Source organism: Shewanella schlegeliana (assembly GCF_016765635.1).
GTDB lineage: Bacteria > Pseudomonadota > Gammaproteobacteria > Enterobacterales > Shewanellaceae > Shewanella > Shewanella schlegeliana.
Map to the genome: position 1 here is coordinate 115,344 of NZ_JAESVD010000012.1, position 57,671 is coordinate 173,014.

The 57,671-nt window shown below is 45.8% G+C and carries 52 protein-coding genes and 1 other RNA gene (1 of these 53 only partly in view); 22 read left to right on the forward strand and 31 right to left on the reverse strand.

The genetic code is table 11. From position 1 onward, the window contains the following. A protein-coding gene (locus tag JMA39_RS18125; protein WP_237732910.1) for a methyl-accepting chemotaxis protein crosses the window boundary here: on the forward strand, positions 1-314 show its final stretch. 1,555 nt of this gene lie to the left of the window's left edge; 314 of the gene's 1,869 nt are visible here — the last part of the coding sequence; its start codon lies beyond the left edge, outside the window; it ends in the stop codon at positions 312-314. Between the two features lie 131 nt (positions 315-445). Next, on the forward strand, positions 446-1,375 hold the full coding sequence (lpxL, locus tag JMA39_RS18130) for an LpxL/LpxP family Kdo(2)-lipid IV(A) lauroyl/palmitoleoyl acyltransferase (protein WP_202723286.1): 930 nt from the start codon (positions 446-448) through the stop codon (positions 1,373-1,375). Positions 1,376-1,430: 55 nt separating this feature from the next. On the opposite strand, the gene JMA39_RS18135 is transcribed toward lpxL, so the two are convergent. The 3 genes from JMA39_RS18135 to JMA39_RS18145 all read right to left on the reverse strand — a co-directional run bounded on the left by JMA39_RS18135 (position 1,431) and on the right by JMA39_RS18145 (position 5,093). Beyond that, positions 1,431-1,772 carry a YkvA family protein gene (locus JMA39_RS18135; RefSeq protein WP_202723287.1) on the reverse strand — a complete coding sequence of 114 codons (342 nt, stop codon included), beginning with the start codon at positions 1,770-1,772 and terminating at the stop codon, positions 1,431-1,433. A gap of 375 nt (positions 1,773-2,147) precedes the next feature. Then, on the reverse strand, positions 2,148-4,499 hold the full coding sequence (locus tag JMA39_RS18140; RefSeq protein WP_202723288.1) for a YgiQ family radical SAM protein: 2,352 nt from the start codon (positions 4,497-4,499) through the stop codon (positions 2,148-2,150). A gap of 195 nt (positions 4,500-4,694) precedes the next feature. Continuing rightward, positions 4,695-5,093 carry an MAPEG family protein gene (locus JMA39_RS18145; protein ID WP_202723289.1) on the reverse strand — a complete coding sequence of 133 codons (399 nt, stop codon included), beginning with the start codon at positions 5,091-5,093 and terminating at the stop codon, positions 4,695-4,697. A 211-nt stretch (positions 5,094-5,304) separates the two neighbouring features. Here JMA39_RS18145 and JMA39_RS18150 point away from each other — a divergent pair, with 211 nt between their 5' ends. Together JMA39_RS18150 and JMA39_RS18155 are read left to right on the forward strand one after the other, a co-directional pair. After that, positions 5,305-6,525: a threonine/serine exporter family protein gene (locus tag JMA39_RS18150; protein WP_202723290.1), complete on the forward strand. Its 1,221-nt coding sequence runs from the start codon at positions 5,305-5,307 to the stop codon at positions 6,523-6,525. Between the two features lie 170 nt (positions 6,526-6,695). Next, positions 6,696-8,342: a ShlB/FhaC/HecB family hemolysin secretion/activation protein gene (locus tag JMA39_RS18155; RefSeq protein ID WP_202723291.1), complete on the forward strand. Its 1,647-nt coding sequence runs from the start codon at positions 6,696-6,698 to the stop codon at positions 8,340-8,342. Between the two features lie 121 nt (positions 8,343-8,463). Here JMA39_RS18155 and JMA39_RS18160 read toward each other — a convergent pair whose 3' ends face one another. From JMA39_RS18160 to JMA39_RS18190, 7 genes are all read right to left on the reverse strand, one after another. Next, the gene (locus JMA39_RS18160; protein WP_202723292.1) at positions 8,464-8,883 is read right to left on the reverse strand and encodes a DUF6491 family protein; all 420 of its coding nucleotides are present in this window, start codon (positions 8,881-8,883) and stop codon (positions 8,464-8,466) included. Positions 8,884-9,005: 122 nt separating this feature from the next. After that, the gene (locus JMA39_RS18165) at positions 9,006-9,332 is read right to left on the reverse strand and encodes a DMT family transporter (RefSeq protein WP_202723293.1); all 327 of its coding nucleotides are present in this window, start codon (positions 9,330-9,332) and stop codon (positions 9,006-9,008) included. A gap of 240 nt (positions 9,333-9,572) precedes the next feature. Next, positions 9,573-10,412, reverse strand: coding sequence for an S-formylglutathione hydrolase (gene fghA / locus JMA39_RS18170; protein WP_202723294.1), 840 nt, complete (start codon positions 10,410-10,412; stop codon positions 9,573-9,575). A 163-nt stretch (positions 10,413-10,575) separates the two neighbouring features. Next, a complete protein-coding gene (locus JMA39_RS18175) occupies positions 10,576-11,706 on the reverse strand; it encodes an S-(hydroxymethyl)glutathione dehydrogenase/class III alcohol dehydrogenase (protein WP_237732906.1) in 1,131 nt (376 codons plus the stop codon). A gap of 236 nt (positions 11,707-11,942) precedes the next feature. Continuing rightward, complete coding sequence (locus JMA39_RS18180) at positions 11,943-12,209, reverse strand: DksA/TraR family C4-type zinc finger protein (RefSeq protein WP_202723295.1); 267 nt, start codon at positions 12,207-12,209, stop codon at positions 11,943-11,945. A gap of 430 nt (positions 12,210-12,639) precedes the next feature. Then, entirely contained in the window at positions 12,640-13,197 is a 558-nt protein-coding gene (gene gfa, locus JMA39_RS18185; RefSeq protein WP_202723341.1) for an S-(hydroxymethyl)glutathione synthase, read from the reverse strand. An 86-nt stretch (positions 13,198-13,283) separates the two neighbouring features. Beyond that, positions 13,284-14,435 (reverse strand): iron-containing alcohol dehydrogenase, encoded by a 1,152-nt coding sequence (locus tag JMA39_RS18190; RefSeq protein WP_202723296.1) that lies wholly within the window; start codon positions 14,433-14,435, stop codon positions 13,284-13,286. Positions 14,436-14,760: 325 nt separating this feature from the next. Here JMA39_RS18190 and JMA39_RS18195 point away from each other — a divergent pair, with 325 nt between their 5' ends. The 7 genes from JMA39_RS18195 (at position 14,761) to JMA39_RS18225 (ending at position 23,511) form a co-directional block, all read left to right on the forward strand. After that, the gene (locus tag JMA39_RS18195) at positions 14,761-15,636 is read left to right on the forward strand and encodes a LysR substrate-binding domain-containing protein (RefSeq protein ID WP_202723297.1); all 876 of its coding nucleotides are present in this window, start codon (positions 14,761-14,763) and stop codon (positions 15,634-15,636) included. A 282-nt stretch (positions 15,637-15,918) separates the two neighbouring features. Beyond that, entirely contained in the window at positions 15,919-17,127 is a 1,209-nt protein-coding gene (locus tag JMA39_RS18200; RefSeq protein ID WP_202723298.1) for an NAD(P)/FAD-dependent oxidoreductase, read from the forward strand. 364 nt (positions 17,128-17,491) lie between these two features. Beyond that, positions 17,492-18,556, forward strand: a complete 1,065-nt coding sequence (locus tag JMA39_RS18205) for a M43 family zinc metalloprotease (RefSeq protein ID WP_202723299.1) — start codon at positions 17,492-17,494, stop codon at positions 18,554-18,556. Between the two features lie 446 nt (positions 18,557-19,002). After that, complete coding sequence (locus tag JMA39_RS18210; protein WP_202723300.1) at positions 19,003-20,007, forward strand: ABC transporter substrate-binding protein; 1,005 nt, start codon at positions 19,003-19,005, stop codon at positions 20,005-20,007. An 84-nt stretch (positions 20,008-20,091) separates the two neighbouring features. Then, positions 20,092-20,991, forward strand: a complete 900-nt coding sequence (locus JMA39_RS18215; RefSeq protein WP_202723301.1) for an ABC transporter permease — start codon at positions 20,092-20,094, stop codon at positions 20,989-20,991. Beyond that, positions 20,984-22,258, forward strand: a complete 1,275-nt coding sequence (locus JMA39_RS18220; protein WP_202723302.1) for a quaternary amine ABC transporter ATP-binding protein — start codon at positions 20,984-20,986, stop codon at positions 22,256-22,258. Before JMA39_RS18215 ends, JMA39_RS18220 begins: the two co-directional genes overlap by 8 nt. After that, positions 22,258-23,511 (forward strand): carbohydrate porin, encoded by a 1,254-nt coding sequence (locus tag JMA39_RS18225; RefSeq protein WP_202723303.1) that lies wholly within the window; start codon positions 22,258-22,260, stop codon positions 23,509-23,511. Before JMA39_RS18220 ends, JMA39_RS18225 begins: the two co-directional genes overlap by 1 nt. Before the next feature lie 118 nt (positions 23,512-23,629). Here the strand turns inward: JMA39_RS18225 and rnpB are convergent. Both rnpB and rsmI read right to left on the reverse strand, forming a co-directional pair. Beyond that, an RNA gene (gene rnpB, locus JMA39_RS18230) (RNase P RNA component class A) lies at positions 23,630-23,973 on the reverse strand. A gap of 137 nt (positions 23,974-24,110) precedes the next feature. Continuing rightward, on the reverse strand, positions 24,111-24,953 hold the full coding sequence (rsmI, locus tag JMA39_RS18235) for a 16S rRNA (cytidine(1402)-2'-O)-methyltransferase (RefSeq protein WP_202723304.1): 843 nt from the start codon (positions 24,951-24,953) through the stop codon (positions 24,111-24,113). A 102-nt stretch (positions 24,954-25,055) separates the two neighbouring features. Here rsmI and JMA39_RS18240 point away from each other — a divergent pair, with 102 nt between their 5' ends. The 4 genes from JMA39_RS18240 to JMA39_RS18255 all read left to right on the forward strand — a co-directional run bounded on the left by JMA39_RS18240 (position 25,056) and on the right by JMA39_RS18255 (position 28,658). Beyond that, entirely contained in the window at positions 25,056-26,984 is a 1,929-nt protein-coding gene (locus tag JMA39_RS18240; RefSeq protein WP_202723305.1) for a penicillin-binding protein activator, read from the forward strand. A gap of 112 nt (positions 26,985-27,096) precedes the next feature. Then, on the forward strand, positions 27,097-27,435 hold the full coding sequence (locus JMA39_RS18245) for a YraN family protein (RefSeq protein WP_202723306.1): 339 nt from the start codon (positions 27,097-27,099) through the stop codon (positions 27,433-27,435). Between the two features lie 63 nt (positions 27,436-27,498). Further along, positions 27,499-28,092, forward strand: a complete 594-nt coding sequence (locus JMA39_RS18250; protein WP_202723307.1) for a phosphoheptose isomerase — start codon at positions 27,499-27,501, stop codon at positions 28,090-28,092. Then, positions 28,089-28,658 carry a BON domain-containing protein gene (locus JMA39_RS18255; RefSeq protein WP_202723308.1) on the forward strand — a complete coding sequence of 190 codons (570 nt, stop codon included), beginning with the start codon at positions 28,089-28,091 and terminating at the stop codon, positions 28,656-28,658. Before JMA39_RS18250 ends, JMA39_RS18255 begins: the two co-directional genes overlap by 4 nt. 37 nt (positions 28,659-28,695) lie before the next feature. Here JMA39_RS18255 and JMA39_RS18260 read toward each other — a convergent pair whose 3' ends face one another. Continuing rightward, positions 28,696-29,580 (reverse strand): DMT family transporter, encoded by an 885-nt coding sequence (locus JMA39_RS18260; protein ID WP_202723309.1) that lies wholly within the window; start codon positions 29,578-29,580, stop codon positions 28,696-28,698. A 143-nt stretch (positions 29,581-29,723) separates the two neighbouring features. On the opposite strand from JMA39_RS18260, the gene JMA39_RS18265 reads away from it, so the two are divergent. Further along, entirely contained in the window at positions 29,724-30,596 is an 873-nt protein-coding gene (locus JMA39_RS18265) for a LysR substrate-binding domain-containing protein (RefSeq protein ID WP_202723310.1), read from the forward strand. Positions 30,597-30,647: 51 nt separating this feature from the next. On the opposite strand, the gene trpS is transcribed toward JMA39_RS18265, so the two are convergent. Genes trpS through rpe form a run of 3 tightly spaced genes read right to left on the reverse strand, consistent with a single transcriptional unit; the run spans position 30,648 to position 33,040 of the window. Continuing rightward, the gene (gene trpS, locus JMA39_RS18270) at positions 30,648-31,658 is read right to left on the reverse strand and encodes a tryptophan--tRNA ligase (protein WP_202723311.1); all 1,011 of its coding nucleotides are present in this window, start codon (positions 31,656-31,658) and stop codon (positions 30,648-30,650) included. Positions 31,659-31,663: 5 nt separating this feature from the next. Next, the gene (locus JMA39_RS18275; RefSeq protein ID WP_202723312.1) at positions 31,664-32,362 is read right to left on the reverse strand and encodes a phosphoglycolate phosphatase; all 699 of its coding nucleotides are present in this window, start codon (positions 32,360-32,362) and stop codon (positions 31,664-31,666) included. Positions 32,363-32,365: 3 nt separating this feature from the next. After that, on the reverse strand, positions 32,366-33,040 hold the full coding sequence (gene rpe, locus JMA39_RS18280) for a ribulose-phosphate 3-epimerase (protein ID WP_202723313.1): 675 nt from the start codon (positions 33,038-33,040) through the stop codon (positions 32,366-32,368). Positions 33,041-33,240: 200 nt separating this feature from the next. Between rpe and JMA39_RS18285 the strand changes: the two genes are divergently transcribed. Continuing rightward, a complete protein-coding gene (locus JMA39_RS18285; protein ID WP_202723314.1) occupies positions 33,241-33,579 on the forward strand; it encodes a hypothetical protein in 339 nt (112 codons plus the stop codon). An 8-nt stretch (positions 33,580-33,587) separates the two neighbouring features. Next, positions 33,588-33,773 (forward strand): DUF2970 domain-containing protein, encoded by a 186-nt coding sequence (locus tag JMA39_RS18290; protein WP_202723315.1) that lies wholly within the window; start codon positions 33,588-33,590, stop codon positions 33,771-33,773. 25 nt (positions 33,774-33,798) lie between these two features. Here JMA39_RS18290 and JMA39_RS18295 read toward each other — a convergent pair whose 3' ends face one another. The 9 genes from JMA39_RS18295 to JMA39_RS18335 form a co-directional block, all read right to left on the reverse strand. After that, positions 33,799-34,638 (reverse strand): Dam family site-specific DNA-(adenine-N6)-methyltransferase, encoded by an 840-nt coding sequence (locus JMA39_RS18295; protein WP_202723316.1) that lies wholly within the window; start codon positions 34,636-34,638, stop codon positions 33,799-33,801. Positions 34,639-34,692: 54 nt separating this feature from the next. Beyond that, positions 34,693-36,102 (reverse strand): AAA family ATPase, encoded by a 1,410-nt coding sequence (locus JMA39_RS18300; protein ID WP_202723317.1) that lies wholly within the window; start codon positions 36,100-36,102, stop codon positions 34,693-34,695. A 157-nt stretch (positions 36,103-36,259) separates the two neighbouring features. Continuing rightward, positions 36,260-37,339, reverse strand: coding sequence for a 3-dehydroquinate synthase (gene aroB / locus JMA39_RS18305; protein ID WP_202723318.1), 1,080 nt, complete (start codon positions 37,337-37,339; stop codon positions 36,260-36,262). Between the two features lies 1 nt (position 37,340). Further along, on the reverse strand, positions 37,341-37,856 hold the full coding sequence (aroK, locus tag JMA39_RS18310) for a shikimate kinase AroK (protein WP_202723319.1): 516 nt from the start codon (positions 37,854-37,856) through the stop codon (positions 37,341-37,343). Positions 37,857-38,072: 216 nt separating this feature from the next. Next, positions 38,073-40,124 (reverse strand): type IV pilus secretin PilQ, encoded by a 2,052-nt coding sequence (locus JMA39_RS18315; protein WP_202723320.1) that lies wholly within the window; start codon positions 40,122-40,124, stop codon positions 38,073-38,075. 21 nt (positions 40,125-40,145) lie between these two features. After that, the gene (locus JMA39_RS18320; protein WP_202723342.1) at positions 40,146-40,661 is read right to left on the reverse strand and encodes a pilus assembly protein PilP; all 516 of its coding nucleotides are present in this window, start codon (positions 40,659-40,661) and stop codon (positions 40,146-40,148) included. Next, positions 40,661-41,281 (reverse strand): type IV pilus inner membrane component PilO, encoded by a 621-nt coding sequence (locus JMA39_RS18325; RefSeq protein ID WP_202723321.1) that lies wholly within the window; start codon positions 41,279-41,281, stop codon positions 40,661-40,663. Before JMA39_RS18325 ends, JMA39_RS18320 begins: the two co-directional genes overlap by 1 nt. Then, positions 41,278-41,850: a PilN domain-containing protein gene (locus tag JMA39_RS18330; protein WP_202723322.1), complete on the reverse strand. Its 573-nt coding sequence runs from the start codon at positions 41,848-41,850 to the stop codon at positions 41,278-41,280. Before JMA39_RS18330 ends, JMA39_RS18325 begins: the two co-directional genes overlap by 4 nt. Then, complete coding sequence (locus tag JMA39_RS18335) at positions 41,838-42,917, reverse strand: pilus assembly protein PilM (protein ID WP_202723323.1); 1,080 nt, start codon at positions 42,915-42,917, stop codon at positions 41,838-41,840. The genes JMA39_RS18330 and JMA39_RS18335 overlap by 13 nt, the downstream gene beginning before the upstream one ends. A gap of 426 nt (positions 42,918-43,343) precedes the next feature. Between JMA39_RS18335 and JMA39_RS18340 the strand changes: the two genes are divergently transcribed. Next, positions 43,344-45,893 (forward strand): penicillin-binding protein 1A, encoded by a 2,550-nt coding sequence (locus tag JMA39_RS18340; RefSeq protein ID WP_202723324.1) that lies wholly within the window; start codon positions 43,344-43,346, stop codon positions 45,891-45,893. Positions 45,894-45,983: 90 nt separating this feature from the next. Here JMA39_RS18340 and argH read toward each other — a convergent pair whose 3' ends face one another. The 5 genes from argH to argC form a co-directional block, all read right to left on the reverse strand. Beyond that, the gene (gene argH, locus JMA39_RS18345) at positions 45,984-47,351 is read right to left on the reverse strand and encodes an argininosuccinate lyase (protein WP_202723325.1); all 1,368 of its coding nucleotides are present in this window, start codon (positions 47,349-47,351) and stop codon (positions 45,984-45,986) included. Positions 47,352-47,462: 111 nt separating this feature from the next. Further along, entirely contained in the window at positions 47,463-48,701 is a 1,239-nt protein-coding gene (locus tag JMA39_RS18350; protein WP_202723326.1) for an argininosuccinate synthase, read from the reverse strand. 71 nt (positions 48,702-48,772) lie between these two features. Next, on the reverse strand, positions 48,773-49,678 hold the full coding sequence (locus tag JMA39_RS18355; protein ID WP_202723327.1) for an ornithine carbamoyltransferase: 906 nt from the start codon (positions 49,676-49,678) through the stop codon (positions 48,773-48,775). A 12-nt stretch (positions 49,679-49,690) separates the two neighbouring features. Beyond that, positions 49,691-50,494: an acetylglutamate kinase gene (gene argB, locus JMA39_RS18360; RefSeq protein WP_202723343.1), complete on the reverse strand. Its 804-nt coding sequence runs from the start codon at positions 50,492-50,494 to the stop codon at positions 49,691-49,693. Then, positions 50,494-51,501 (reverse strand): N-acetyl-gamma-glutamyl-phosphate reductase, encoded by a 1,008-nt coding sequence (gene argC / locus JMA39_RS18365; protein WP_202723328.1) that lies wholly within the window; start codon positions 51,499-51,501, stop codon positions 50,494-50,496. The genes argB and argC overlap by 1 nt, the downstream gene beginning before the upstream one ends. A gap of 276 nt (positions 51,502-51,777) precedes the next feature. Here argC and argE point away from each other — a divergent pair, with 276 nt between their 5' ends. The 3 genes from argE to JMA39_RS18380 all read left to right on the forward strand — a co-directional run bounded on the left by argE (position 51,778) and on the right by JMA39_RS18380 (position 56,276). Further along, entirely contained in the window at positions 51,778-52,929 is a 1,152-nt protein-coding gene (gene argE / locus JMA39_RS18370; protein WP_202723329.1) for an acetylornithine deacetylase, read from the forward strand. A 168-nt stretch (positions 52,930-53,097) separates the two neighbouring features. Next, positions 53,098-55,734 (forward strand): phosphoenolpyruvate carboxylase, encoded by a 2,637-nt coding sequence (gene ppc / locus JMA39_RS18375; protein ID WP_202723330.1) that lies wholly within the window; start codon positions 53,098-53,100, stop codon positions 55,732-55,734. Then, entirely contained in the window at positions 55,734-56,276 is a 543-nt protein-coding gene (locus JMA39_RS18380) for a DUF1439 domain-containing protein (RefSeq protein WP_202723331.1), read from the forward strand. Before ppc ends, JMA39_RS18380 begins: the two co-directional genes overlap by 1 nt. A gap of 76 nt (positions 56,277-56,352) precedes the next feature. On the opposite strand, the gene JMA39_RS18385 is transcribed toward JMA39_RS18380, so the two are convergent. Beyond that, positions 56,353-57,627 (reverse strand): CinA family nicotinamide mononucleotide deamidase-related protein, encoded by a 1,275-nt coding sequence (locus tag JMA39_RS18385; protein WP_202723332.1) that lies wholly within the window; start codon positions 57,625-57,627, stop codon positions 56,353-56,355. Between the last annotated feature and the right edge of the window lie 44 nt (positions 57,628-57,671).

The following is a 57,671-nucleotide window of genomic DNA, read 5'->3' on the forward strand; positions in this document are numbered from 1 at the left end:
ATGCAGCAATGCTCTCTATGGATGAGACGAAAAACACCTGCATTAAAACCGCCGACACCACAGAGAGGGTGGCCAGCGATCTCGACGCGATCGGTGCCTCCGTCAATCAAATCAATGATCTCAATACTCAAATAGCGACTGCAGCCGAAGAGCAAAGCTCAGTATCCAGCGAGATCACCCGCAATATGTCGGCCATCAGCGAAATGGCTAACGAATTGGCGATAAACGGTGAAAGCACCTGCCGAGAAACCGTCAATCTCGCCACGGCGAACCACCAGCTTGAATTGATCGTGAATCAATTTAAGCTTAATTAATCTCCCTAAGCCACAGTCTATCTCCCTTTTCGCTATCGAGCAGAAAAGGCAGATAGACAGCGCCGAATCAGTACCAATCGAGTATAATCAGCAAATCATCACCTTATCTTTAATATAAGCACCACCGCGTTATGAGTAAGTACACAGCTCCCACCTTTTCAATTGCATTGCTTCACCCTAAATACTGGGGCGTGCTAGTGATAGTAAGCATCAGTTACCTATGTAGTTTATTGCCCTACTCTATCCAAATCCGCATGGGTAAGACTCTAGGACGTATTGCGATCGGCTTCATGAAGAAGCGTCGCAGCACCATCGAGCGTAACTTAGAGCTTTGTTTCCCAGAGATGGATGATGCCGAGCGCGAACTGCTAGTTAAGCAGAACATTGAAAATACTGGACTTGCACTGTTCGAAACCGGGATGGCCTGGTTTTGGTCTGAGGCTCGCGTAGCAAGACATATGAAAGTTGAAGGCTTGGAGCATATCGAGAGGTTAAAAGCAGAGGGGCGCGGCGCTCTGTTAGTGGCGGTGCATTCGCTTAACCTTGAACTTGGCGGTCGAGCCTTTGGACTCTATAACTCCGGGATGGGCGTCTATCGCCCTAACAACAACCCTTGTTTCGACTACTTTCAATTAAAGGGGCGCTCCCGTGGTGGACACACATTGATCCATCGTAAGAACGTCAAGTTTATGCTGGAAGCACTCAATGATGGCGCGTTTATGTGGTACGCCCCCGATCATGACTATGGTCGCCGTCGCTCAACTTTTGCGCCGCTATTTGCGGTAGAAAATGCCTGCACTACGACAGGTACCAGTATCTTAGTCGAAGGATCTGACTGCGCGATTGTGCCTATTGTGATGGTGCGTAACGATGATAACGGCCACTACACCTTAACCATCAAAGAGCCATTAATTGACCAGTTTCCTAAGGGCGATGAAAACGCGGGTGCTCGCTTTATTAATAAGATTGTTGAAGCCTCGATTATGGACGCTCCAAGCCAATATATGTGGCTACATAGACGCTTTAAGAATCGCCCCGATGGTGAAAGCTCTTTATATTAACCAGTGAAGCCTCTTTACATTAACCGATGAGGTCTCTCTGTATTAACTTGTGAGGCTAATCAAACCAAGCGGCTGACTTTTCGGCGGCTTGGTTTTTTACGTTATCATCGACATACATAGTCACCATGGCCAGCGCGGCGGCTAATGCTCCAAGATCGTCAGTATAGCCGAGTATAGGTGTTAGATCTGGAACGGCATCAATCGGCGCAATAAAGTAAGCCAAAGCCCCAAAGATCACTGTCTTGGCCCATTTAGGCGTGTCTGGACGCTGAGCCGCATAATAGAGGCACAAGGCGTTATCTATCACTTCACGACCGGCTTTCTTGGCAAACAGTTTTACCTTCTGCCAAAAGCTCTCATCGCTATATTCGGTAGTGCCATTCGTTTCTTGAGTCATGATTCCTGCCCAATAAAAAGGGAATATTTAATACCAATCAGTATAAAGATTTGGTCGCTCAGCGAGAGTTTAGCGGTTCTGAGGCAAGGCAACGAGTGAAGAGCATAGTTGTTCTACGGTTAAGCTCGTTAACAAAGCGTCAGAGTCGCTAAAACTCGCCATTCTGGAGCGTTTTTGGCTGCCTACTTCAGCGTTGAACAGCTTTACAAGGGAATAGCCATTCTTACAGCTATTCGCCTTGAATTAGTTTGCCAAAAACCGCTCTGAGTAGATCAACTTCTTATACTGAGTGGTATTAATACCAATCAGTATAAAGATATTCCCTTATTTTAGTTTATTTAGCTACAGCAACCTCATCGCTAGTGCTTTGCAGCTCTACCTTTGATGTTTAGGCGTAGTGCCCCAAGCATTTTTCTTTGGGGGACGCTTACCTGTTGGCTTAGCACCCGTTTTCGTACCATGGGTAGCTCTGTTTTGACCTGACTTGCCTTGACCCGCTTTATTCTGGCCAGCTCCACCCGCTTTATTGCCACCAGTCTTATTTTGACCTGATTTGTTCTGACCCGACTTACTCTGGCCTGATTTGCGCTCGTCAAACTGATCCCCAGAGAAGCGAGTAAACGCCTTCTTGCCTTTGCTATCATCTTTGCCGCTCGTCTTCTTAGCTCTGTTCGCCTCACGCTCTTGACGTGTCTCTACAGGGACTAAGCAATTTGGGCCATTACCAATCAGCTTCTCCTTACCCATCGCAATCAAGGCTTCGCGGATCAATGGCCAGCCAGCTGGGTCATGATAACGCAGTAACGCCTTATGTAGCTTACGCTGGCGGCCCTTCTTCGGTACTGAGACCTGTTCACTATTATGCTTCACGTTTTTAAGCGAGTTCAGCTCAGTGTGATAAATCGTTGTTGCGTTTGCCATAGGTGACGGATAGAAGTTTTGCACCTGATCTAGCTTAAACTTCTCACTCTTGAGCCATAAGGCCAGATTCACCATATCTTCATTAGTGGTACCTGGATGCGCCGAGATAAAGTAAGGGATCAGATACTGCTTCTTACCCGCCTCTAATGAGTACTTATCGAAAAGCGCTTTAAACTTATCGTAAGTGCCCATTCCCGGCTTCATCATCTTGCTCAGCGGCCCCTCTTCGGTATGCTCTGGAGCAATCTTCAGGTAACCACCCACATGATGAGTCGCCAGTTCTTTTACGTAGCGTGGATCTTCGGTGGCTAAGTCATAACGAACACCGGAGGCGATTAATACCTTCTTAATGCCTGGAATATCACGGGCGGCGCGATACAGGTCGATTGTCGCCTGATGGTCGGTATCTAAGTGACCACAGATCGATGGGTAGATACAAGATAGACGACGGCAGGTACTCTCGGCCTTAACGCTAGTACAACCCAAGTGATACATGTTTGCCGTTGGGCCGCCAAGATCCGAGATAACCCCGGTAAAGCCCGGTACCTTATCTTGAATATCTTTGATCTCTTTAACGATAGAGTCTTGTGAACGGCTCTGGATTATCCGCCCCTCATGTTCGGTGATCGAACAAAATGAGCAACCACCAAAACAACCACGCATGATATTGATCGAGGTCTTAATCATATCGTAGGCCGGGATCTTCTCCTTGCCATAGGAGGGATGCGGCACACGCTGGTATGCCAGATCGAATACGCCGTCCATCTCATCGGTATTCAGTGGCCAAGCAGGTGGATTGACCCAAACCGCGCGTTCGGCGTGCTTTTGAAATAGCGCTCGCGCACAACCCGGGTTTTGCTCTTGATGCAAAATACGCGAGGCGTGGGCATACAGGTATTTGTCCTCTAAAACCTTTTCATAGCTTGGCAACATGACATAGGTCTTCTCCCAAGGCTTAGGTCTTGGAGGCTGGACGCTGATCGCCTTAGGCGCATCATTGTCGAAGATCTTCTTATCCGTCGGCCCTGATAGGTTTTTACAACCCACATCATCGGCTCCATACGGATTAGGAATAGGGTCAATCTTATGTAACTGATCCAGCTTGCGTGAATCCACGCCCTTCCATTCAGGTAGAGGCTCGTTACGAATAACCGCTGTGCCGCGAATATCGTGCAGCTGTGATATCGGCTCGCCAGCCGCTAAACGGTGAGAAAACTCCACCAAAGGACGCTCGGCGTTACCGTAGATTAAGATATCGGCTTTAGCGTCTAAAACTACACTGCGGCGGACTTTATCGGACCAATAATCGTAGTGGGCGATACGGCGCAGGCTTGCTTCGATACCACCAATGACTACAGGCACTTGCTTAAACGCTTCTTTACAGCGTTGAGTGTAGACTGTTACTGCACGATCGGGACGCTTACCGCCAATATTCCCCGCAGTATAGGCATCATCATGACGCATACGACGCTCGGCCGTATAGCGGTTGATCATCGAGTCCATGTTACCCGCAGTCACACCAAAATAGAGGTTAGGCTTACCTAACTTCATAAAGTCTTCTTTGTTAGACCAATCTGGCTGGGAAATAATCCCCACTCTAAAGCCTTGAGCTTCGAGCATACGGCCAATTACAGCCATACCAAAACTTGGATGATCCACGTAGGCATCGCCCGTTACGATGATGATATCGCAACTATCCCAACCTAACTTTGCCATCTCTTTGCGAGACATTGGCAAAAATGGCGCAGGCTTTTTCAGCTCTGAGCGATACTTTGGAAAGGTAAATAAGGTGGATTCTACTTGCATGGATTAGGCAGCCTAACTGAAATACAAAAAATTACGCAGGTTTCGCGCCCCAAGTTACTCTCACAATGGGGACACGGAGTATAACAGGCAACGCCTGCTAGGTGTGACTAAAAAAGCATCAAATTAAGGCTTTTTTTAGTATAGCGACCTATCCCCTAACTTGGCTGTGGGTATTATGCCACTGGGATTTAGCGGTTAAAGGTGAGCCACAAAAGCGAATAAGTTAATTGCCACCAGCCCAATAATCACCGCCCACGTCATTAACACGCCCCAAAATCGAGCAAAGTGGTAACCACCTCTCCCTAGAGTCAAACCAATGGCATGCATTAATCTCGACACAAGCCACACAGTACCAAATAGGTGCAAGACTGATGCCTTGGTACCATTAGCCTCGGCGAGCACCAGCAGCAATAAGGTGATAGGGGCATTTTCTAAGAAATTAGCATGTACTCTCTGTGCCAGCAGCAAGGCATCATTACCCGCACTGCCTATACCGATTTTATGTAAACGTCTTAGCTTTATCACCCTATAAGCCAATACCACCATGATTAATGCACTAAGGCTGACATACAGCCCAGATATTAAAAGCGACATTTGCCTCCCTATTCTATAGACACAAAACCACAGCATTACAATTACAGAACATTATGTAAATAAATGGCAACTTTTTTAGCTCAAATAGGTTAAGATGCGCTCGTCAAAATATGGCAACTGAACTTCTGCGCCGAACAACCGATAAAAATAATAATAAGCAGTTGTTTAATCTAGTAAATCATCCTGAAGTCACCTATAGCGAAGTAAGATAGTGGATAATCAAGAGTTTTTAGAAAAGCGCCGTTTCATCATCAGGCTTGGTAAGGCACTGCATAAATTTGGCACGCCAGCCTACCGCCTAGAAGCCCACCTGCAAGGTGTCTCCAATGTACTTGGCATTGAAGGGTACTTCTTGATCTCGCCTACGGCGATGACCTTTGTGCTGCAACACGATGAAGACCAAGAGTATAATCATGTCGCCCGCGTAAAACCCGGCGAGCTAGATCTTGGCTCACTGGCCCGTACCGATGAGCTGGTCGAAGAACTGATGTCGGGTCAGCGAACCTTAAGCGAGGCACTTGAGCGTCTTGAAGAGATCTCTAATAAACCGAACCCTTACGGCACCAAACTGACGCTACTGGCCTTTGGGATCTCGGCTGGCGCCTTCGCTATGTTGATGGGCACCAGCTGGAATGATGTATTTTGGTCCGCCATGTTAGGTTTGATGGTTTACGGATTAGTTTTTAGTGCCGAGCGCTCAAAATCGATGGCAGAGATGTTAGAGCCCCTTGCCGCAATCCTCTGTGCGATTGCGGCCTTTGCTATTGCATGCATCGATCCCTCGGTGAATATTCCCGTCGTGATCCTGTCAGGTATTATTATCTTTATTCCGGGCCTCGCCCTCACTTTAGGACTCGCAGAGCTTGCAGCCCGCGATCTTATCTCTGGCACCGCGAGGGTCATGGATGCCTTCATGCTACTATTTAAGCTCTATTTTGGGGTGATCTTAGGCATGGCCATCGGTAAAGCACTATTTGGTGAAACCACTTATATTCCCCCTGAAGCACTACCTCAATGGGCAGTGTTTATCTCCGTACCTATTCTATCCACAGCCTTAGTCATCATCTTCAAGGCTCGTATGAAAGACTCCCCCTGGGGCATATTGGCGGGAACCGTGGCCTTCTTCTCTGCGATGTTAGGCGGACTCTATTTTGGCGAGTCTCTCGGGATCTTCTTCGGTGCCTTAGCGGTAGGGATTTACTCAAACCTCTTTGCTCGCTGGATGAAAGCCCCCGCCTCTATCGCGCTACTACAAGGTATCGTCATCTTGGTGCCGGGCAGTAAAACCTATATCGGCCTGAACACCTTAATTCTCGGCGAAACCATTTTTAATCAGTCACACCTTGGTATACAGATTTTCTTAATCTTTATGTCAATTATTGCAGGCTTAATTTTTGCTAACGTTGCCGTTCCACCAAGGCGTACCTTGTAGGAATTAGCGGGTCTTAACGATAAAAAAGAGCGCTGAATTGCGCTCTTTTTTTTGCAACTGCATCAATCTCTATCAAACTAAATCAGCCCCTTATTACTTGACTAATCTACACTTAGCATCTGTTATTAGTTATGCCAGCTTTCGATTCTAGCCAAGGAGGACTTCAATCTATGGGAAGGGTGTGCAGCCTAGCATTAGCGATCTTTTTTAGCATCCAATCGGGTGTCGCTTCGGCTGAAAACAAAAGCAAAATAACGGATAACAAACGCCCTGAAGATTATGAACAGAAAAAGCAAACCAAGAATATTGTTATCAAGAGTAACGATATCTTCGATCTATCCGACCCTGAAACCTTCTTTATTCACCGCTGGGCCAATTACCTGCATATCAATACACGCGACTTAGTGATCCGCGATAAACTCAGCTTCTCAGAGGGTGATAAGATCAGTCAGAAAGACCTTGATGAAGCGCAGCGTATTTTACGTTCCCAAGCCTACATCCGCGATGCAAGAGTCACATTCTCTCAGCCCGCAGCCGATGCAGATCTTGCCGATGAAGGTGAAAATATACTGGTCGAAACCTGGGACAACTGGTCACTACTTCCCACTTTTAGTGCTAGTCATAGCGGCGGAGAAAGTAAGTTTTCTGTCGGCCTCAAAGAGGATAACTTACTCGGCTACGGTATCCGTACCCGTGTAAAGTACCAATCAAATGAAGAAAGAACTGGCTACCTTTTTGCGGTAGAGACACCAATCAACTTCATCAAACACGCTACCATCGCCGCTAGCTTTTACGACAACAGTGATGGTCAGGCTAAGTATGTTTATTTCGAGAAACCTTTCTACAACCTAGACGGCAAGTATATGTATTCCGCCGAGTACTTAGACGATTTCCGTATCGATACCCTCAAACAAAACGGTCAAGATATTAATGAGTTTGAGCATGCTGTGACCTATAATAATGCCCGTTTCGGTTGGCTAATAGAGCGTGACAGTAAACAGCTCTCTCGAGTTATCACCGGGCTCACCCAAGACCGTCACGAATTTGCTCATATCGATAGCTACCCGAGTTCAGAGCTCCCACAGGATAGAGATTTTCTTTACCCTTGGATTGCCTATCAATATCTGCAGGATGACTTTGAGGTGCTAAACAATGTGCACCTGATTAATAATAACGAGGACTTTAACTTAGGTTGGCAGCACTACTTTAAGTTAGGTATCGAAACTCGGGATCTCAATAACAGCTCGCCTATAGGCTATCACTTAGACTGGCAATCGAGTCGCGGCTATCAAGGGGATGACCAACTGATTCTATTAGCAATGGATGCTAAAGGCGTGTTTGCCACCAGCCAAAATGATTTCTATCAAGTTAATCTTGCTGCAGAGTATTTCTACCATATCACTCCCAAATGGACCGCCTATTCAAAGCTCAGACTCAGCACCTCTCAAAATAACTACTTGGACAAGCCCTTCGCCTTAGGTGATGAAACGGGAATTCGAGGCTACCCAAATGACTATCAGTATGGCGATCACCAATGGGCTTTTACCGCCGAACTTCGTAACTACCCTAATATCAATCTGTATCAGCTAGCAGAACTCGGCTGGGCGATCTTTACCGACGTGGGTCATGCATTTGGCGGCTCCGATGAAAACAATGCCGTGTCTTCACCTATTGGTAGCCTCGGCATTGGTGCTCGAATTTATTCATCGAAATCGAGCTATGGTAATGTCGCCCATATCGATTTAAGTGTGCCTTATACCAGTGGGCCGGAAGTTAACAGCTGGGAGTGGCGTTTTCAGGTGAAAAGTCACTTCTAAATTAAACTCTTACACAGATAAGCTGCGCTTGTATATAACGGATCCTAAACTGTGGGAAATAGAGAAAAAAGAGCCCCAAACAAATTCGAGGCTATCTCTCTAACACCACAAGCCCTTAATGCTATTTGTCATCATCAAAAGCTTCGATTTTGGCCTTAATTTCATTTTTCTGCTGTTGATCTTTTAGCTTATAGATCCGCTTGATTTGTGCCTTCATCATAGGGTCATCAAGTGTCGAGACCGAATCGAACCCAGCCTCTACTTTGCCTAGAGTCGATGTCACCAATAAACCTTGGGCAAAGTTAAGCCCGCTTAAGCCGCCACTTAAGATCAGCAGATAGCTCTGTCTAGGTCGAGAGTCCACGATAATCGAATACCTATCTACACTCTCCCAGCCATCCATACGAAAGTTATCTATCGAATTGACCTGCTCTAAATCAGGAAAGGTATACATTGCCGCGTGCTCTTTGCTCGCTTCACTCGAAGCGCAACCCGCTAAAAGCACAATAAAAAATAAAGCTACTAATTTTAGTAAACGCATAAATTCATCTCCTTACAATTCTTCTTCACTGTAGCACCAATTAATGAATGCGCAAAAAATACCCAAACGAATTCAGAGTAAAACCATTAATCAAATCATAGGAGGGAAATGCTGTTCGTGAGCTAATGAGCGTGGCCTTGGGAGAAGTTAATCATCATCACGCCGACTGCCACTAGTGCCATCCCCATCCAAGCCGTCATATCTAAATGCTGACGGTAAAACAGCGCCGACAACAGGGTTACTGTTACAATAGCCAATCCAGCCCAAAGCGCATGCACCACACCAACTGGCATGCCTTTCATCGCTTGGCCTAAAAAGATAAATGCCGTCAGGTGCCCTAATAGAACCATTGCAGCAGGCAGGGGTTTACTAAAGCCATCGGTCGCCTTTAGTGCCACATGCGATAAGGCTTCAGCCACCACACCCAATAAAAGAAAAATCCAGCTCATGCTAACGTCCTACGTCTATTTATAAGGCTGATGCCAATTGTTATTCAATGCCTTTATTATATTCCGTTGAAATTGAATGATAATTAGCAAAAATTACAAATATCTTTTACCCGGTGGTAATAATATTCTGAGGGCTAACAAAAAGCCGCCAAATTGGCGGCTTTTTAATAAAACTTTTGTGAGTCATCGGACTAAGCAATCTAACAAATGCCTTCACTCACTTGAAAAACTGCTTATCAGTTACTTGCCCAAGTACTCAGCGTGAAAACGTAGATGGTTTTCGATAAAGCTCGAGATAAAGTAATAGCTATGATCGAAGCCTTCTTGCATATTTAGCGTGAGTGGATAGCCACTTAACTTAGCTGCAGCCTCTAACACTTCTGGCTTTAACTGCTCAATAAGGAAGTCATCGGCTTCGCCCTGATCCACGAGTGCTGGTACAAACTCAGTCGCTTTACGCATCAACAGGCTGGCATCGTATTCAGCCCAGGTTGTAGTATCACGGCCTAGATAAGCGGTGAACGCCTTTTTACCCCAAGGACAATTAACTGGGTTAGTAATAGGGCTAAACGCCGACACCGACTGATATGCCTGTGGGTTACGCATCGCAATTACCAGTGCACCATGCCCTCCCATAGAATGGCCTGCAATGGAGCGCTTATCACTGACAGGGAACATAGATTCAATCAGCTGTGGCAATTCATTAACCACATAGTCATACATTCTATAATGACGATTCCAAGGGGCTTGGGTGGCATTAACATAAAAACCTGCGCCCTTACCAAGATCGTAGCCAGCATCATCGGCAACATCGTCGCCTCGAGGGCTAGTATCTGGCGCCACAATCGCGATACCAAGCTCTGCAGCCATGCGCTGTGCACCAGCTTTTTGCATGAAGTTTTCGTCGGTGCAGGTTAAACCTGATAGCCAATAAAGCACCGGAACCTTTTCACCATTTGACGCTTGAGGCGGTAAGTAAATGGCAAACCGCATGGCGCAGTTAAGTGTCTTAGATTGATGGCTATATTGTTTATGCCAGCCACCAAAGCTCTTATTTACACTGATATTTTCAACGGTCATTTAATACCGACTCCTATAATTTTTTCTCAATCTTGAAAGATTAATCTTTAAAGCCAAATTTTTAAAAGTAAGTCTTTAAACTAATTAGTCAAAACTAGTACTTCAAAATTAGGCCTTTAAAAACAACAAGCGCCCGAGAGCGCTTGTTGTCTTGAATAGCTATTTACTTGTCGAAGTGAATAACAGTACGGATACTCTTACCTTCGTGCATTAAATCGAATGCTTCGTTCACTTGCTCAAGGCTCATAGTGTGAGTAATAAAATCGCTCAACTTGAACTCACCAGCAAGGTAACGCTCAACATATTCAGGTAGCTCAGAGCGGCCTTTAACACCACCAAACGCACTACCTTTCCATACACGACCAGTTACTAGTTGGAATGGACGAGTTGAGATCTCTTGGCCTGCACCAGCAACACCAATAACGACTGACTCACCCCAACCTTTATGGCAGCACTCAAGTGCGCTACGCATTACATGTACGTTACCGATACACTCGAATGAGTAATCAACACCGCCATCAGTTAGCTCAACAATCACATCTTGGATTGGCTTGTCGTAATCTTTAGGGTTGATGCAATCAGTTGCGCCCAGTTTACGCGCTAGGTCAAACTTGCTCTCATTGATGTCGATAGCGATGATGCGTGATGCTTTCGCCATTGCCGCGCCAATAACCGCTGACAGACCAATACCGCCCATACCGAAGATAGCAACTGTTGCGCCTTCTTCAACTTTAGCTGTGTTCATTACCGCGCCCATACCCGTTGTAACACCACAACCTAGTAGACAGACTTCTTCAAGCGGCGCTTCAGGGTTAACCTTAGCGAGCGAGATCTCAGGTAATACTGTGTACTCAGAGAAAGTCGATGTCCCCATGTAATGGAAGATAGGCTGACCATCTTTAGAGAAACGTGTGGTGCCATCTGGCATCAAACCTTTACCTTGAGTTTCACGGATCTTCTGACAAAGGTTAGTCTTGCCAGACTTACAGAATTTACATTCGCCACACTCAGGAGTGTAAAGTGGGATCACGTGGTCACCAACTTGAACGCTAGTTACGCCTTCACCGATAGACTCAACGATACCGCCACCTTCATGGCCAAGAATACAAGGGAAGATACCTTCTGGATCGTCACCTGAAAGCGTAAAAGCGTCGGTGTGGCATACGCCTGTCGCAATCATCTTAACGCGCACTTCGCCTTTTTGTGGTGGCATGACATCTACGATTTCCATAGATAGTGGTTCACCAACTGCCCAAGCAACTGCGGCTTTTGATTTGATTGTTTGTGCTGTCATCTTGTATTCCTACTTTTAATAAACTTTAAAATACGGTGCTTCACCGCAGTGGGTATGGCAAAGATTATAACTACCTGTTCAACATTGATAATCCCATCAATTGGTAATTTACCTTTACCATACGGTAATAATCTTTTAGAAAACGATCCCATTTACTACAGAAGCCTTCTTAGTGTTCAAACTAGGCTCTAGCCAAACTCCAATAGCGACTTAACTTCCGTTTTTTAGCTAAAAATTTAGCGTAATTGGCTATCTTTACTGCCTCGACGATTAAACAGGTGCTGCTTCGCCTGGCTGCTATCAATTTCATTTTGGCAATGAATACAGAGTCGAACACCTGGAACGGCAATACGTCTCGCCTCGGGGATCTCCTCATCACACTCTTCACAATACTGTAAGCTAACGCCAGCAACCAGTCGGCTTCTCGCCGCGGCAACTGCGTCCTCGACACTGCTGTCGATTTGATCTTGTACAGCACCATCTCTTGACCATCCACCTGCCATGTTAGTACCTCTCTATGACAATTAGCGGTTGCCGAGCATGTAACGATTTAGCAGCTCTCTCATCTATAGTTGAAGATCAAGATTACGTCTAACAATCTGTATTTCGTCCCTTCAACTCTCAATGAATACTTAGATATAAGCAGCCCTAGATGTAAGCACCCTTATCACTCGGCGTTAAGTTAAATAACTCAGACTTTAAACCTCATTACTCTGCGTCATTTCGATAACAAACATTATAGTTGTTTCACTAAGTTTGATAATCCATCAAACACTCAAAACACCTTTGCACAACAGTAATAATAACTAGACTTCCACCCAGTGCCGCAATCGTTATTCCCCTATGTTATCGACGTAAAAAAAGCGCCGAAGCGCTTTTTAGTATTGCCAGTAATAAGTGCAATATGAGCCTATATAGACTCAAAAATCAGCATTACTTGTTTGCAGCAACGTGCGTTGCAATCGCATCCATTAATGCTGGTGATAAACAGTCATAAGGTGGTAAGCCTAAATCCTTAAGCGTGTTACGCACATCTGCCATTGCCTCTGGTGCAGTACCCGATTCAATAATTGATGAAACAAAGGCGGCGAACTCTGGCGCAGACCATCCTTGCTGCTTAGAAAGTTCGGTATGAACAAAGTCTAAACCATAGAAAGGATGACCCGTGTTTTCGATACGGCCATACATATGTGTGCCGCACTCTTTACATGCATGACGTTGGATCGCAGCACTCTCATCAATAATGTGTAGCTTGTCGGCGTTAGCGGTTACGCTCACTTTATCTTTTGCGACTACGGCGATCTGAGCAAATAGCGCACCTTCAGGCTTCCAACATTTGCTACAACCACATACGTGATTGTGCGCTGTTTGCGCTGCAATGGTGACTTCAACCGGGTTATTAACACATTGGCACTGTAATGAGCCGCCAGCAAAATTCTCTGCCGTCGCAGGAAAACCATTATCTACTTGTGGATGAATTAAAATTTTAATAGTAAATACTCCTAAAAGGGGTCAAGGCTCAAATATCAAACACAGAAGTATTTAAGCCTTAGCCAGATGTTTTGTACCGATTGGTATTACATCGCTTGATTGAAAATATTGATGATCTCTTCGGTGCTAGCTTTTCTTGGGTTCGTTAAAGAACAGGCATCGTTTAGGGCATTGATTGCCATAAACTCAAGTTTGTCCTGCTTAACACCAAGGTCGCTAAGCTTCTGCGCCGTACCAACAGAATGAGATAATGCTTCGATGGCGACAATGCCAGCTTCTGCAGCTTCGATAGCATCCATACCCGTAGTATCAACGCCCATCGCTTTGGCGATGTCGGCGAATCTCTCGGTCGTTAATGTTGCATTGAAGCGAGATACATGTGGTAGCAAGATGGCGTTACATAGACCATGAACTAAGTCATAAACCCCACCGAGCTGATGGGCCATTGAGTGCACATAACCTAATGACGCATTCGAGAACGCCATACCCGCCAGATATTCACCGTATTGCATTGCATCACGGGCCTCTCTATTTTCACCGTTATCGACAGCGGCTTTTAAGTTGCTTGAAATTAGCTCAATTGCCTTGATCGCAGAAGCATCGGTGATTGGGGTTGCCGCAGTCGAAACATAAGCTTCGATGGCATGGGTCAGTGCATCCATACCCGTCGCAGCCGTTAAGAACTTAGGCATAGCGACCATCAACTCTGAATCATTCACCGCAATAATTGGTGTTAGGTTCTTATCAACCACAGGATATTTAGTCTCATCTTTTTCATTGGTCACAATGGCAAAGATGGTCATTTCAGAAGCGGTACCTGCAGTCGTATTTACCGTCACGAGAGGCAACTGTGGCTTAGTCGATAGATGAACGCCCTTTGAGTAGTCACGAATATGACCACCGTTAGCAGCAACTAACGCAATTCCTTTGGCGCAATCGTGAGAAGAACCACCGCCGAATGAAATAACTAAATCACAATCTTCGGCATTGAGGAGTTCAAGACCCTGCTCGATATTGTTTTCAGTTGGGTTAGGCTTAACACCATCGAAAATGGCGAAGTCGATGTTATGTGCCGTTAACTCTTCGGTAAGACGGTCAACCAACTTAATATCGATTAGCGCCTTATCGGTAACGATCAATGCCTTGTTAAAGTTTCTAGCATTCAACTCAGAACCAAGTTGCTTAATTGCATCTGGGCCCATCATTGACATTGGAGGCATATAAAATGTTGTGCTCATTTGTGTTTCCTTTACTAAATATAAATTGATTAAAAACAGAAACTGATCAGCCTCGGATTAAGATAAATACTTGCTGAAGAGAGGCTGGGTGACCCTGATGTCACTCGATGGATGCAATTATATTCCCCACATTGATTTTGATAATCCAAGCTTTTTACAAATGACTTTTTCTGTTTAGTAATAATTGAAATAGAGTAAGTAACCGCTATAGGTGTCAATATTGGCAAATACTGAATTTTTAGATAATGAAATTAAAAATTGCTTTTACCTCGGTTATGTTAATAATTAATGGATATTTTCCAGTGATAATTTCTAGAGAGTAACAATGTTTAATTGGGAAGGAGTGAGTGAGTTCGTCGCCGTAGCCGAGGCCGAAAGCTTTACTAAGGCATCACAGCGGTTAGGGATCTCCACCGCACAGGTCAGCAGACAGATCAGCGCCTTAGAGACTCGACTCGCATCTAAGCTGTTTCATCGCACCACTCGAAAAGTGTCTGTGACCGAAGTGGGTCGCATCTACTATCAGCACTGCCGACAGGTGCTCGATGGTTTAGAAGAAGCCGAACGTGCCATCACTAACTTACAAACAACTCCCAGAGGGCTGTTAAAAATCACTGCACCTGTGACCTATGGTGAAAAAACCATTGCACCACTGATTAACGATTTTGCGGCGCTCTATCCAGAGCTTGAAGTTAAACTCAACCTGAGTAATCAAAAGCTGGACTTAATCGATGAAGGTTATGACTTAGCAATTCGATTGGGGCACTTAGAAGACTCGAGTATGATGGCCAAAAAACTCAGCAGCCGAACCCAGTATGTTTGCGCCTCCCCCAGCTACATCTCAACCTTTGGTATTCCACATTCGTTGTCTGAGCTTGATCAACACAACTGCCTAATCGGCACCATGGATTATTGGCGTTTTCAAGAAAATGGCAAAACTAGAAATGTACGCGTGAGGGGCACATTAAGCTGTAACAGTGGTCATGCCCTAGTCGACGCTGCAATAAAAGGCATAGGTATCGTACAACTGCCCGATTACTATGTAGAGCCCTTTATCGAAGATGGTCAGCTGGTTACATTGCTGGAGCAAAACCGCCAACCTGAAGAGGGAATTTGGGCACTCTACCCACAAAATCGTCACCTATCGCCTAAGGTGCGCATGCTGCTCGAACACTTAACCACATCCCTAAAGCAGGCCTAACATAGCGATTCTGTTGACCCATAGCTTAAGCTATGGGTCAAAAGCAAATATCAAACAAACTGAAAACTTATTTAAATTCAATAAAATAACACCTTAAACCCCATTAATTATTACCTATAGGTAAAAGTAATTTACCTTTTAAGTCAATTGTTCCAAATACGATGATAACTATAATGAGCGCCATCTAAAGCCCAGCACTCGGTCATACCTTGCGTATCCCCATTGTGTCCTAAGGCGATTGTCAAATTATGTCTGCATCTGTCGATGCGCTGAGGAATTATTATGTCTCGTATTGTTATTGTTGGTGGCGGCGCAGCCGGACTTGAAATTGCAAGTCTTCTAGGTCGCAGTGTGAATAGCCAAGATGAAGTGATTTTAGTTGAGGGGGAAACTCACCACTATTGGAAACCTCGCTTCCATGAGATCGCTGCCGGTACCTTCGACAGTGATCTCGACAGCCTTTGCTACTTTAGCCACGGCGCTAAAAACGGCTATATGCACTATCAGGCGTGGATGACGGATATTAATCGTGCCACCAAGACGCTTGCGGTGCGTAAACCAAACGGTGAAATGGATACACTGGCTTACGACTACCTAATTATCGCCATTGGCGCCATTAGCAACGACTTTGCAACCCATGGTGCAAAGGAGCACTGCTTGTTCTTAGACACGCCTGAACAAGCCCGCGATAGCTGGCATCAAATCAGTAGCTTGCTACGCTCAGGTCAGAGCCGTACGATCAATATTGTCGGTGCTGGCGCTACTGGTTTAGAACTCGCGGCAGAGCTTGCCAAAGTCAGCGAAGAGTTAAGCCACAACCCTTATGCGGCAAGACTTAATATCAACCTGATTGAAGCGGCTGACAGAGTACTACCAAACGGCCCTGCGAAGATGTCTGAGCAAGCTTTATTAAGACTTGAGAAGTATCAGGTCAATGTGCTGCTCAACACCCGCATCGCCAGTGTTGAAGCGGATCGCATGACCACCAGTGACGGCCAAGTACTCAATGCCGACGTACAGTTTTGGGCCGCGGGCATCAAGGCACCTGACTGGCTGAGAGAGATTGGCGGCCTGCAGAGTAACTCTCTCAACCAACTGGTTGTTGAGCAAACGCTGGTCACGACCTTTGATTCATCTATTTTTGCACTGGGTGATTGCGCCGCGATTCCACAAGCCGATGGTAGTCAGGTGCCACCGAAAGCCCAGGCCGCTAACCGAGCTGCAGTGCACTTAGCTAAGAGTCTAGTAGCCCATTTAAAGGGGAAAGAGCTGAAGCCTTTTGTCTACAACGATGGCGGCATGGTGGTCGCTATTGGCCATAACTTTGCCATCAGCACCATGATGAACGACAGGTTGATCTTGAAGGGCCGCCTAGTACGCCGCCTCTACGATACAATTTTCCGTTTACATCAAAAAACCGTTAGTGGTTATCTAGCCATGTCGCGTTTAATTATCTTCAAGCGACTAAAGTGCCTATTTAAACCAGCTTAATTGCTAAGTAACCCACAACCAAAAACCCGCTTATCTTTCGATAAGCGGGTTTTTCATATTGAGCTCATGACCAACTCATAATCGAGGCATTGATAAGAATGAGTAGTTAGCCCCTTTACTAACTGAGCTAAACGAGACTCAAGTGGCTGCCTAAGGTTCGCTCTAGCTCCGCCTTCACAGTCACCAATTTTACATTTTATTTACATTTACAGTTTACAGAGTTTCAATAATGTTTATATTGTATACAGAATATCTTATCTGTTGAAGCTCAAGCTGATAAAGCTGTTATTCGATTTACCTTTGCATCCCCATGGGAGTAAAAGCAAAAGAATCCATTTAAAATCAAATAATAAGAGTAATTAAAATGAAAAAACACTTTAAAGTTTCACTCTGTGCTGCACTTTTAGCCACTTCATCATTCTCAATGGCAAAGCAACCTGAATTTAGCCAGCATCACTGTAAGGCTGCAGAAACCAATGCCCAGCATTATCGTAACTTCCCTAGTGCGCTACTCGAAGCACAGGAACGTCACGCGAATATCGGCAAGGTTCAACAATCCAGAGCCAAGGCTGGCAGTGATAGCTCTGATACAACTCAGTCCCCCTACGCGCTAGCTAACGAAGTCGCACCTAATTACATCATTCCGGTTGTATTCCATGTGTACGGTACTGTTCATAATGGTGATACCGTCAATGATGCGGTCATTATCGATGCCTTAAATAAAACCAATGCTGATTTCCAAGGAAGAACCGCTGACTTTGCCGACATCGATCCCGAATTCCAATCGATAAAGGACTCCCTAAATATTGAGTTTCGCTTAGCCACTATCGCCCCTAATGGAAACCCGACCTCAGGTATTATCTACTACCCAGAATCTTCTGGTGCAGGAAACTATTCCAGCTCTGATGTTAAGCGCGATCACTGGGACAACTATCGTTATATGAACGTTTACATTCAGAACGATCTCTACGCCGATGGTGTAACAAACAACTCTGGAGTTGCTTGGTATCCAGATACTGGCATGTCTGACGATGGCTTGGCTCGAGTTGCATACAACGGTGCCTACCTTGGCACAAACACCGATGAAAATTTCCGTTCTGTGCTGACCCATGAATTTGGTCACTTCCTCGACTTAATTCACACCTTTGAAGGTGGCTGTAAGCGCGGTGCTGAGCGACGCTGCTCAAGAACCGGAGACAACACATGCGATACTCCACAGCAGAACAGCTGGCAGATGAACCCTGGAGACGGCGGCATTCTAAACTGTATGGGACAGACCATTAATTGGCAGAACTTTATGGCCTACTCAGATCAATATGCCAACTATACTCAACAACAGGTCGATCGTATGATCAATGGCTTAAGCAGCCCATCAAGAGAAAGCCTATGGTCAGCATCTAACTTAGCCGCTACAGGCGTGGCAAACTAATGATACCGTCCGCGAAATAGTGCTTTGCCTAAACAACAACTAAAAAGCCCGCTTATCTTTCGATAAGCGGGCTTTTTTATTCGATACCCTTCCTGATCTCGTCCATTTGACTAACCCCAACAGTGGTGGCAGAGCACGAGAAAACCAATAGTGTAAAACCTCCAAGTGAACTGACCCTAGCTATAGAAGATTAATTAGAACTCTAACCATAGTTTAATGTGCATATTCAGGGAATGAACCATACCGCAAGATTGCCGAGCTGTTAACCACAATGCAACTGTGTTAATTTTGTTCAAAAGCAGTCTTTAATCCGCCCACATCAAGCTCACACGACGGTAACAAGACTGCGGAAAGAAAAAGTCAAAGCACAGCCCTAGTTTGAACTCTAACTACCTGTTGAGAAGGGCACGTGTGCAAAGGAAGCTAACCTCGAGCACGGAGTTCTTATGAAACGTATACTTTTAATTGGTGGCCTACTCCTTAGTGGCGTAACACATCAAGCCCTTGCCGATGCACAATGCGGCAAAGTCACTATCGCCGATATGAATTGGAGTTCAGCTTCATTAATCGCTAACGTTGATCGCTTTATTTTAGAGCATGGCTATGGCTGTGAAGCCGAGTTAACTCCTGGCGATACCATGCCCACCAGCACCTCTATGGTTGAAAAAGGCGAGCCTGATATCGCACCTGAAATCTGGAGTAACAGTGTCAAAGAGCTTATCGAACAAGCGGTCACTGATAAGCGTTTGGTTATTGCGGGCAAATCGTTGTCGGATGGTGGAGAGGAAGGCTTCTGGGTTCCACAATATATGGTCGACAAGGATCCTAGCCTGAAAACCATTCAGGGAGTGATCGCCAATGTAAAAACCTTTGAGCATCCTGAGGATCCTGAGCGCGGTGCCTTCTATGGCTGCCCCGCGGGCTGGGGCTGTCAACTCTCTGCAGAAAACTTGTTTCGAGCACTCAAACTTAGTGATGCTGGGTTTGAGCTTATCGATCCGGGCTCAGGAGCGGGTCTAGCAGGTTCTATTGCCCGAGCTTACGAGCGTCAACAACCTTGGTTTGGCTACTACTGGGCCCCCACGGCAGTATTGGGTAAGTACAAGATGGTCAAAGTAGACTTTGGCAGCGGCGTCGATGCAAAGGAGTTTAGTGACTGTATATCTCAAGCAGAGTGCGCCGACCCTAAAGTCACTATGTACCCAGCCGCCTTGGTACAAACGGTTACTACTGCGGCATTCGCTGAAAAATCAACGTCTGCATTTGAGTATCTTGGCAAACGCGCTTTAACCAATGCGCAGATGAACAGCTTACTTGCTTGGATGGAAGATAATCAGGCTGATGGCACTATCGCTGCCGAGCACTTCCTCATCAACCATCAAGATATTTGGCTTAAATGGGTCCCCGCTGATGTTGCTACAAAAGTGAAATCGGCCATAGCCGATCTATAACAGTAACTATTCAATGCGAGGCCTGCTAAGCCTCGCTTTTTCATCCTTATCTAGATATCCCTTATAAAAACATTAGAGGTTGTAATGGCTGACTTTTCTTGGCTCAGCAAATTTCCCAAAATGGATCGCTCCACTTTGCTGGAGATCCGTAAATATTTAGACGGTGCTTTTCGGGACTTTTCACGCGAGTACGGCGATGCTATCGAGTCTTTCTTCGATCCGCTGCTCGACTTTCTTATCTGGTTTGAAAAGCTGCTAGTGCAGTCGCCATGGTGGGCTGTACTTCTGTGTATCACTGCTTTGGTTTACTTTGCTAGCCGCTCATGGAAATTATCTTTAGGGGTGGTCATTTCATTTTTGCTGATTGGCTATTTTGGCATGTGGCAAGACACCATGCGCACCCTAAGCATCATTACTGTCTGCACGCTATTGGCTATCACATTGGGCGTGCCCATCGGCATCTTAATGTCTCGCAGTAATCGAACTCAGGCGCTAGTAACGCCGATTTTGGATGTGATGCAAACCATGCCAGCCTTTGTGTACCTTATCCCGGTCGTCATGTTACTGGGTATCGGCAAAGTGCCTGGCGTTATTGCGGTGGTCATTTACGCTATTCCACCGGTGATTCGTCTGACCAATTTAGGGATCCGCTTAGTAGACAAAGAAGTACTAGAAGCGGCCACCGCCTACGGTGCCAATCGGATGCAACGCCTGATGGGGGTTCAATTACCACTGGCCTCTCCAACCATAATGGCCGGTATTAACCAGACGATTATGATGGCCTTAGGCATGGTGGTTATCGCATCGATGATCGGGGTTAAGGGCTTAGGTCAACCAGTCCTCAAGTCGATTACTAACCAATATTTCACCCTCGGACTCTTTAACGGTCTAGCCATCGTTGCTCTGGCAATTATTTTTGACCGCACCTCTCAGGCCTACGCCAAGCGTTCACAGAAACATATTCAGGGTGGACAACATGACTAACGACTCACAGATACAACCACTGATTCAAATTAGGGATCTGTTTAAGCTCTTTGGCAGCAAACCAAACACTGTGATGCCTCTGGTTAGAGAAGGCTTATCTAAAGATGAGATTTTAGCGAAAACTGGCCACACAGTAGGCCTTAAAGCCATTAATCTCGATATTAAAAAAGGCGAGATTTTTGTGATTATGGGACTATCTGGATCCGGTAAGTCAACCTTAATTCGCCACTTCAATCGCCTCATCGACCCAACAGAGGGACAAATATTGGTCGAAGGCTTGGATGTCATGAAGCTCAATACCAAGCAACTAGAGCAGTTTAGGCGCAGTAAAATGGCCATGGTGTTCCAACGCTTTGGCTTAATGCCTCACCGAACGGTTCTAGAGAATGTCGGCTATGGCCTGAGTGTGCAGGGGGTCGACAAAGCCACTAGAAATGCCAAAGCGAAGCAATGGCTTGAAACCGTTGGCTTGAGCGGGTACGAAGCCCAGTACCCGTCTCAACTTTCAGGTGGTCAACAGCAGCGCGTCGGCCTTGCAAGGGCCCTGTGCACCGATGCAGAGATCCTGTTGATGGACGAGGCCTTTTCCGCACTCGATCCGCTGATACGCAGTGAAATGCAGGATCAACTGATTGAACTGCAAAAACAGCTGCATAAAACCATTATCTTCATTACTCATGATCTCGATGAAGCACTGCGAATTGGCGATCGTATCGCCATTCTCAAAGACGGCGAACTGGTTCAAGTGGGTGAACCGGTCGATATCTTACTCAACCCTGCGGACGATTATGTTGAAGCTTTTGTCAAAGACGTAAACCGTCCACGGGCTCTCACCGTAGAAACGGTCATGAAGCCCCCCGCATTTCGCCTGACCGCCGACACGATAGGCGAAGCACTCAAACAGATGAAACGCATTCCGGCTAACTATGCCTATTACGTTACCGACGAAGGCTTTCAGGGTGTGGTATGCCAAGAAGCACTCGAAAATGCCGTGAAAGCTGATGAACAAGCGCTAATGGAAGACTTCGAGGTAGAGCCGCTGACACCGATATCACAAGATGCGCCGCTTGAAAGCATTATTCCCGCGACGATGGGAGCTGATTACCCCTTACCCGTTATCGATGCAGATGGCGATCTACAAGGCGAACTATCCAGAGCTCACTTGGCAGATGTGCTATCGGACTTTTACAGCGACGACGCCGACAGCACAGACAATACAGACAATACAGACTTACAAAAATCAAACTTAACCAATAAGGATAAATGATGATTCGCTATACACTTGCAGCTTCATGTATCACCCTTGCATTATCCGCTAATGCGAATGCCAGCCCAATAGATGAAGAGCTAGAGGCGTTAAAAGCCCGTATCGAGCAACTTGAGGCTCAGCAGCTTGAATCTCAACAGCAGCAACCAGATCTGCTCGTTGTTGAAGAACAAACACAGGAGCCAGAGAGTGCCGTCAACTTTGGCGGGGCCGTGCGTGTCAATTACGCCTATGAGGACTACGATGAGGATAACTCTGACCGTGGTGGCGACTTTGACTTTGACCTATTCCGCATAGACGTTTCTGGCAATTACCAAGACCTTATTTTTTCAGCCCAGTACCGCTGGTTCGAGTATATGAATGTGATTCAGCACGCTTGGATTGGTTATAACTTTGATGAGAAGCAGCTGGGTAAAATTGGTGTGACTCAAGTACCTTTTGGTATTTTAACTTACGCCTCAAACAACTACTTCTTTAGCTCTAATTTCTACCTAGGGCTTGAAGATGACCACGATATGGGCCTGAACTACACCTATAAAGGCGATAACAATCAAATTGATCTCGCCTTCTATAAAAATGACGAACAGGGCGGCCTTGATGGCTTTGTCTCAGACCGAACCGACCGTTATGCATACGATGTTGTTGGTATCCGTTTACCCGGAGAAGATGCCTATGATGCCCCGAGTGACGGCAATGCCGCTGCTGAAGTGAATACCTTTAATGGTCGTTATGCTCACAATATGACATTCGATGAGGTTAAAGTTGAACTGGGCGCATCAATCCAAGCGGGACAACTTGATATTGCCAACGGCACCGATGGCGATAACGTGGCTGCCGCGCTACACAGTGTTATCAATTACGACCGCTGGAACGTTAAGTTACAGCTGACAGATTACAAGTACGATGTAGATGGCATGGATGTAGAGCGTATTGTGGTAGCCGCTTATCATTTTCATGACTCTATTCCAGCTGAAGCGACGACCTATATCGCCAATGTGGCATACAGCTTACCCGTAGAGATAGGGCCAATATCCAACCTAACTTTCTATAATGATTATTCGCTTGTTACCGATAAATCTGCGGCACTAGCTGATACCTTTATGAACGTCACAGGCATGGCTATTGCTGCCGGTGGACTCTATACCTATGTCGACTTCGTTGTTGCAGAGAACCAGCCATTTATCGGCGGCACTATGGTGGGAGATGGCGGTACTAACACCCGCTTTAATATTAACTTCGGGTATTATTTCTAATATGTTGGTTGGACGATAAGCTGCTATTCATTGAGCTAAGCAGAAGTAGGCAGCTCTTCATCAGACAGATAACAGAAAGCAAAAAGCCGCATCTCTTTCGAGATGCGGCTTTTTTTATAGGTTGAGTTGGCCGATAAGCCGGGTCCTGTCGTGGACAGTTATTCATCTAGGCCTGCAATCGCTCACAGGCTCAAGCGACCTACCCGGTCCCAACGCGAGCAGCGCCATACGGGACCCTATTTGGTCTTGCTTCGGGTAGAGTTTACCTTGCTACGAACTATTACTAGTCGCACGGTGCGCTCTTACCGCACCCTTTCACCCTTACCAACCGAAGTTGGCGGTCTCCTCTCTGCTGCACTTGTCGTCGGTTCACACCGCCCAGGCGTTACCTGGTACCCTGCTCTTTGAAGCCCGGACTTTCCTCCCCGTTCTTACGAACGCGGCAACTGTCTAGCCAACTCGGCGCGGATTATAGCTAAGCTCAAGCAACAAACCAAGGACTTTCACAAATCAGCTTAACCTAATGCTCAACTATTAGAACACTATCTATAAAATAGAATGGCGTTAAATACCGAGCCTTAAACCGTAAAACGAAAAAATTACAGACCGATAGAAAGACCATGCTTATAAAGTGCGTTCTTTTTAATGTCGTAAATCTGTCCTGCGACGGCTGCGGCTTTCTTCAGTGGCAACTCTTCGCACAGCAATTTAAGCGTATTGATCACTGTGGGTGAAAACTCTGACTCTTCTTCGCTACGATGACCATGACACATCAGCACGATTTCACCGCGCTGCTGGTTAGGGTCATCTTTAACCGTCTGTAAAACTTCACCAGCCGTACCGGTTAAGAAAGTCTCGAAGGTCTTGGTCACTTCACGAGCCATAACGATTTCACGTTCTTCACCCAGCGCAGCCACGATCGACTCGAGGCTATGCACGATACGGTGCGGTGACTCATAAAAAATTAACGTGCGAGGATCGTCTTTTAAGCCACTGAGTTTATCCAGTCTCGCCTTCTCTTTTGATGGCAAGAAGCCTTCAAACGAGAAACGATCAGAAGGTAAACCAGAGGCACACAAGGCGGTGATCGCTGCGCAAGGACCCGGCAATGGGATAACATTAAAGCCCGCTTCGCGAACTTGCTTAACTAAGTGATAGCCAGGATCGGAGATCAACGGCGTACCCGCATCAGAAATTAACGCAACCGCCTCGCCATTACCCAGCTTTTGAATGATCCATTGAGCTCGGTCTCGTTCATTATGATCATGTAAAGCGGTCTTGCGGGTCTCGATACCGAAGTGACTTAACAACTTACCGCTATGACGAGTATCTTCGCAGGCGATAAGTGATACCTGATTCAACACCTCTAGCGCACGGCTACTGATGTCTCCTAGGTTCCCTATTGGTGTGGGAACAATATAAAGCGCGACCGACAGGTCCATATCTACCTCTGTATTGAGTATTGGCAAGAGTTTCTAACAAGACTTTCGCCAAGGGGAAGAGCAGGTTAAACTATTAGCAGCATCTTACCAGAGTGAAGACCCGTGTTAAAAAGACTGAATACAACAAAATTTATCTCTATCGCAATTTTATCTGCGGTTTTGTTCGGTTGCGGCACGACGACTGCACCGGTAAAGACTGAAAAGACTGAAGTTTCTTTGACTAGCGTGACCAAGTCGTCATCGCAGTATCTGGCGCTAGCCGCCAATGAAAAAAATAAAGAAACTCGAGACAAGTATGTGTTACTGGCAGCCCACGCCTTCATCAACGAAGGAAATGGCAACGCCGCCGACAAAACGTTGAAGTCGATTGCACAAGATATCACCCAAACACCAGAGCTATTAGCAGAGCATATCTATCTATCGGCGCGTGCGCTTGAGATGATCTCTACCTATGATCACGCCCTGAAAGTACTTGATTACCCAAGCAACTGGAAACTGCCAAACTGGCAATGGGTTAGCTACTACCAGTTAAAGGCACACTTATATCAGTTGCTAAACCAACCTATAGAGCAAGTAAGACAGTTAAGCCTACTCAGTCAGTACCTGCCTGCCGCAGAAGCCTATGAGGTCAATGACACCATCTGGCGCTCACTGCAGCCGATTAATGAACAGACACTACTCAGTTTTAGCAACGATGCCTCCAATCCAATTTTTGCAGGCTGGGTGCAACTGGCTTATATCGCCAAACACTATGCTATCGATCCTAACGACTTAGTGCGTCACTTAGGCAGTTGGCAGCAGCTAAACCCGAACCATCCCGCTGCGGCAAAATTACCAACGGATTTGGAAAAAGCGCTTAATACTCAGCCTTATCAGCCAAAGAACATCGCTGTATTACTGCCACTAACAGGTCCTCGCGCCGTTGTCGCGAACACAGTTAAGCAAGGTATTCTTGCTAACTATATGGCAACAGGTGACGACAGCGTAACACTCAATTTCTTCGACACCACTGTTGGCGCACAATTCGCTTACCAACAGGCTGTTGCAGCAGGTGCTGAGTTCATCATCGGTCCCCTATTACAGTCAGAGGTCGAGCAGTTACAAAATATGGCTGCAACGAGCGATGCCGCCACAACTGCCGATACTGCAGTTAGCAGCAAGGGCGTGGCTAACACCGACGCAGTGGTCAATTCCAGCGCAGTGGCACCTACAACACCTGTTGTCAGCAAAACCATTCCTCAGCTTTATTTAAATCATATTGATAGCTTTACCGCCGACCCAGATAAGTTCTTCTTTGCACTATCACCAACCGATGAAGCAATCGATGCAGCTCAACGCCTCTACAATGATGGTATCGAACAACCTCTATTGCTTGTAAGTAACGACGCAGTAGGCCATCGCATGGCTGACAGTTTTGATAAAGCTTGGAAAAAGCTAACGAATAACCCGGTCGAAATTCATTACTATGATCGCGGTGACAAGATGAAAGTCACGGTACAAAAAGCCCTAGGAGTGATCGACAGTAAAGAGCGTATCGCTCGCATTAAAGCGATTCTAACGCCTAAGATTGAAGCCGATTTTCGCTCTCGTCGTGATATCGATGCAATTTACATGATCTCTGCTAGTCATGATTTAGAGCTACTTAAGCCATTTATCGACGTGAACTTCAGTGTGTTCGCCGATCCGGTTCCACTCTATACCACTAGTCGTAGCCGAGTTGAAGGTAACAGTCGCGAAACGGCTGAAGAGCTAAATAATCTCACTATCAGCGATATCCCTTGGCTACTATCACCCAATACCGAAACTCAGATGGTCAATGAGCTATGGCCGAACTGGAGCAATAGCCGTAAGAGACTATTTATCATGGGCTATGATGCACTGGATTTAGTCGGTAAACTCGCTCAGATGCGCGCCTTACCCGGTTACCAGTTTTCAGGTCGCAGCGGCATGCTGTCGGTATTACCTGACGGCACCATTAATAGACAGTTAAGTTGGGGTCGCTACCAAAGAGGTAACTTACGTCCGCTCTAAAGCCGATGCCCCTTACGTTAGGAAGATTTACAGTTAAATACGCCGAGGCAAATAGTCTCGGCTGATACTTTAAGATATAGTCAAATTGACGCTACAAGGATGAGCGAGTTTGATGCAAAATACCCAAAATCAAGGTCAGATTGCCGAACACACAGCTAGGCAATATTTGGAACAACACGGACTCACCTTTGTCGAACAAAACGTACGCTACCGTTTTGGTGAAATCGACATTGTGATGAAAGACCGCAGCGATTGGGTTTTTGTTGAGGTAAAATACCGCTCTGCGTCTCAATACGGTGGGGCTGTTAATGCGTTGAGCCATGCGCAAACTCAGCGAATAAGAAAGGCTGCAAGCCATTACATACAGTTAAAGCGAATCGATGCCATATGTCGCTTCGATGTTATCGCGGTCAATCCCCAAGGGATACAATGGATCCGCGATGCATTTTAAATAGTTTAATTTTCATATGTACCACTCAACCAAGGTGGGCATAACTAAACATAGGGTTTATCCATGTTAGAACGCATTAAAGACAGCTTTACAGAGTCAATTCAAACTAAGATTGATGCTTCTGAAGCACTGCCAGAATCAATTGCTAAAGCCGCTGAGATGATGGTGCACTGCCTGCTTAGTGGTAACAAAATCTTAGCCTGTGGTAATGGCGGTAGCGCTGGCGATGCACAGCACTTCTCAGCCGAACTGTTAAACCGCTATGAAATTGAGCGTCCACCACTACCCGCAATTGCGCTGAGCTGCGATACCTCGACGATCACAGCGATTGCTAATGATTACAGCTATGATGAGATCTTCTCTAAGCAGATCATGGCGCTGGGTCAACCAGGTGATATCCTGCTAGCAATTTCAACCAGTGGTAACTCAGGTAACGTCATCAAGGCGATGGAAGCCGCATTGAGTCGTGATATGACGATTGTTTCATTAACGGGTAAAGATGGCGGTGCGATGGCAGGCTTACTCAGTGTCAATGACGTTGAAATTCGTGTGCCTTCTAATGTAACAGCGCGCATTCAAGAAGTTCACCTGCTAGCAATTCACTGCCTATGTGACAACATCGACCGCACACTATTCCCGCAGGACGAACAGGCATGAGAGCACTGCTCCCATTAATCGCTATTATGTTAATGCTGCAAGGCTGTGCAGGGGCCATTATGGTCGGTGCAGTCGGCGGCGCAATGATGGTTAATGACGAGCGCAGCTTTAAGGCCCAAATTGATGACACTAATGCCGACTTTAACGTCTCTAGTGCCTTGGCCTCTCATGACGATCTGAAGAATCAGGCTAATATTAGCGGTATTGTCATGAATTCCAACGTATTGATGATTGGCCAAGCGCCAAACTCAATGCTGAGAGATAAAGCCATTCGTGTGGTTAAAGAGCTGCAGATTGGCGGTAAGATCCATAATCAGATCCGTATCGGCAATCCAACCTCATTTACCACTCGCAGCAACGATACCTGGATCACCACTAAGGTGAAGGGTCGAATGCTCAACGAAAAAGGGCTGGATGTCACCAATATCAAAGTCGTGACGGAGAACGGCGAGGTATTTTTAATTGGCTATGTTGAGCGAGCACAGGCCGATCTAGCCGTTGAGGTCGCTCGAAATACTGCCGGCGTGCGTAAAGTCATTAAGGTGTTTGAATACACTGACTCTTAATCTGTAAAACAGAGATGCCCACCAGCAGTAAGAAGAATCATCCAGCCTTTTGCTCGATGATTTTTTTTGGTCTTAAATAAGCAATTCGAGCCGTAACCCATGGGATAATTAAAGATGGCAACACGATAAAGCCTGCGCCCACCCAACTTAACCCATCTAGCCACTCATCAAACAGTAACCAACCAAACAACACACAAAATAGTAGCCCGGTATATTCGGCAATCGCGATTTTGCTCGCCTCGGCTTTACGGTAAGCCAGCACACATAACCAGTGATAGGCCAATAAGAAGCTGTTGCTCAGCGCCGCTATGCCGATTAATGCCCAACTGACCCCCTCGAAACCCTGCACTAACACCATAACTAATGTGAGTGGGATACTGAGCGTGTTATACAACATTAAGGTTACACTCGGATTTTCAGTGTCAGGTAGTTTGCGTAGTGCTAGCTGATTTAAGGCAAAGGTGAATGCAGAGATAAGCACTGCAACACCAAACCAGTTAATCTCGCTAGGGCGTAGCAAAATCAAAATACCGATAAAGCCCAAAATAGTAGCCAACCATTGGGTTGGCGTGACTTTCTCTTTCAAAAAGATAGAGCCCATCAGGACTATCATCAAAGGGGCCGAGAAAAATAACGAACTAACTGTGGCGATCGGCAGTGACATCAGACCCATAATCAAACACACCGCCCCCAATGCACCAGTATTAGAGCGAAAGAAGTGCACCTTTAGATACTTAGTAGTAGGTCTCTTTGCGTAAAACCATAAGGGCATTAGCATCAACACCGATAATACCTGCCTGATTAACAGGAAGGTCGCGGCGTTACTATCGTCTGGCATCCACTTAATGGAAACATCGTAGAGTGCGCTAAAAAGGTTGCCAAAAACTAAGATTGCCATGGCGATCATGACATTGGATTTCATCTGCTATTCCACAGTACAACTGAATTTGAGCGCATGATATAGCCCGCAAATGCTAAACTAAAATGATGTTTTTTTGCCAATCATGAATTAAATTAATACCATGACTAAGATCACCTATTAAATTCATACTTAAGGCTGTCACCATGCGCAAACTACCACCGCTTAGGGCTTTACAGGTTTTCGAAGCAGCGGCCAGACAGTCGCACTTTTCCCGTGCCGCCACCGAACTTTGCATCACTCAAAGCGCGGTATCTCATCAGGTAAAACAACTTGAAGAGCACTATGGTGAGCGCCTGTTCAAACGAGAAGGACGACAGTTGCGGCTTACCGCTAAAGGGGAGTTACTGTATCGAGAGTTGGAACGGATCTTCAATGAACTGAGCGACTTAAGTATGCAGATCAGTGGCGACAGTAATGACCAATTGCGGCTAGCGGTTTATAGCTCATTTGCTATCAAGTGGCTGATCCCAAGACTCAGCGACTTTCGGCGTCAGCACCCACAGATAAAAATTCGTCTCGAAATGATTGCCGAGGATCCCGAGTTAAGCGATAGCGTAGCGGATATGTTTATCACAGGCCAGAGTGGCCAGCCGGGCTATTACCATCAATCTCTGCATAAAGAGCGCCTAATTCCGGTCATCAGTCCAAGTCTGCTAACAGCTGAAAGTCAGCCCCTGAAGGAGTTAATGGCTCATCCGTTGCTCACCGTTGACGAAGGACCATTAGGCTTAGACTGGGATAGGTGGTTTGAGGCCAATAATATGCTACTACCACAGTCGCAACAGCAACATATCTTTAGCCATGTATTAATGGCTATTGAAGCGGCGATTGCGGGTCAAGGGATTGCACTGGCATCGGACTTTATGGTGCAAGCTGATATTGAAAGAGGGCTGTTAGTGGAGCTAGATCTGCCCGATATCTTAACAGGCTTCGAGTTCTATTTTAGCTGTAAGCAACGACGCCTAAAAGAGCCTGCCATCGCAGCATTTGTGGATTGGTTAAGCCAGCAAAATTGAGCCAATAAAAAAGCCAGCGAATATCGCTGGCTTTCATTAACTCGAATCGTGTTAAACGATAAGACCGATCTTTTCGTAAACGTCTTTAATGGTAACTTCTGCACGAGCCTGTGCTTTCTCTGCGCCATCTTTCATCACTTGATTCAAGAAAGCTTGGTCTGCACGGTACTCTTTAAAACGCTGCTGTAGTGGCTCAAGCATACCAACAACCGCCTCACCTGTAGCGACTTTCAAGTGGCCATACATCTTGCCTTCGAACTCAGCCTCTAAGCTGGCAATCGACTGGCCAGTACAACCTGACATCAAGCTTAGCAGGTTTGACACGCCTGGTTTTTCGGCAACATCGAAGCGAACGACTGGTGGCTCTTGGCCGTCTGTCATCGCCTTTTTAATCTTCTTCATGATCGCTTTTGGATCTTCTAGTAGGCCAATAACGTTATTACGGTTATCGTCAGACTTAGACATCTTCTTCAGCGGATCTTGTAGCGACATCACCTTAGCACCATGCTCAGGAATGAATGGCTCAGGGATCACGAAAGTCTCGCCGTAAGCATTGTTAAAGCGAGTCGCGATATCGCGAGTCAACTCTAGGTGCTGCTTCTGATCTTGACCCACAGGGATCTCGTTCGCTTGATAAAGCAAAATGTCTGCTGCCATCAGTACCGGGTAACCAAATAGCCCCACGTTAATGTTGTTAGCGTGCTTTTGCGACTTATCTTTAAACTGCGTCATGCGGTTTAGCTCACCCATCTGGGTGTAACAGTTTAATGCCCAACCAAGTTGTGTGTGCTGTGGCACCTGTGACTGGATAAATACCGTGCTCTTCTTTGGATCGACACCACAAGCCAAATACAGCGCTAGAGTATCAAGACACGCTTCGCGCAATTTAACAGGATCTTGTCTGACAGTGATCGCATGCAGGTCAACGACGCAATAAAGGCAATCATGACTATCTTGCATCGCAACCCACTGACGTAACGCGCCCATATAGTTGCCGATGGTTAGCTCGCCTGATGGCTGAGCACCGCTTAGAACTACTGGTTTCGTTAGGGGTGTCGTCATTTTGTTTATTGCTCCGTTGCTTTATCGCACTGATTGAGTAGCGCGGTTATTTCACTAAATTGTTCACATACGGCATCAGGGCCGCTTAGCCCAATATCTTCACCGTAGTTATAGCCGTAGGTCAAGCCCACAGAGGCTACCTTAGCCGCTTTTGCCGCTAAAATATCGTTCTTTGAGTCACCAACCATCAGCAACTGCACAGTTTCTAGCTGCCACTCATGCAAAATATGCTGTAGTGGTAGCGGATCAGGCTTCATCTTAGACAGTGAATCTCCACCAAGCACGAGGCTAAAGTAACCATCGATATTGAATGCTTTCAACAACGGAATGGTAAATTCAAAAGGCTTGTTGGTTACAATTGCCATACGGTAACCCGCTTGCTGAAGCCGAGATAATACCGATTCAACGCCAGCATAGAGTACGCTATGTTGCTGCAGATTGAGCTTATAGAAATGCATAAAGCGTGGCATGCAAGCTTGTAGCTGCTCTTCAGCTACCTGTTCATCGAGTGCAAAAGACAAGGCTCTTCGCATCAGCATCTGCGCACCATTACCAACCCAACTGCGCACTTGCTCATCGCTACATAGGGGCAATTCAAGCTCTGCTAGAGTTGCACGTGTGGCCGCAGCAAGATCGGGCACGCTGTCGATAAGCGTGCCGTCTAAGTCAAATGCTACCGCTTTAATTTGACTAAACTTGCTCATTGATTACGCCTCGATGCTTGCAAGCTCTGCACGCATCTCATCGATTACCGCTTTATAGTCAGGGGTGTTGAAAATGGCAGAACCGGCAACAAACATATCAGCACCAGCCGCTGCTATCTCAGCAATGTTGTCGACTTTAACACCACCATCAACTTGTAGGCGAATGTCATAACCACTGTCATCGATAAGCTTACGCACCTGACGCAACTTATCTAAAGTAGTAGGGATAAATGACTGACCACCAAAACCTGGGTTGACCGACATCAATAAGATAACGTCAAGTTTATCCATTACGTGATCTAGGTAATGTAGCGGCGTTGCAGGGTTGAGCACTAAGCCAGCTTTACAACCCGATTCTTTAATCAGCTGCAGAGTGCGATCCACATGCTCGGAGGCTTCTGGGTGGAAAGTAATGATCGATGCACCCGCTTTGGCAAAGTCAGGGATGATACGGTCGACAGGCTTCACCATTAGATGCACGTCAATATCGGCGGTAATACCATAGTTACGCAGTGCCTGACATACCATAGGGCCAATCGTTAGATTTGGTACATAATGATTATCCATCACATCAAAATGAACCACATCAGCCCCTGCGTTTAATACCGCATCGACATCTTCACCTAAACGAGCAAAATCGGCAGATAAAATAGAAGGAGCAATCAAAAATGGACGCATATCGAACTCACCTGAATGTTTAAGAAGTACGCTATTCTACCTTTTGCAGCCATAGCCCTCTACACCCTTGAGCGCATTTCAGCTAATTAGCTGGGGGAAAATATTTCATTCGATTAGCAAAATGGGATTTAAATGTAAAAAATGTTTAAAATATAGGCTACTTTGCTATACTACTTCGACTAGGAGAAAATGGAGGCGTAATGAAAGGACTAACCCAGAACAGAGCAGTAATAAAATCTGCTGCTATTCTTGCGCTTGCGACTTCTGCAATTGCAGCACTTGCCTTATCATCTGCTCCTGTAGAAACAACGTCAACCCTAGCTTGTGCTTGTGATAGCACAAACAGCCAATATAACCCTAGTCTACCCGCAAGCCACCCCAGCAACCGCTGTGCAAATCAATCTCACGATCTAAGCTGGAAGAGTTGGTTAACAGGTAAGAGCCAAACCAATCAATTGCATTTTATCGATCTGTTTGAGCTGCTATACGGTCACGAAAGCGCACCTATCAGTAAAAATACTCCGCTAAACGGCAAGTAATAGGTTAAATGCTGCGCCGCTTCTGGCAAATACTCTCGAGCACTTTAGCCGCTTTCTTTGGTGTGCAAACAGAACAAAATCGCATTAGAGATTTTCAAACCACCTCCCCCATTGCCTTTATCATTATGGGCATAGTACTGGCGATACTGTTTGTGGTTGCACTTCTGCTTATCGTCAATCAAGTACTAACTTGATCAACGAGAATAAACATGGGCTAAGTTAGTCATTTTCGCTGTGATAGGAATCATCGTACAAAGCCATCAACTCGTCGACCTTCTTACGGCCGCTTCCCTTCTGACTAATGTTACGTTGCACCTGTATCGTACCAAAACGCGCGCCATGATATAGCTCTCGCGTTAGAGGAATATCATGGTTACTGATCAACACAGGAATACCCCGCTCAATCGCGGTATGGCGTGCATGTCTGGCAAGCAAAGCCTGATCGTCTAACGAGAAACCACTGCCGACATATGTAGTGAAGCTAGCTGTAGTTGATAATGGTGCATATGGAGGATCGCAATACACTACATCCCCGGCTTGAGTCATATCTATCGCTTGCTCGTAGCCGATACAATGAAACTCGGCATTTTGTGCTTTAAGCGAGAATGCACGGATCTCTTTCTCTGGGAAGTAAGGTTTTTTATATGAACCAAATGGCACATTAAAACCACCTTTGCGGTTATAACGGCACAGGCCATTAAAGCCATGACGATTCATATAGAGAAAATAGACTGAGCGCGTAAAGGGATCTGTGGTCGCATTAAATGCGGTACGGATCTTATAGTAAGCTTCCTTGTCGTTCATCTCAGGAACGAAAAGCGCCTTTGCGGCTTCGATATATCTATCGGGCTCTTTTTGCACTATCTTGTACAAGTTAATCAGATCATGATTAATATCGCATAGTAGATAGTTACTGTAGTTAGTATTGAGGAAGACCGAGCCTGCGCCCACAAAGGGTTCAACCAGACGATCGCCTTCAGGCAAATACTCAGCTAAGGCTTCAATCAGTTTAAATTTTCCGCCAGCCCACTTCAAAAAGGCCCTTTGTTTTTTAATCATTTAAATTGATTGAACACTGTGAAAAAAAGAGAGCTGATGATTGTACTCTGTTTATTATTGAATTTCACGACTTGGTAGTACATCTTGTAGCTCATATTCATTAAGATCTTGCCAAGTGCGGATCCAAGGGGCTGAAATCCCGGTTTTTGTCGTTAACTGCACCGCTTGTTGTCTAGCGACTTGAGCGCTGTTAAATTCACCAAATAGCACTACCCAACGCTGTTTATAGCGCGCAACCCTCACCTCAGGTATATCCTTAAGTGCCGCTAACATTTTATAAAGTGAATCTATCTGCTTAACACTCGCAAGTTGCAGTGTGTAACCTTGGGTTGGTCTGCTCAACGAACTTGTTTGCGACGCCTTTGGCTCGATAGCCTCTGCGGCTACAACCTCTTTCTTATCACCTTGGCTTTGTGGAGCCTGAGCAGCTTGTTTCTCTGTTTCAGCACTAAACGTTGTAATGGGCTTAGCTTTATATGTCGCAACAGCCTCAATATCGTTAACGACAACTTCTTCCTCTTTTACCTGCTCTGCTTGCGGTTTAGTACTCTGTATTACTTGTGCGTCAAGGGGTCTTAAGTAATTTGCTAATAACTGCTCGCCATACTCAGCAAGAAAGCGACTCTCAGAATCGGGGGTAGCTTTAGCATCGATAGCGAATTTAACATCACTCGATGCAGGGTCTTTCTTATCGGCATCACCATCTAGTAGTAACCAGCTAAGTAGCAATACTGCAATACACAGAAATGAGACTGACACTATAGTTCTGATTCGAGAGTTTGCAGGCTCTTGCTGCTCATCACCATTGAGGGCTAGCTCAAGTAAACTGACCACTTCTTTCGGCGTTCCCCGCTGTAACTCCAAACGATTTTTAACTATGTCTCTAGGAGTAAAAGGCTGCTGCTCACTGCGGCTTAACAGTGTGTAATATAAACCTTCTCGCTCCGCTTGCTCTAAGGGCTCGATATGGATTGGAAGTACTTGCTCTAACAACGACTCAGGAAGCTGTGCGGCCACATCATCAAAGAACTCTATGGGTGAGGTCATGACAATCTTGACTGACTTATTCCCCAAATTCATCTGACTAAGCACGATGCATTCCGCCCAGATTTCAAGAGGTAAAAGGTGGGCGTCATCGAGTACGATACAACTAGCCGTCGGTAGGGATTCCGCCACGCTAAGCAGACTCTCAGGTAACGGGATCTCGTCGTCAAAAACAGGATCACTTAGTAGTTGAACCAGAACCTTACGCCGGATCTCAGCGCTATCACAATGTTTTGGGCAGATAACAAATGCAGAGCTATGCCGCTCAAGCTCATTGAGCAAAGCGGTGACGAGCGTTGTTTTACCCGCGCCCTCTTCTCCGGTGAGCACCATTAGCTGCTCACCGTACAGACTAATATGCAGCAAGCGATGCAACAGTGAGTGTTGACTGGGTAATAGGGTTGAATCTGAAAACGGCATCTAAAAATTGCCCCAATCAGATAATAGAAGCTTTAGCACCTTAATTTTAAGCGGCAAAAGTTCTTGGCCATGCAACACATTGATAGCCAGAAAAGGAGGAGTAAAATTTTGATTCTCTATAATGAGTTTAGCGTTCACCAATCACCTGCAACATAACTTATGCGCAGTTGATAACCTCTTCCAGTAACTCATCGGATACATCGCTGTAGATCCCTGCTTGGCCAATGCCTTCGGGTAACACCAATCGTAATTGTCCTTTGAGCACCTTCTTGTCTCGGCGCATATGCTTAATGAATTGTTCAAAATTCATTGTTTCTGGAGCTATTGTGGGTAGGTCGAATGCCGCTAATAGTGCTGTAATGCGACAAACTATTGACTCATCCACTAATCCAAGCTTATTTGAGGTTATTGCAGCAAGGACTGTGCCAGCGGAAACAGCTTCACCGTGCAGCCAAACTCCGTAGCCCATTTCGGCTTCAATAGCGTGACCAAAGGTATGACCAAGATTTAACAGTGCCCGTACGGCCTGTTCGGTTTCATCTTTTTCGACGACTTCCGCCTTGATTTCACAGCAACGGCTAATCGCATACTCGAGCGCATCTTTATCCAGAGACTTTAATGCTTCAACATTGTTCTCAAGCCATTGGAAGAAATCTGCATCCCAAATAATGCCGTATTTAATCACCTCTGCCATACCCGCTGCGAATTCACGCTTAGGTAATGTACTTAGGCAATTTGTATCAATTAACACACACTTAGGCTGATAGAAGGCACCTATCATATTTTTACCTAGCGGGTGATTAACTGCGGTTTTGCCGCCAACAGATGAATCGACCTGAGATAAAAGCGTTGTAGGGATCTGAATAAAATCGATGCCTCGCTGATAACTGGCCGCCGCAAAGCCTGTCATATCACCAATCACACCTCCGCCAAGAGCGACTAACACCGTATCTCGACCGAGATTTTGCTCTAACAATGAGGTGAAAATCGCGTTCATCTGCTCAAGGGTTTTATACTGCTCACCATCAGGCAGAATGACAGGTTTGACGCACGCGAAATCCGACAGCATAGCTTCTACCTGTTCGAGATAGAGAGGCGCAATCGTTTCGTTGGTGACAATAAGGATGTTTTTAGCTTGAAGATAGCGAGCTAAAAGCTCGCTACTTCTAAACAAATTCTGGCCTATTTCGATGGGATAACTACGTTCTCCGAGTTCAACCAGAACTTGCTTCGTCATATTAAAAACCTAATTGTTCAATAATTTGGTTTGCAACAACTTTGGCGCTTTGCTCATCAGTCTTAACGATGACATCTGCAATCTCTTCATAAAGAGGATTGCGCACCTCGGCTAGACTCTCTAGCACTTCTCTTGGGTCATCGACCTGTAGCAATGGACGACGCTTATCTCTTTGCGTACGTGCAACTTGCTTATCGATAGTCGTTTCAAGGTAAACAACGATGCCGCGTGCAGAAAGATTGTTACGGATCTCTTTGCTCTGAATCGAACCGCCGCCAGTTGCTAATACAATACCTTGCTTTTCGGTTAAGTCTGCAACAACCTGCGTTTCGCGGTTGCGGAAGCCCTCTTCACCCTCAACATCAAAAACCCATGCGATATCAGCACCTGTGCGGTTTTCAATTTCTTGATCTGAATCGTGGAACTCTAAGTGCAGCATCTGCGCCAGATGACGGCCTATAGTGCTTTTACCAGCCCCCATAGGGCCTACTAGGAAAATATTACGTTTTTCGGCCATTGATTTATACGTCTGAATCTTATTGAAGTTTGCCTACGCCAACCCAAATAACGAGAGTTGACCTTTAATGTTACCTTGCTCTATTGAGACTTGACCGCTGATTATCTCAGCTAAATGCCATCTATGGCAAGCGAGTAATGCATTTCTATCAAAAATGTATCGACCAAAATGACAAAGCCAGCGCCAATTACGCTGGCTTTTAAAATATCTATTCGCTTACAGTGCTTCTGATACGATCTTTGGCGTAACGAAAATTAATAACTCTTGGCGCTCATTCTTATCGGAGGTATTTCTAAACATGAACCCAAGATAAGGGATGTCACCCAAGAGTGGAACCTTACTGACTCTGCTAATGAGCTGCTGCTGGTAAATCCCGCCCAACACAATCGTTTCACCATGGTCCACCAGCACTTGAGTACCAATCCGTTGCGTATCAATCGATACCGCCTGCCCTGTTGGGGTATCGACCGTTTTTCCCTGAGAATCTTGAGTGATCTCAAGATCCAGAATCACTCGATTATCAGGGGTGATTTGCGGAGTCACACGCAATGATAATACCGCCTTCTTAAAGGTTACGGTCGTAGCACCACTCGAGCTTGCCTCAACATAGGGGATCTCAACACCCTGTTCGATAAATGCTGCTTTCTGATTTGAGGTGGTAATACGGGGGCTGGCGATAATCTCACCCTTATTTTCCTGCTCTAATGCACTTAACTCAAGATCGAGCACGGTACCATCGGCAAGTTTAGCCACATGAAATGCGATGCTCGTAGGGTTCGCCACTGCTGCAGGCAAATTCACGTTTAAACGGTCATCTAAGCCAGGAATGATACCATTGGCAATATCCCCCGCTCCTTCAAGGCTACCTGAAGTTCCTTTGTTACCTTGTTGGTCGGTTACCCCCCAACGCACACCAAGATCTTCTGAGACATCATCTTTTACCGTCACCATGCGGGCCTCAATCAGTACCTGCTTGATCGGTACATCCAACACTTCAATCAAGCGGTGAACGCTCTCTAGTGTATCTTCGGTATCTTTAACTAATAGGGTATTGGTACGCTCATCGACAGCGACACTACCACGCTTAGTTAGCAGGCTTGAATCTTCCCCTTTAAGCAGAGCGGCAATATCTTTTGCCTTAGCATAGTTAATCTGCAAGTACTCAGAATAAAGCGGTGCAAGCTGTTTCACTTCCTGCCTATTCTTAAGCTCTTGGGTCTCTCGGATAGCAATCTCCTCGCTTGGTGCAACCATCAAGATATTACCTTCGATACGCTTATCTAACCCCTTTGCCTGCAGGATAAGGTCAAGCGCTTGGTCCCAAGGCACATCATCGAGCCTTAGCGTGATATCACCTTCAACAGTGTCACTGGTAACTAAATTAAAGTTATTGTAATCAGCGATGATCTGTAGAACTGTTCTAACTGAAATATTCTGGAAGTTTAGTGATAGCGAGCGGCCATCATATTTCTTTTCTTCCTTAACGATACTCATGCGCTCGGCTTTCTTCATGGTTAATTTGAATACGTCGCCATCTTGCTGATAGTTATATTCATAGTTACCGCCGATATCGATAAGGAAGCGCGCCGTTAAGTCCTCTTTAAAAGTTTCAAAACTCTTTACTGGCGTGGCAAAGTCATAAACATCCATCACATATAAAAAGTCGCTGTTAATATCAGTGTTATATAACTTAAGCTCGAGCTTAGCTCCGATCTGCTCTACGTTAGCAGCAACAGAGCTATTATTTAACTTAACCAGTAACTCACCACCACCGTCTTGAGTACGACGAAAATCGATACTTTCAATGCTGTTAACGAAAGCATTATTGCCTCCAGAGTTTTGACCCGCAATTTCATCATTAATCGTTAACCGGTAAGTATTTCCGACAACCCTTCCCTGATAAGGTTTAATCTCATCAAGACCGACAAAAACTTGTAAATTGCTGCCATTAGGTACGGTACTCACCGTTTCCACGCCCACAGTCTTAATCGGCAGGGTCTGCTTCTCTAATGCTGAAATCGTGTCATTAAAACCTAGAATAATCTGTGCTGGCGAAGCCTTAAGATCAATATCGGGCTCTTGGATGTCATCCTCAAATACCAACTGCAATTCGAGCTGGTGATCGACTACCGCATGGTACTTAACATCGACTAATCGGTTCGCGGCTAGTGAATGCTGAGTCATACCGAGGATTAATGCAAAACCAATAACTGTCTTGTATAGAGACATTATCTTAAAGCTGGCCTTTGGCGTAATTGAAGATCTCATTGTTCCCTCAGTCATCTCTTATTATTCTCCAGTCAATTCCATACTGCTATTACGTTCCGTCCAGCAGCCAGATCCATCTGGGATTAATTCTATAATTTCGACAGTTTGCGGCGTTACTTTGGCAATTTTGCCATGGTAGAGGCCCAAAAATTGACCTACTCCTAAACGATAAACACTGCCATCGGTTGTCTCTAATAAAGCCCAAATCTCTTGTTGCTCGCTCAGGGTCCCTCGCATCTTCAAATTATCTAACGCATAGGTTTCTAATCGCCCTTTACGACGTTTAAGATCCGGTTGTAAACAGTCCTTAGTTGTATCGATAACCTCTTCAGTTAATTCTCTTGAAGGTGGCACATAAGGACTTCTCATTAAATCTGCTTGATAAGCAAAATGCTCAAACTTCGGTGTTTCTTTTAACGGAGGAATATGCGCAACATGCTGGGCTTTTGTTGTGGTAACAAATAACTCAAGATCGCTTTTATCACCAATACAACCAGCCAATAAGACACTTATCATTAAAAGCGGTAGCAATTTCATCATTTCGCTGCCCCTTGCTTGCCTTTTGCTGGCAATTCCGCGCCCTCTTTAAAACGATAGGTCTTGGCGAGAATATCCATTCCCAGATCGCCGGTATCATTTCGTTTAATAACAAAGTCATGCAGACTTACAATTCGCGGTAATTTCGCAACACCGCCAACGAGATGGCCTAGCTCGTGGTAATCACCACTAACAACGATTTTGATAGGGAACTCAATATAAAAATCACGAGGGATCTCAGACTCCCAATCTAAGCTATTAATGTTCAACCCTGAGTCTGTCGCGACAAAAGTAATATCATCGAGTAAACCTGGCATCTCATTTTTTGAAGGTAGCATCTTTAACAACTCTGCAAATTGCACCTCCATCACCGCAAGCTGTTCACGATACAATTTTAGATTAGCCGCTAGTTGATACTTGGCCTTGAAGTCATCCTTTAACTGTTGCTCTTTTTGCTGCTCGGCATTAAACGTGTCTAAGGCATCTGAGATAAATAGAAAGTAACTGCCTACAAATACACAGACTGCCAATAACACTGCAAAAACGACTTTAACTAACTGTGGCCAGGCGCCGATGTTCTCAAAATCGATATCGTTAAATTGACTTAGATCGAGGTTCATATGCTTGCCTCCTCAGTCTTTATTTCATCGCCGTTAACGATGGTCACCCGTAGAGTAAAACGTTGTAACAGCCTTAACTCTTCATTTTGTGCCTTAATGGATTGCATGTTAGGGTCTTGCAACCAAGATGAGGCTGCCACCTTTCTCATCATATTTGCGACGTTATTGTTAGACTCACTGCGACCCTCAATCCACAACATACTGCCTTTCTTTTCTATGCTCGACAGGTAGATCCCTGGCGGCACAACACGAACTAATTCATCTAGAACATGGGTTGGTAAGTTTCTAGATTGCTGTAAGTCCAAGATAATTTCGGTACGTCTTTCGATATCTTTCTTGCGAGTACGAATTTTGGTGATCTCAGCAATTTGTGAATCGAGTAGTTGGATTTCCGACTGCAGATAAGCGTTACGACTTTTCTGTTCATCGACAAACATATCGATAGTCATTAGTGACAAGTAAACCACTAAACCAGAAACCAAAAAAACTAACGCCAATATGCCTGTATAATCTCGTTTCTGCTTTTCTCTTGCCTCTTCACGCCAAGGTAATAAATTTATGTTCGCCATTCTGAATAGCTCCTTAGCGCCAATCCACAGGCCAACATATATTTACTAATTTGAGGCTGTAAATGCGCCTTAATGGCATCATCTGCATGCAAGCAGCCTTGGAAAGGGTCGGCAATTATCGTATGAACCCCTAGCTCATTGGTCATTAGGTTAGCCATACCTTCAAGCTTCGATGTACCGCCACAGAGCACGATATGATCGATTTTATCTCGACCGCTAGAGGTACAGTAAATCTGCAGTGTTCTTTTAATTTGTTGTAGCAGCTGGGTTTGAAAGGGCGATAAGACTTCAAAAACGTAGTTACGCGGCAGTTCACCGTCTAGCTTTGCTTTCTCAGCCTGCTCATAGGTCATGCCATAAAAGGATAGAATTGATTGGGTAAACTGTTCTCCACCAAAGGCTTGTTCGCGAACAAATGTCGTTTCACCATTTTCAACAACTGAAAATGTGGTGATGTTGGCGCCAATATCCACCAGCGCGACCACTTTATCGCTAATATCTTTGGGTAATTGCCCCGCGATCATGTCAAAGGAGCGCCCCAATGCATAGCCCTCAACGTCGACCACTTTAGCCTCTAGATTAACCGCATCTAAGGAGTCACTTAAGCTATCAATATTTTCAGTTCGACATGCACTCAACAGCACATCAACTTTTGTTGGATCGGTGCGATTTGTACTTAAAGTTTCAAAATCGATATTTACTTCATCGAGGGAGTAAGGAATAAGGTTATCGGCTTCAACTTCAATCTGCGCCTCCATCTCTTCTTCACTTAAGGCCGAATCCATGTAAATAACTTTGGTCATTACAGCAGAACCGGAAACAGCAACAGCCGCATATTTAGTAGACTTAGGTAATACTCGCTTTATTTGTTTTAACGCATCAACAACAGCTTCACTATCACGAATTTCATGATCATTAATGGCTCCCTTTTTCAAAGGAACCGCTGCATGGCTTATTATTTTATATCCATCAGCTGTCTTGCTCAGCAGTATTGCTTTTACCTCATGGGAGCCAACATCTATCCCAACCATCTGCGGAGCCTGACGCTTCCAAAAATTAGAAAGCATAGTCCAAAGTCACTTTTATAGTTATTGTATCCAAAGTAGATTAGCACAAAATCAACTCGTTATAACTATTTGTACAAAATGTTTCCGCATTTTACAATCGCCATTTTTTTGACTTTAAACACACACTTGTTCATAACGATGGCGCGACCCAAGTTTAAATTGGGTTACATTTACAATACAACTACTATATCTGCTATTACCTTCTCGGTTGTGACGTAAAAACAGCATTAACTGCTCATTGAAGAGCCATTAAAATTATCTAAAAAATTGAAAATTAATTTAATTACCCAACAGAATGGCGCTCAAAATATAGACAGCGCTCACTTTAAAGAAAATTGCTAAAAGTTTATCTGGTAACAAGACTTCACCATTTCCTGCTTGGCTTATATACTATTGATCTTATTTTTTAGTTCTTGGAATATTTTGGTGAAGTGGTTTAAACGACTATTGATAGCTTTCTTTAGCCTAGGTTTGCTTGGCATCGGAGCGATCATTGCAGCTTACTTTTATGTGCTGCCAGATCTACCCGATGTCACAACGTTAAAGACTGTGAAATTACAAACACCACTTCGTATTTATAGTAGTGATGGCAAACTGATCTCTCAATTTGGTGAGAAGCGCCGTATTCCACTAACACTAGATGAGGTTCCTAAGCCTCTACTACAAGCGTTTATCGCGACTGAAGACGCACGTTTCTATGAACATAGAGGTATCGACCCAATCGGTATTTTACGTGCCGCATCAGTCATGCTAACCACAGGCCAAAAGAAGCAGGGTGCGAGTACTATCACCATGCAAGTTGCGCGTAACTTCTTTCTAACCCGCGACAAGACCATCATACGCAAAGTAAAAGAGATCTTTATCTCGATCCATATTGAGCAGCTGCTCACTAAGGATGAAATCCTAGAACTGTATGTTAACCGTATCTACCTAGGTCAACGCGCCTACGGTGTTGGTGCTGCCGCACAGGTTTATTATGGTAAAGAGGTCAGTGAACTGACTTTACCAGAGATGGCCGTCATCGCCGGCTTACCTAAGGCTCCATCGACACTGAACCCAATTACTTCAAAATCACGTGCTATGGCTCGTCGTAATGTTGTTCTGATGCGGATGAATGAAGTCGGCTATATCAGTAATGCAGAATATCAAGCCGCAGTTGCCAGCCCTATTACCGCTAAATACCACGGCGCCGTAATCGACCTGTATGCTCCCTATATTTCTGAGATGGCGCGTGATTACTTAGTTGCTAAACTTGGAGAAGAGGAAGCCTATACAGGTGGCTATGATATCTATACCACCGTTGACTCTAAGCTACAGCTCGATGCTCAAAAAGCACTACGCAATAACGTGTACTCATATGATGAGCGCCACGGCTATCGCGGCAGAGTAAAAGAGCTTTGGACCACGACAGCGCTTGAGCCTGAAGAGATCACCGCCAAACTAAAACAAACTGGAGCATTCCAAGGCATGTTCCCTGCGGCCGTGCTCTCTGTTGATGAACAAACTGCAAAAGTGATGAACGCCAAAGGTGAAACCATCGAACTTCCTTGGGATGGCATCAAGTGGGCACGTAAATTTATCACCAACAAACGTCAGGGTAAGGCACCTAAACTCGCATCTGACGTATTAAAGCCCGGTGAGCAGATTTGGATCCGTAACAATGGTAATTTCTGGCAGTTAAGCCAAGTACCATTGGTTGCGAGTGCCCTAGTCTCTCTCGATCCACATGATGGCGCGATTCGTAACTTAGTTGGCGGTTTCAGCTTCTATACAAGCCAATATAACCGTGTGACTCAGGCTAAGCGTCAGTTAGGCTCAAACATTAAACCTTTCATCTATAGTGCAGCACTGGAGAAAGGCTATACCCTTGCCACACTAATTAACAACGCACCAATTAATAAGCCAGATACAAGGCAAGGCACTGCTTGGCGCCCTAAAAACTCACCCGATGTTTATGGCGGCCCAACTCGTCTACGCGTAGGCTTAGCACAATCGATCAACGTGATGTCAGTTAGAGCCATGCGTTATGCAGGCCTAGATGCCACCATTGCAGAGTTAGTAAAATTCGGCTTCGATCCTGCCGATTTACCACGCAATGAATCGATTGCTTTAGGCTCACCATCGGTAACCCCACTACAAGTAGTCACCGCGTTTTCAGTGTTTGCTAACGGCGGCTACCTAGTCGAACCGTACTTTATTGAACGCGTAGAAACCGCTAACGGTGACATTGTAGAGCAGGCTAATCCAACTCTAGCCTGTAAACCTCCTATTGCAGAGCAAGCAATCACAGAAGACCCATTCGCCGCCATGGCAAATGAACTTCAGGCAAGTACTGCAACGCAAGAAATGCAGCCTGCCGAAAATAAAGCACTGCAATGTGGCGGTCCTGGAGCACGATATGCACCACAGATTATTTCTGAGCAAACGGCCTTCTTAGTCACCGAGGCGCTTAAGAGTGTAATTTGGGGTGGCGGTGATTGGAGTAAAGGTACCGGTTGGAACGGTACAGCATGGCGCGCAGCACGAGTGGTTAAGCGTCGTGACATAGCTGGTAAAACAGGTACGACGAACGAATCACGCGATACTTGGTTTAGTGGTTTCAACCCGAAACTAGCCACTACCGTATGGGTTGGTTTCGACGACCATAGCCAAGAGCTTGGCCGTACAAGCTGGAATGCAAACGGCGCTAAGGATCAGATCTCTTTAGCGGAAGCGGGCGCTAAAACTGCAGGCCCAGGTTGGAATGAGTTTATGAAGGATGCGTTAGCGGGTACGCCAGAGGTGCCAACGTCAGTACCCGAGGGTATCGTATCCGCACGAATCGATCTCGCAACCGGTAAACTGGCACGTAAAACCGATTACACCAGTAAGTTTGAGTACTTTATTGCCGGCACAGAGCCAACTGAATACGTAACTGAGCAAGAAGATAACAGCGATATTTTTATCGACGAGCCAGATGACGATCTATTCCAGTAATCCTTATCAATAAACATAAAAACGCGGTCGCTCAATAGAGTGACCGCGTTTTTTTATACTGACAAACCAAGCTCAATTACCCTATCGCTATTAACTCTGCTTCTTCACGACTAATGCACTACGCACCTGAACTAAAGAGGTGCCACCTAGAGCTTCACGTTTGGCTAAGCAAGACTCAATGGTCAAGCAGTCATATACATCAGCCTGAATCACTGCACTAAAGGCTTGCAGCTCTGTTAAGGGCAAATCTTCTAGTGGCGTTTGTTTAGCAATAGCACTCACAACAGCTTCACCTACAACGTGATGCGCTTCTCTAAACGGCATTCCTTTAGCAACAAGGTAATCTGCAAGCTCGGTCGAATTGGCATAACCTTGCTTTGCAGCACTCAGTGTTTTCTCTCGATTCACCTGTAGCCCACTTAATACCAGTGCAGCCATCTCTAGACAGATAGACCAGCTATCCATCACATCAAACAGTCCCTCTTTGTCCTCCTGCATATCCTTGTTGTATGCAAGTGGCAATGCCTTCATGGTGGTTAAGATCCCCATCAAAGCGCCGTAAACACGACCCGTCTTGCCTCTAATCAGCTCCAATGCGTCAGGGTTTTTCTTCTGCGGCATCAATGAAGAACCCGATGTCACTTCATCGTCAAGCTCAATAAAACCTGCTTCACCACTATTAAAGAAGATCAGATCTTCAGCCATCCGACTCAGATGCATCATGCTAATAGAGGCATCACTACAGATCTCAATCACATGATCCCTGTCTGAGACCGTATCTAAGCTATTGAGTGTCGGCGAGGCAAACCCTAAAGATTGAGCCAGTTTTACTCTATCCATCGGATAGGCCGTTCCAGCTAATGCTCCCGTACCTAGAGGGCAGGTATCGGCACGTTTTAGCGCATCTTGCAGACGACTAATGTCGCGCTCAAACATCTCAACATAGGCTAAACACCAGTGACCAAACAATACCGGCTGAGCTCTTTGCAGGTGTGTATATCCAGGCATGACAGCATCAATCTCACGCTCAGCAAGCTCAATCAGAGCAGCTCTTAAGTTGGTGAGTAAAGTCAGTAATTGCTCACCCTCTTGCTTACACCAAAGCTTGAGATCGGTTGCCACCTGATCGTTACGTGAGCGTCCGGTGTGTAACTTCTTACCTAAGTCGCCAACCTTATCAATCAGCGACTGCTCAACAAAACTATGGATATCTTCAGCACCCGAGGCGATGATCAGTTCGGGACTATCTTTGGTTTCAGCCAGTAATTCATTTAGTGCTTGATGCAGCTCAGTACACTCTTGCTCGGTCAGAATACCTACTTGTTTAATGGCACTTGCCCAAGCGATTGAGCCGACAATATCTTGCTCAATGAGGCGAAAATCCACAGGTAATGAGTCGTTAAAAAGTTTAAACAGTGCACTGCTCTCTTGGCTAAATCTGCCGCCCCATAATGCCATTTTGACTTCCTCTTTAATCTGAGGCGAAACCAGACTTCGCCTTTTAACTCTATCTTTATAAAGCGCTAACCCAATAATGTTAGCGCTTACTTACTCTCAGGAACCAAAAGCTTACTTCTGGCTATGCAGCGCTCTAATGCGGCTCGAAAGCGAATATAAACGAATGAAGCCTTCCGCATCTTTTTGGTTATAAACATCATCGGCACCAAAGGTCGCAAACTCCTCTGAATACAAGCTATTTGGAGAACGCTTCTTCACTACGCTGGCTTGGCCCTTATACAGCTTGACCACAACCTCACCATTAACCAGATCGGCTAGAGGCTTAGATGCTCCCAGTAGCGATTCACACAATGGAGTAAACCAACGACCGTCATAAACTAAGTGTGCCATCTGCGCACCAACTTGCTCACGCCACTCACGACTAGTTTTATCCAGCACTAATTCTTCAATCGCACGCAGTGCAGCAAACATCACTGTGCCACCCGGCGTTTCATAACAGCCACGAGACTTCATGCCCACCAGCCTGTTTTCGGTAATGTCGATTCTGCCGACACCATGGGCCCCCGCAACTTCATTCAAGACCATCAGTGCCTTGTAAGGCGACAGAGCTTCACCGTTCACCTTAGTGATCTTGCCCTGCTCAAGCTCTAGAGAAACATATTCAGGCTGGTTTGGCGCATCTTCAGGTGCCACAGTCATGGTCCAAACCCCTTTAGAAGGCTCGTTCCATGGATCTTCAAGCTCGCCACCTTCATGAGAAATATGCCAAGCATTTGCATCACGGCTGTAGATCTTGGTCGCCGAAGCGCTGGTCGCGATATTACGCACGGCAAGATAGTCCAGTAGATCTTCACGGCTTACCATCTCCCACTCACGCCACGGGGCAATCACTTTAAGATCAGGCGCTAATGCGGCAAAGCATCCCTCAAAACGCACCTGATCGTTACCTTTACCAGTACAACCATGGCAAACAGCATCTGCACCGACCTTACGCGCAACTTCAACCTGCGCCTTAGCGATAATCGGCCTCGCCATTGATGTACCTAGCAGGTACGTTCCTTCGTAGATGGCGCCAGTGGCAATCGTTGGATAGATATAATCAGCCACCAGCTCCTCTTTTAAATCGACGATATAGCATTCCGAAGCACCTGAGGCGATGGCTTTCTCATACAAACCTTCTAGCTCGGCATCGCCCTGGCCCACATCGGCACAAAAGGCTACGATCTCGCAGTTATCATAGGTCTCTTTTAACCATGGGATGATCGCCGAGGTATCTAAGCCACCTGAATAAGCCAGAACAACCTTTTTAACGCCTGAGTGATTACTTACTGCTGAATTTTCAATAGACATCTTAATTTCCTACTAACTGTTTTTTATGTCGATCCGCTAGTGCAGATTGATAGTTGTTTTTCTTGAAATAATTAGCTTAAAAGCGTTACCAGCACTGCATTTTGAGCGTGCATTCTGTTTTCGGCTTGATGCAAGATAAGCGAGCCTTCGCCATCGACGATCTCGGCAGTCACTTCAACTTCTCGATAAGCGGGTAAGCAGTGCATGAAATGTTTCGCCCCTGCTTTTTGCATCAACTGAGCATTAACCTGATAGGGTTTAAACTTGGCCTCGATCTCTGCCATCGGCGTTGAATCTCCCATCGAGATCCAAGTATCTGTGTAGATAGCATGGTGATCGCTAATTGCCTCAATATCTGAGCTTAAGATTAACTTGCCACCGTGTTTTGCCGCGAGTTCCTGCGCTTCACAAACCACTTTGCCATCAGGGAAGTGGCCCGGAGGGCAGATCACAGTTAACTGCGCCCCTAGAATTGCCGCTCCAAACATCAAGGAGTGAGTCACGTTATTGCCATCTCCCACATAGGCCAGTTTCACCTTGCTCACATCACCATATTGCTCGGTTAAGGTCAGAAAATCCGCTAAGCCTTGGCAGGGGTGGTAGAGATCGGATAGAGCATTAATCACAGGCACAGTGCCATGCTCTGCTAACTCTTCGATAGTTGAGTGTAAAAATGTACGCGCAACAATCGCATCCGCCCAGCAGGAGATATTGGCCGCAAAGTCTGAAACAGGTTCTCGCTTACCCAGTGCGCCATTTTGTTGATCCAGATACAAGCTGTGGCCGCCAAGCTTATTGATGCCGATATCAAAACTCACTCGCGTTCTCAGCGATGGCTTTTCAAATAACATCACGACACTCTTGCCCTCTAAGGCATGCTTATATTCGTCAGGATTAGTCTTAATATTTTGCGCCAATGCCAGTAGGTCGAGTAGTTGCTGCTGGCTTAGATCTTTAATCGATAGTAGGTGTTGCATAAAACTTGTCTCCTAAGGTTGGATCTGTGTGCCAACGGTTTCACCCTGGCATAATGCAATTAACTGTTGTGCATGACGCCAAGAGGCTATCTGTACGGCTTGTCCCATGGATTCTGCAACATCTAATGCAGCCTCCACTTTGACCTTCATTCCTTTCTCAATAACTCCAATCTTGGTTAACTCATTAACCTGCTCTCTGTTTAAACTATTAATGAGTTGCCCTTTACCATCGAGAACCCCAGAAACGTCAGACAACAAGACTAAAGAGCCAGAAACCAACTTAGCTAACGCTGTTGCCGCTTGGTCAGCATTGACGTTAAGCATCTGTCCCTCATCACTAATGGCAATAGAACTCACAATCGGCATCCAGCCCTTGGCTAGAACGAACTCCAAATAGCTAGCATCATTTGGTTCAACTTCCCCTACCAACCCCAATAGCGGATCTTTAATCTTGGCGTTCATCATGCCAGCATCGGCTAGGCTCATGCCCAAGCAAGTTACGCCTGCCTTCATCGCTGCTGCTTGAAGAATTTTATTGGAGGTACCGGCTAAGGCTCCGACAACAACAGGGATCTGCGCTTCAGGTGTCACCCTTAAGCCATCCAGTTTTTCAGTTGTCATACCGTTCGCTTTTAACTGCTCATCAACCAGACAGCCACCGCCATGGACCATAACAAGTGGCTGACCATTTGCGATAATCTTGGCCGCCGCTTCCATTAACCGTGCCATACCCATTTCGCACTGCAGTAAAGCGCCGCCGACCTTGAGCACCATCACTGGCTTGGTTGCCACACTGTTTAGCTCTGCTTGCTTCATCATAAATCCCCTTCAGACTGTGTTACCGAACAACCAAAATGAATCTTTATGCACTGCAAAGCTTGGCTCGCAGCCCCCTTCATTAAATTATCAATGGCGCTGGCTACCACTAAATATCCTGTCTGTTCATCGTACTTCCACCCTAGATGGCAATAGGGAGTTAGCACCACATCATCTACCTTAGGAAATTGATTTTGTTTTACCGTGATAAGCTCAGCATTGTCGTAACACTGATAGGCTTTCTCAATATCATTTTCAGTGGTTCCAGGCTTTAATTTGACCGTAATCGTAGCCAAGATCCCGCGCTTAAAGTTGCCTAAGTGAGGAGTGAAGATAACCTCTTTTTCTAACTGAGTAGCTATCTCCGGTTGGTGCCGATGACCGAGTACGCCATAGGGGGTTAAACTCACTTCACAGAAGCTGGTGTGAAGCTGCGCTTTTCTACCCGCCCCTGTTACACCGCTTACCGCATTAATCACAGGCAACAGATCAGTTAATAGATGAGAGAGTGGTTTTAACGCAGTCAGCGACGCCGTTGGATAGCAACCCGGCACCGCTATCATCTTACTCGCCACAATTTGCTCGGCATTCCATTCGGCCAATCCATATACTGCTTCGGCTAGTACCTGTGGATATTCATGAGTAAAACCATACCACTTAGGATATTGCGTCACATCGGCAAACCGATACGCGCCACTCAAATCAAATACGGCTATACCTTGCTGATAGAACCAAGCGGCCAGATGCAGGCTCACACTATGGTCGGTCGCCAGCACCACCGCGTCGGCAGTTTTAACAATGGCTGCTTTTGCCTCTTCAGTTAGAGGGTTTAGGCTCAATGCTATCTGGCTATATGCAGGATAAAGTTCGGCAAGAGCTTTACCCTTGTCGAGGCTATTTTCAGACACATATAGACCTTGAATCGACAGGCTAAGGTCTGCATGAATAAGAGAGGTGAGCTGCGCGCCTGTGTATCCACTGGCACCAATAATGGCTATATTTTTCATAGTCTATGACTTTAAAACCTTAATCTTGAATTGAGATGACGAAACGAAAAAAGAATGGGCACAACTTAAGCCCTGGCAGAACACCATTTATTGACAAGATTATCGTCGCAGGAAGTGGGTACAAATAACCTTAATGATTATAGTTTGAATAAGACTGAACATATTAACTCTCATTAATCAGACCAACGAAGTGTGGTAGTTACCTTAGCTGTTTGATAGACTAACACGCAAAATTAATTATGCAATATATTTGAATATATATTTAGGTATTTTTTAATGAAAACACTTCCAGATATAAAAAGCAGTTTTAGTCAACTTATCGCCACGCCTTCAATTAGCGCCCTTGAAGCCGAACAAGATATGAGCAACATAGCTGTGATCGAACTATTGCATACTTGGTTTACTGACTTAGGTATGCAGTGTCGCTCCATAGCCGTTCCAGCAACCCGTAACAAACACAACCTAGTGGCATCGTTTGGTCAGGGACAGGGAGGCTTACTACTAGCAGGGCATACAGATACCGTGCCTTTTGATGAAGGGCGTTGGAGCCAAGACCCTTTTTCGCTAGTAGAGAAAAATAATCGCTGGTACGGCCTAGGTAGCTGTGACATGAAAGGCTTCTTTGCGCTCACTCTGGAAGCATTAAAAGAACTGCCAATGGATAAATTTAAGCGCCCACTGCACATACTCGCCAGCGCAGATGAAGAGACCACCATGAATGGAGCGAAAGCCTTTGCAGCTGCAAAGTCCATTGCACCAGACTATGCCATCATAGGTGAGCCCACTGGTCTCAAGCCTGTTTATATGCATAAAGGGCATTTCACCCAAGGGATTAGAGTCACGGGTCGAAGCGGCCACTCATCGGATCCAGCAAAAGGCCTCAATGCCATCGAGGTCATGCACTTAGTGACAGGCCAGCTACTCAAGCTAAAACAACATTTAGCCGAAAATTATCGAGAAGATGCCTTCAGCGTACCCTACCCAACCATGAATTTCGGTCATATCCATGGTGGCGATGCAGCAAATAGGATCTGTGGCTGCTGCGATCTGCATATCGATCTTCGTCCAATCCCCGGTCTTGGCCTGGAAGATTTGGAGCTAATGGTTGCCAACTACCTTGAACCAATATGCAGTCAATACCCAGGGTGCATTCAAGTCGCCCCCTTATATCCAGGCTCTGAGCCTTTTGCCGATAACAAAGAGGGCAGCTGGACACAGCTTGTTGCAGAGCTTAGTGATAGTCAGCCTGAAGTGGTTAACTACGCCACCGAAGCCCCCTATATCAGTCAATTGGGTTGTCAAACTCTAGTGCTCGGTCCCGGCAGTATCGAGCAGGCTCATCAACCTGATGAATTTTTAGATATTGGTTATATTGAGCAAACAAAAGATCTATTAAAAAAGCTGATTTATCATGCATGTATAAAGTAAATTATTAGTTTTTATCCTGCTTATAGAGCAAAGCTAAGTCGGGCCTTATCAGGCTGAAAATAAAAAGTGATGTAGAGCACAATCATGGTCGATATTTCAAACTCGAACATTGCCTAGCACAGCACTGCTAGGTATTGTGAACTATTAGCTTACCAATATGGAGCACGTATGGTAGACATGTATGCCTCGCTAAGGTCCAACGTTGGAACCTTAGGGCAGATTTTAGGTGACACAATCCGCACCGATCTGGATGGCAATTTCCTAGATAAAATTGAACAAATCCGTCATCTTGCAAAAAGCTCACGCCAAGGCGATGATGCAGCTCGCGAAGAGATGCTTACTCTCCTATCTTCTTTAAGCGATGATGAGCTCGTTCCTTTTGCTAAAGCTTTTAACCAATTCTTGAATCTGGCGAATATCGCCGAGCAGTTCCATACGATTAGTCGCAACTGCGATGAATTAGTCTGCGTTCCCGATCCTGTAGAGCAGCTATTGGGCCGTATGCTAGGTGGCAATATTGATAAAACCAAGGTGTTAGAATGTTTGAAAACACTCGACATCGACTTGGTTCTCACCGCTCACCCAACAGAGATCTCTCGACGCACACTGATTCAAAAGTATTCGGCAGTTATTGATGCACTAGGGGCACTTGAAAATCCGCAGCTGACCGAGTTAGAGAGAAAGCAGCATCATTTACGTCTACGTCAGCTTATTGCACAGATCTGGCATACCAATGAGATCCGCCATGAGCGACCCACTCCTGTAGATGAAGCACGCTGGGGATTAAGTACCATCGAGGCTTCTCTATGGCATGCAATCCCAGATTTCCTTAGACAGCTTAACCAGCAGGTCGAAGAACGCACTAATACCCAGCTACCTATCGATATCGCACCAGTAAAATTCTCAAGCTGGATGGGCGGTGATCGCGATGGCAATCCATTTGTTACCTCAACGGTGACCCAAGAGGTTCTCGACCGTAACCGCCATACCGCCGCACGCCTGTACCTAAAAGATGTCGTTCTACTCGTAAACGAGCTATCAATGGAGGGGGCGAACGAAACACTGCTTGCCTATACCAACGATAGTAAAGAACCATACCGAGTAGTATTGAGGGTTCTACGCCAAAAGCTTCGAAACACCATCGACTACCTCAATGCAAGACTCGAAGGCCATCAGCCTGAAGTCAATCCAAGTGAGATCATTTGGAATGAGAACGACCTAAAAGAGCCTTTGATGATGTTATATCAAAGCTTATGTGATTCAGGCATGAGCCTTATCGCTAACGGTTTATTGCTCGATATGCTACGCCGCATCGCTTGCTTTGGTATTCATATGCTAAGACTCGATGTTCGCCAAGATGCCGAGCGTCATGCCGACGTGATTGCCGAACTGACTCGCTACCTTGGCATGGGTGACTATGCTCATTGGGATGAAAAAGAAAAACAGGCATTCCTACTACGAGAACTCACAGGTAAACGCCCTCTTATCCCAGCTAACTGGCAAGCATCTGCAGAAGTTGAAGAGGTATTAAAAACTTGTCGACTCATCGCAACTCAGCCAGCTCAAGCCATGGGCTCTTATGTTATCTCTATGGCAAGTCAACCATCAGATGTCTTGGCAGTACTGTTACTACTAAAAGAAACTGGCTGCCCACATCCTATGCGTGTAGTGCCGCTATTTGAGACCTTAGATGACTTAAATAATGCCTCAGACTGTATGTCGGCTTTGTTTGCCATCGATTGGTATCGCGGCTACACCAAAGGCATTCAGGAAGTGATGATTGGCTATTCTGACTCAGCCAAAGATGCCGGTGTTATGGCAGCAGCATGGGCACAGTACACAGCCCAGGAAAAGCTAGTTGCCATCAGCCAAGAAGCCAATATAAAGCTCACCCTGTTCCATGGCCGTGGTGGTACTATCGGCCGCGGCGGCGGACCCGCTCACCAAGCGATCTTGTCTCAGCCTCCAGGTTCCGTAGATGGTCGCATCAGAGTCACAGAGCAGGGCGAGATGATCCGCTTTAAGTTTGGCCTGCCTAAACTCGCAGTGCAGAGCCTGGCGCTTTATACCTCTGCGATCATGGAGGCGACACTACTGCCTCCACCAGAGCCTAAGCCTGAGTGGCGCCAATGTATGCAGCGGCTTGCCGACGAATCGGTTTTAGCCTATCGCGCTATCGTTCGTGAAGAGCCAGACTTCGTGTCTTACTTCCGCGCCGCAACACCAGAAATTGAACTAGGAAAACTTCCGCTTGGTAGTCGCCCTGCGAAACGTCGGGTTGATGGTGGTATCGAGAGCTTACGTGCAATCCCTTGGATCTTCGCTTGGTCTCAAAACCGCTTGATGCTTCCAGCATGGTTAGGTGCAGGTGAAGCACTAAAGGCCGCATCGGAGAGAGGGGATTTACCACTACTGCAGGAGATGGAAAAACACTGGCCATTCTTCAAGACTCGAATTTCAATGCTAGAGATGGTTTACGCAAAAGCTGAGCCTAACCTGTCTAAGTTCTACGAGACTAGCCTAGTTCCCTCAGAGCTACACCACCTTGGTGTACAACTCAGAGAGCGCTTAGCAACGGGTGTCGAAGCTGTACTTGAGTTAACCCAAGCAGAAAGCTTAATGGCCCACACGCCGTGGAATCGTGAATCGGTAGAGCTTAGAAACCCCTACATTGATCCACTAAACTTCCTCCAAGCAGAATTGTTAGCGAGAACCCGTAGAGAGGAAGAGTCCTCTCAAAATGTTGAACTAGCATTGATGTTAACCATAGCTGGCGTCGCAGCCGGAATGAGAAATACAGGTTAATGAAATTACTAAAAGTGGCGCTTGCTAGCGCCTTGCTGCTATTGACTGGCTGTGTCAGTCAATACAGCATCACAGACAAAGAACTAGAAGCTTATCTTAACGATGAGATGCACTTTCAGGTAAAACAGGGCAATCAGATCTTCGGAATTGATCTGCACGTTAATGACATTAAAGTTACCCTAGGTGAAAAACCAGATACTATGGCGGTATCAGCGGTGACTATCGTTAATGTGCGCAATCCTATGATGCCAATAAGCGCAAACCTTGTTGCAGAGTTTGAAGCTGAGCCGTGGTACGACGCAACTGACCACAGTGTTCACCTGCGTAACTTACAGCTCGTTAAGGTGGAATCCAAACCTAAGGATATTGAGAAAGCAATAGGCTCAATAGCTCCGCAGCTAATGAACTTTTTGACTCAGTTTTTAGAAACTAAACCAGTGTATGTATTAGATACTAAAGAGTCTAACCAAGCACTTATTGCCGGTATAACCAAGCGAATCGAGGTTAAACCCGGTAAGCTGGTATTGGTTTTTGAAGACTAACGATAAGTAATTAGTTCACGATTAAAACTAAAAAGCAGGCTCCTATTAGCCTGCTTTTTTTATTATTTTCCAAGAGTTATTTTTCAAAGCGGCCTATCGAACCATAATCGACAATAACAGCTTGGCCTAATAACTCTCTTCTTAGCATATCGAACGCTACGGCTGTACTTAAGCTACGCACCAGATCACGAGAGCGCCTTGGAAGCTTAATCATCTGGCTGTAAACGCCTTCTTTGGTTGCAAGAGCAATGGCAACCGAGCCTACAGGCTTATCTTCCGTACCACCAGTTGGGCCAGCAATACCGCTTGTCGCCAACGCAAAATCGCTATCTAAAATTCCTCTTGCTCCCATTGCCATCTCTTCTACCGTAGCGATAGAAACAGCGCCATGGACATCCAAGGTCTCAGGTTTAACGCCCAACACTCGAACCTTAGACTCGTTGCTATAGGTAACTAAACCTTGATCAAAATAGGATGAACTTCCAGAAAAACTGATCAGCTGACTAGCTAGCATGCCGCCAGTACAAGACTCAGCAACACTTAGACTTCGTCCTGAATCGACCATTAGAGAGTGGATCTCTTCGGCCAGACTTTTCTTGTCATCAGCAACGATAGCATCCCCCAATATGGAGCGGATCTGCGTTTCAATTCTATCAAGTTGGCCAATTGCGACTTCACCACGAGCAAAAAGTTTAATCTCAATATGCGGCATAAAAGAACGATAGCCGATGGTCATCCCACTAGGAAGCGCAATACACTCAAGCGTATCGGCAAGCGACGACTCCCCTTGACCTAGGGTGAGATATTTCCTTAATGCAACATCTCCTGCAATTTCAAATCGCTGTTTAACAAAAGGAATAAACTGCTCTTTAACCATCTGTTTAAATTCAAAGGGTACGCCGGGAGTGAAGAACAACCAAGCACGGTTAAGCTTTACAGCGAAGCCACAGGCAGTACCAACAGGGTTATCTATCATAATGGCAGTCTCAGGTAGCAAAGCTTGCTTGAGATTACTCTGAGGCATTACTCGACCATTACGGGTAAACCAATCCTCCAACCTTTCACGCCAAACAGTGTTCTCTACTAAGCTTTCTCCTTTAGCCAAAGCCATCGCTTCACTTGATAGATCATCGCTGGTAGGCCCTAAGCCGCCGTTAACTAAGATGATATCAGCCTCAAAGCTACGTTCTTTAAATACTGAAACGAGATCTTTTAAACGATCACCAACGGTCACTCGTCTTTGGCATTCAATACCATGCTCCATCATGGTATTGGCAAACCATGCAGCATTGGTATCAACTATCTGCCCCGCCAACACCTCTTCACCCGTACAAATCATTTCCAGCTTCATTCGACAATCCTTAGCGCCCTCATTGCAGCTAAACTATGAAAGCT

Coding starts and splice junctions, on each gene's coding strand:
- JMA39_RS18355 (WP_202723327.1), bottom strand. CDS start 49,678: ATGCAACACCTACTATCGATTAAAGATCTAAGCCAGCAGCAACTACTC.
- JMA39_RS18135 (WP_202723287.1), bottom strand. CDS start 1,772: ATGACTCAAGAAACGAATGGCACTACCGAATATAGCGATGAGAGCTTT.
- JMA39_RS18385 (WP_202723332.1), bottom strand. CDS start 57,627: ATGAAGCTGGAAATGATTTGTACGGGTGAAGAGGTGTTGGCGGGGCAG.
- JMA39_RS18155 (WP_202723291.1), top strand. CDS start 6,696: ATGGGAAGGGTGTGCAGCCTAGCATTAGCGATCTTTTTTAGCATCCAA.
- JMA39_RS18250 (WP_202723307.1), top strand. CDS start 27,499: ATGTTAGAACGCATTAAAGACAGCTTTACAGAGTCAATTCAAACTAAG.
- JMA39_RS18255 (WP_202723308.1), top strand. CDS start 28,089: ATGAGAGCACTGCTCCCATTAATCGCTATTATGTTAATGCTGCAAGGC.
- JMA39_RS18165 (WP_202723293.1), bottom strand. CDS start 9,332: ATGAGCTGGATTTTTCTTTTATTGGGTGTGGTGGCTGAAGCCTTATCG.
- JMA39_RS18325 (WP_202723321.1), bottom strand. CDS start 41,281: ATGAACCTCGATCTAAGTCAATTTAACGATATCGATTTTGAGAACATC.
- trpS (WP_202723311.1), bottom strand. CDS start 31,658: ATGACGACACCCCTAACGAAACCAGTAGTTCTAAGCGGTGCTCAGCCA.
- lpxL (WP_202723286.1), top strand. CDS start 446: ATGAGTAAGTACACAGCTCCCACCTTTTCAATTGCATTGCTTCACCCT.
- JMA39_RS18190 (WP_202723296.1), bottom strand. CDS start 14,435: ATGAGCACAACATTTTATATGCCTCCAATGTCAATGATGGGCCCAGAT.
- JMA39_RS18140 (WP_202723288.1), bottom strand. CDS start 4,499: ATGCAAGTAGAATCCACCTTATTTACCTTTCCAAAGTATCGCTCAGAG.
- JMA39_RS18295 (WP_202723316.1), bottom strand. CDS start 34,638: ATGATTAAAAAACAAAGGGCCTTTTTGAAGTGGGCTGGCGGAAAATTT.
- JMA39_RS18335 (WP_202723323.1), bottom strand. CDS start 42,917: ATGCTTTCTAATTTTTGGAAGCGTCAGGCTCCGCAGATGGTTGGGATA.
- JMA39_RS18380 (WP_202723331.1), top strand. CDS start 55,734: ATGAAATTACTAAAAGTGGCGCTTGCTAGCGCCTTGCTGCTATTGACT.
- JMA39_RS18260 (WP_202723309.1), bottom strand. CDS start 29,580: ATGAAATCCAATGTCATGATCGCCATGGCAATCTTAGTTTTTGGCAAC.
- JMA39_RS18275 (WP_202723312.1), bottom strand. CDS start 32,362: ATGAGCAAGTTTAGTCAAATTAAAGCGGTAGCATTTGACTTAGACGGC.
- JMA39_RS18220 (WP_202723302.1), top strand. CDS start 20,984: ATGACTAACGACTCACAGATACAACCACTGATTCAAATTAGGGATCTG.
- JMA39_RS18285 (WP_202723314.1), top strand. CDS start 33,241: ATGAAAGGACTAACCCAGAACAGAGCAGTAATAAAATCTGCTGCTATT.
- rpe (WP_202723313.1), bottom strand. CDS start 33,040: ATGCGTCCATTTTTGATTGCTCCTTCTATTTTATCTGCCGATTTTGCT.
- rsmI (WP_202723304.1), bottom strand. CDS start 24,953: ATGGACCTGTCGGTCGCGCTTTATATTGTTCCCACACCAATAGGGAAC.
- aroB (WP_202723318.1), bottom strand. CDS start 37,339: ATGACGAAGCAAGTTCTGGTTGAACTCGGAGAACGTAGTTATCCCATC.
- fghA (WP_202723294.1), bottom strand. CDS start 10,412: ATGACCGTTGAAAATATCAGTGTAAATAAGAGCTTTGGTGGCTGGCAT.
- JMA39_RS18160 (WP_202723292.1), bottom strand. CDS start 8,883: ATGCGTTTACTAAAATTAGTAGCTTTATTTTTTATTGTGCTTTTAGCG.
- JMA39_RS18145 (WP_202723289.1), bottom strand. CDS start 5,093: ATGTCGCTTTTAATATCTGGGCTGTATGTCAGCCTTAGTGCATTAATC.
- argC (WP_202723328.1), bottom strand. CDS start 51,501: ATGAAAAATATAGCCATTATTGGTGCCAGTGGATACACAGGCGCGCAG.
- JMA39_RS18265 (WP_202723310.1), top strand. CDS start 29,724: ATGCGCAAACTACCACCGCTTAGGGCTTTACAGGTTTTCGAAGCAGCG.
- argH (WP_202723325.1), bottom strand. CDS start 47,351: ATGGCATTATGGGGCGGCAGATTTAGCCAAGAGAGCAGTGCACTGTTT.
- aroK (WP_202723319.1), bottom strand. CDS start 37,856: ATGGCCGAAAAACGTAATATTTTCCTAGTAGGCCCTATGGGGGCTGGT.
- JMA39_RS18180 (WP_202723295.1), bottom strand. CDS start 12,209: ATGGCAGGTGGATGGTCAAGAGATGGTGCTGTACAAGATCAAATCGAC.
- JMA39_RS18175 (WP_237732906.1), bottom strand. CDS start 11,706: ATGACAGCACAAACAATCAAATCAAAAGCCGCAGTTGCTTGGGCAGTT.
- JMA39_RS18225 (WP_202723303.1), top strand. CDS start 22,258: ATGATTCGCTATACACTTGCAGCTTCATGTATCACCCTTGCATTATCC.
- JMA39_RS18210 (WP_202723300.1), top strand. CDS start 19,003: ATGAAACGTATACTTTTAATTGGTGGCCTACTCCTTAGTGGCGTAACA.
- argB (WP_202723343.1), bottom strand. CDS start 50,494: ATGAAGCAAGCAGAGCTAAACAGTGTGGCAACCAAGCCAGTGATGGTG.
- JMA39_RS18245 (WP_202723306.1), top strand. CDS start 27,097: ATGCAAAATACCCAAAATCAAGGTCAGATTGCCGAACACACAGCTAGG.
- argE (WP_202723329.1), top strand. CDS start 51,778: ATGAAAACACTTCCAGATATAAAAAGCAGTTTTAGTCAACTTATCGCC.
- JMA39_RS18350 (WP_202723326.1), bottom strand. CDS start 48,701: ATGTCTATTGAAAATTCAGCAGTAAGTAATCACTCAGGCGTTAAAAAG.
- JMA39_RS18195 (WP_202723297.1), top strand. CDS start 14,761: ATGTTTAATTGGGAAGGAGTGAGTGAGTTCGTCGCCGTAGCCGAGGCC.
- JMA39_RS18205 (WP_202723299.1), top strand. CDS start 17,492: ATGAAAAAACACTTTAAAGTTTCACTCTGTGCTGCACTTTTAGCCACT.
- JMA39_RS18330 (WP_202723322.1), bottom strand. CDS start 41,850: ATGGCGAACATAAATTTATTACCTTGGCGTGAAGAGGCAAGAGAAAAG.
- JMA39_RS18215 (WP_202723301.1), top strand. CDS start 20,092: ATGGCTGACTTTTCTTGGCTCAGCAAATTTCCCAAAATGGATCGCTCC.
- JMA39_RS18320 (WP_202723342.1), bottom strand. CDS start 40,661: ATGAAATTGCTACCGCTTTTAATGATAAGTGTCTTATTGGCTGGTTGT.
- JMA39_RS18200 (WP_202723298.1), top strand. CDS start 15,919: ATGTCTCGTATTGTTATTGTTGGTGGCGGCGCAGCCGGACTTGAAATT.
- JMA39_RS18290 (WP_202723315.1), top strand. CDS start 33,588: ATGCTGCGCCGCTTCTGGCAAATACTCTCGAGCACTTTAGCCGCTTTC.
- JMA39_RS18315 (WP_202723320.1), bottom strand. CDS start 40,124: ATGAGATCTTCAATTACGCCAAAGGCCAGCTTTAAGATAATGTCTCTA.
- JMA39_RS18300 (WP_202723317.1), bottom strand. CDS start 36,102: ATGCCGTTTTCAGATTCAACCCTATTACCCAGTCAACACTCACTGTTG.
- ppc (WP_202723330.1), top strand. CDS start 53,098: ATGGTAGACATGTATGCCTCGCTAAGGTCCAACGTTGGAACCTTAGGG.